This is a genomic window from Streptomyces sulphureus DSM 40104 (genome assembly GCF_000381025.1).
Lineage (GTDB): Bacteria > Actinomycetota > Actinomycetes > Streptomycetales > Streptomycetaceae > Streptomyces > Streptomyces sulphureus.
The window spans coordinates 831637-889307 of the sequence record NZ_KB905814.1; the positions used below are offsets into that span (position 1 = coordinate 831637).

At 71.4% G+C, this 57671-nt stretch carries 32 protein-coding genes (2 of these 32 only partly in view); 8 read left to right on the forward strand and 24 right to left on the reverse strand.

What is annotated here, in order from left to right:
- Together F603_RS0107865 and F603_RS0107870 are read right to left on the reverse strand one after the other, a co-directional pair.
- On the reverse strand, positions 1-1389 hold the 5' portion of the coding sequence (locus F603_RS0107865) for a GntT/GntP/DsdX family permease (RefSeq protein WP_019545464.1). 12 nt of this gene lie to the left of the window's left edge; 1389 of the gene's 1401 nt are visible here — the first part of the coding sequence; it begins with the start codon at positions 1387-1389; the stop codon falls past the left edge of the window.
- Between the two features lie 69 nt (positions 1390-1458).
- Entirely contained in the window at positions 1459-2040 is a 582-nt protein-coding gene (locus F603_RS0107870; RefSeq protein ID WP_019545465.1) for a gluconokinase, read from the reverse strand.
- Positions 2041-2325: 285 nt separating this feature from the next.
- Here F603_RS0107870 and F603_RS0107875 point away from each other — a divergent pair, with 285 nt between their 5' ends.
- The gene (locus tag F603_RS0107875) at positions 2326-3039 is read left to right on the forward strand and encodes a FadR/GntR family transcriptional regulator (protein ID WP_019545466.1); all 714 of its coding nucleotides are present in this window, start codon (positions 2326-2328) and stop codon (positions 3037-3039) included.
- Positions 3040-3046: 7 nt separating this feature from the next.
- Here F603_RS0107875 and F603_RS0107880 read toward each other — a convergent pair whose 3' ends face one another.
- Together F603_RS0107880 and F603_RS0107885 are read right to left on the reverse strand one after the other, a co-directional pair.
- Positions 3047-4522 (reverse strand): amidase, encoded by a 1476-nt coding sequence (locus tag F603_RS0107880; RefSeq protein ID WP_037955585.1) that lies wholly within the window; start codon positions 4520-4522, stop codon positions 3047-3049.
- A gap of 184 nt (positions 4523-4706) precedes the next feature.
- On the reverse strand, positions 4707-6293 hold the full coding sequence (locus F603_RS0107885) for an acyl-CoA mutase large subunit family protein (RefSeq protein ID WP_019545468.1): 1587 nt from the start codon (positions 6291-6293) through the stop codon (positions 4707-4709).
- Between the two features lie 356 nt (positions 6294-6649).
- On the opposite strand from F603_RS0107885, the gene F603_RS0107890 reads away from it, so the two are divergent.
- On the forward strand, positions 6650-7582 hold the full coding sequence (locus F603_RS0107890; protein ID WP_019545469.1) for a L,D-transpeptidase family protein: 933 nt from the start codon (positions 6650-6652) through the stop codon (positions 7580-7582).
- A gap of 579 nt (positions 7583-8161) precedes the next feature.
- Positions 8162-8662, forward strand: a complete 501-nt coding sequence (locus F603_RS31825) for a DUF3995 domain-containing protein (protein ID WP_019545470.1) — start codon at positions 8162-8164, stop codon at positions 8660-8662.
- A 235-nt stretch (positions 8663-8897) separates the two neighbouring features.
- Here F603_RS31825 and F603_RS0107900 read toward each other — a convergent pair whose 3' ends face one another.
- The 12 genes from F603_RS0107900 to eccD all read right to left on the reverse strand — a co-directional run bounded on the left by F603_RS0107900 (position 8898) and on the right by eccD (position 39283).
- Complete coding sequence (locus F603_RS0107900) at positions 8898-9962, reverse strand: hypothetical protein (protein ID WP_019545471.1); 1065 nt, start codon at positions 9960-9962, stop codon at positions 8898-8900.
- A 46-nt stretch (positions 9963-10008) separates the two neighbouring features.
- Positions 10009-10659 (reverse strand): RNA polymerase sigma factor, encoded by a 651-nt coding sequence (locus F603_RS0107905; protein WP_026328230.1) that lies wholly within the window; start codon positions 10657-10659, stop codon positions 10009-10011.
- Positions 10635-10832 carry a hypothetical protein gene (locus F603_RS0107910; protein WP_019545473.1) on the reverse strand — a complete coding sequence of 66 codons (198 nt, stop codon included), beginning with the start codon at positions 10830-10832 and terminating at the stop codon, positions 10635-10637. The genes F603_RS0107905 and F603_RS0107910 overlap by 25 nt, the downstream gene beginning before the upstream one ends.
- 726 nt (positions 10833-11558) lie before the next feature.
- Positions 11559-30125 (reverse strand): WXG100-like domain-containing protein, encoded by an 18567-nt coding sequence (locus F603_RS0107915; protein WP_425426957.1) that lies wholly within the window; start codon positions 30123-30125, stop codon positions 11559-11561.
- A 132-nt stretch (positions 30126-30257) separates the two neighbouring features.
- A complete protein-coding gene (locus F603_RS0107920) occupies positions 30258-30611 on the reverse strand; it encodes a hypothetical protein (RefSeq protein WP_019545474.1) in 354 nt (117 codons plus the stop codon).
- A gap of 2 nt (positions 30612-30613) precedes the next feature.
- Positions 30614-31060: a YbaB/EbfC family nucleoid-associated protein gene (locus F603_RS0107925; protein ID WP_019545475.1), complete on the reverse strand. Its 447-nt coding sequence runs from the start codon at positions 31058-31060 to the stop codon at positions 30614-30616.
- Positions 31061-31166: 106 nt separating this feature from the next.
- Positions 31167-34586, reverse strand: coding sequence for an AAWKG family protein (locus F603_RS0107930; RefSeq protein ID WP_020700611.1), 3420 nt, complete (start codon positions 34584-34586; stop codon positions 31167-31169).
- A 61-nt stretch (positions 34587-34647) separates the two neighbouring features.
- Positions 34648-35100, reverse strand: coding sequence for a type VII secretion system-associated protein (locus F603_RS0107935; RefSeq protein ID WP_019545476.1), 453 nt, complete (start codon positions 35098-35100; stop codon positions 34648-34650).
- A 163-nt stretch (positions 35101-35263) separates the two neighbouring features.
- The gene (locus F603_RS0107940) at positions 35264-35611 is read right to left on the reverse strand and encodes a WXG100 family type VII secretion target (protein ID WP_019545477.1); all 348 of its coding nucleotides are present in this window, start codon (positions 35609-35611) and stop codon (positions 35264-35266) included.
- 96 nt (positions 35612-35707) lie between these two features.
- On the reverse strand, positions 35708-36031 hold the full coding sequence (locus tag F603_RS0107945) for a hypothetical protein (protein ID WP_245600711.1): 324 nt from the start codon (positions 36029-36031) through the stop codon (positions 35708-35710).
- 254 nt (positions 36032-36285) lie between these two features.
- Positions 36286-37839 (reverse strand): type VII secretion protein EccB, encoded by a 1554-nt coding sequence (gene eccB, locus F603_RS0107950; RefSeq protein WP_019545479.1) that lies wholly within the window; start codon positions 37837-37839, stop codon positions 36286-36288.
- Positions 37840-37891: 52 nt separating this feature from the next.
- On the reverse strand, positions 37892-39283 hold the full coding sequence (gene eccD / locus F603_RS0107955) for a type VII secretion integral membrane protein EccD (RefSeq protein WP_019545480.1): 1392 nt from the start codon (positions 39281-39283) through the stop codon (positions 37892-37894).
- 592 nt (positions 39284-39875) lie between these two features.
- Here eccD and F603_RS0107960 point away from each other — a divergent pair.
- A complete protein-coding gene (locus F603_RS0107960) occupies positions 39876-43817 on the forward strand; it encodes a type VII secretion protein EccC (protein WP_019545481.1) in 3942 nt (1313 codons plus the stop codon).
- Between the two features lie 78 nt (positions 43818-43895).
- Here the strand turns inward: F603_RS0107960 and F603_RS0107965 are convergent, their stop codons facing one another.
- From F603_RS0107965 to F603_RS0108000, 8 genes are all read right to left on the reverse strand, one after another.
- Positions 43896-45095, reverse strand: a complete 1200-nt coding sequence (locus F603_RS0107965) for a S8 family serine peptidase (RefSeq protein WP_245600712.1) — start codon at positions 45093-45095, stop codon at positions 43896-43898.
- Positions 45092-48400, reverse strand: a complete 3309-nt coding sequence (locus F603_RS0107970; protein ID WP_019545483.1) for a right-handed parallel beta-helix repeat-containing protein — start codon at positions 48398-48400, stop codon at positions 45092-45094. The genes F603_RS0107965 and F603_RS0107970 overlap by 4 nt, the downstream gene beginning before the upstream one ends.
- A 140-nt stretch (positions 48401-48540) precedes the next feature.
- Positions 48541-49695, reverse strand: coding sequence for a ricin-type beta-trefoil lectin domain protein (locus F603_RS0107975; protein ID WP_019545484.1), 1155 nt, complete (start codon positions 49693-49695; stop codon positions 48541-48543).
- Positions 49696-50405: 710 nt separating this feature from the next.
- The gene (locus F603_RS31830) at positions 50406-51080 is read right to left on the reverse strand and encodes an SAM-dependent methyltransferase (protein ID WP_019545485.1); all 675 of its coding nucleotides are present in this window, start codon (positions 51078-51080) and stop codon (positions 50406-50408) included.
- 90 nt (positions 51081-51170) lie between these two features.
- A complete protein-coding gene (locus F603_RS0107985; RefSeq protein WP_019545486.1) occupies positions 51171-52451 on the reverse strand; it encodes an MFS transporter in 1281 nt (426 codons plus the stop codon).
- A complete protein-coding gene (locus tag F603_RS0107990) occupies positions 52448-53293 on the reverse strand; it encodes a Rossmann-like domain-containing protein (protein ID WP_019545487.1) in 846 nt (281 codons plus the stop codon). The genes F603_RS0107985 and F603_RS0107990 overlap by 4 nt, the downstream gene beginning before the upstream one ends.
- 85 nt (positions 53294-53378) lie before the next feature.
- On the reverse strand, positions 53379-54386 hold the full coding sequence (locus F603_RS0107995; RefSeq protein ID WP_019545488.1) for a pyridoxal-phosphate dependent enzyme: 1008 nt from the start codon (positions 54384-54386) through the stop codon (positions 53379-53381).
- A gap of 12 nt (positions 54387-54398) precedes the next feature.
- Entirely contained in the window at positions 54399-54581 is a 183-nt protein-coding gene (locus F603_RS0108000) for a hypothetical protein (protein ID WP_019545489.1), read from the reverse strand.
- Positions 54582-55154: 573 nt separating this feature from the next.
- On the opposite strand from F603_RS0108000, the gene F603_RS0108005 reads away from it, so the two are divergent.
- The 4 genes from F603_RS0108005 to F603_RS0108020 all read left to right on the forward strand — a co-directional run.
- Positions 55155-56087, forward strand: coding sequence for a GHMP family kinase ATP-binding protein (locus tag F603_RS0108005; RefSeq protein ID WP_019545490.1), 933 nt, complete (start codon positions 55155-55157; stop codon positions 56085-56087).
- Positions 56088-56337: 250 nt separating this feature from the next.
- Complete coding sequence (locus F603_RS0108010) at positions 56338-57111, forward strand: TauD/TfdA family dioxygenase (protein ID WP_019545491.1); 774 nt, start codon at positions 56338-56340, stop codon at positions 57109-57111.
- A gap of 113 nt (positions 57112-57224) precedes the next feature.
- Complete coding sequence (rpmF, locus tag F603_RS0108015; protein WP_019545492.1) at positions 57225-57395, forward strand: 50S ribosomal protein L32; 171 nt, start codon at positions 57225-57227, stop codon at positions 57393-57395.
- Positions 57396-57401: 6 nt separating this feature from the next.
- Positions 57402-57671 carry the start of a GTP-binding protein gene (locus tag F603_RS0108020; RefSeq protein WP_019545493.1) on the forward strand. The gene runs 918 nt beyond the window's last position, so only the first 270 of its 1188 coding nucleotides appear in the window; its start codon is at positions 57402-57404; the stop codon falls past the right edge of the window.

Genomic DNA, 57671 nt, shown 5'->3' on the forward strand with positions numbered 1-57671 from the left:
CGAGAGCAGCAGCACGAAGACGAGCGAGACGACCGAGATCAGCGTCTCCATCACCGACCAGGTCTTCACCGTCTGCCCGACGTCCATCCCGAAGTACTCCTTCACCAGCCAGAATCCGGCGTCGTTGACGTGGCTGAAGAAGAGCGAGCCGGCGCCGACGGCGAGGACGAGCAGCGCGGTGTGCGTGCTCGACATGTCGGCGGCGAGCGGCGCGACGAGGCCGGCGGCCGAGATCGTCGCAACGGTGGCGGAGCCGGTCGCGAGGCGGATGCCGACGGCGATCAGCCAGCCGAGGAGGAGCGCCGAGATGCTCCAGTCCTCGGAGAAGCGCAGGATCATGTCGCCGACGCCGATGTCGACGAGCGTCTGCTTGAAGCCGCCGCCCGCGCCGACGATGAGCAGGATGCCGGCGATCGGCACCAGCGACTTCTCAACGGTGGTGGCGACCCGCTGGGTACCGAACCCGGCGGCCCGCCCGAGCGTGAACATCCCGACCACGGCGGCCGCGAGGAGCGCGATCATCGGCGAGCCGACGACGTCCATCACGCGCTGCACGCCGGCGTCGGGGTTGTCGACGATGACGTCGGTGAGCGCCTTGGCGAGCATCAGCACGACCGGCAGCAGCACCGTCGCCAGCGTCGCGGCGAATCGGGGGCGGCTCTTCAACTCTTCGGAGGGACGCTGCGGGACGAGGCCCTCGGGCGGCGTGACGTCGACCCAGCGGTCGGCGAACCGGGCGAAGAGCGGCCCCGCGATGACCGCCACCGGGATCGCGATGAGGACGCCGAGCGCGAGCGTGACGCCGAGGTCGGCGTCGAGGGAGTCGATCGCGGCGAGCGGCCCGGGGTGCGGCGGTACGAGACCGTGCATGACGGAGAGGCCGGCGAGTGCGGGGATGCCGATCCGCATCAGCGAGTACTGACCGCGCTTGGCGACGAGCAGCACGACGGGGATGAGCAGGACGATCCCGACCTCGAAGAAGAGCGGGAGGCCGACGATCCCGGCGATGAGGACCATCGCCCAGGGCATCGCCCGCTTCCCGGTGCGGGCGATGATCGTGTCGACGATCTGGTCGGCGCCGCCCGAGTCCGCGAGGAGTTTCCCGAGGATGGCGCCGAGTGCGATGAGTACGCCGACGCCCGAGACGGTCTCGCCGAGTCCTGCGGTGAAGCTCTCGATCGTCTTGTCGGGGGAGGCAGCGGCCACCGAACCGAGGACGAGGGAGCCGATGGTGAGCGCGAGGAAGGCGTGCAGCCTCCACTTGGTGATCAGCAGCACGATGGCGGCGATGCCGACCAGAACGGCGATGCCGAGCTGAAGGTCGCCCGCCGAGGTTATCTTCTCGGCCGAATCGCCTGCTGCCAGCATCTCGACGCTGAGATGACGCACGGGAGTTCCTTTACGAACAGGGGGTCGAAGGGGGTTGTTGCGCGCCGCGTGGGCGGCGCGCGGGGAGGCTCACCCGGCGGACGCGCCGCCGCTGCGGGCCTCTTCGCCGGAGGCACGGGGATCGGGGTCGTGCCCCTCCGACGCTCTGCCGAGCGCGGCGAGCGCCTCGCGCGCCACCGCCTCGGGGGACTGGTCGACGGAGACGGCGGCGCCCGACTCGTCGGAGCCGAGCGGCTCGAGCGTCGCGAACTGCGAGTCGAGGAGTGCGGGCGGCATGAAGTGGCCCTGCCGGCCCTGCATCCGCTCGGCGATCAACTCGCGGTCGCCGACGAGGTGGAGGAAGAAGAGGCCGGGTGCCGCGGCGCGCAGCCGGTCGCGGTAGGCCCGCTTGAGCGCGGAGCAGCTCACGACGCCGCCGAGCCGGTCCCTGCCGTGCGCCCACTCGCCGATGGCGTCGAGCCAGGGGGCCCGGTCGTCGTCGTCGAGGGAGACGCCGGAGGACATCTTGGCGATGTTGGCCGGGGGGTGGAAGTCGTCGGCCTCCGCGTAGGGGACGCGGAGCTCGGCGGCGAGCAGCTCGCCCACCGTCGTCTTCCCCGTGCCCGCCACTCCCATGACGACCACCACAGGGGCGGCGCTCGCGGCGTTCATCGCTACCTCACTGGATACGGCTCTCGGGCGTGCGCCCTCATTGTGCGGACCGACCGGAGTCCGCTGCGTACGGACGGGCTCCCGGCGTCGCGCGGCAGCACGGCCGCCGCTTCGGCCTCGGCCACTCAACCCGACTGATCACACGTATTCAAGAGGTGGACCATAAAAAGTCATACTTAAAGCGCGTGACGGTTGCCACGCTCCCCGCCTCCCCGGTGAGGGGCCGCAGCACCCTGCGTAAGCTGGGCACTTCCGGGCGGAGAGCGGACAGGAGAGCGCAGGCCGATGGCGGAGCAGGCGGACAGCAGCGGGCAGGGGCTGCACGCCCGCCTCCTCGACGCGCTCGGTCCCGCGATCACCGCGGGCGAGTACCCGCCGGGCACCGTCCTCCGCACCGACGAGGTCGCCGAACGGTACGAGGTCTCCCGCACCGTGGTCCGCGAGGCGGTCCGCGTCCTGGAGTCGATGCACCTCGTGGAGTCGCGCCGACGGGTCGGCCTCACCGTGCTGCCCACGGCGGAGTGGAACGTCTACGACCCGCAGGTGATCACCTGGCGCCTCGCCGGTGCCGACCGCCCGCGCCAGCTACGCTCGCTCACCGTCCTGCGGTCGGCCGTCGAGCCGGCGGCGGCGAGGCTCGCCGCCGGGAGCGCGACGCCGCAGCAGTGCGCTGACCTCACGGAGCACGCCCTCGGCATGGTCGCCACCTCCCGCGGCCACCGGCTCGGCGAGTACCTGGAGCACGACGTCGCCTTCCACCGCGTCGTCCTCAACTCCTCGGGTAACGAGATGTTCGCGCGCCTCGGCGACGTCGTCGCCGCCGTCCTGGCCGGACGTACCCGCCACGACGTCATGTTCAGCGATCCGCGGCAGGAGGCCGTCACCATGCACGTGCAGGTGGCCGAGGCGGTGCGCGAAGGGGACGGCGAGCGCGCCGAGTCGGTGATGCGCAACATCACGGTCGACGCGATGGCGGAACTCGACGTCCTGGCGCCCTGACAGGACGCTACGGGCGTCCCGCGGGCCGGTGCAGCGGCGCTTCGTCGGGCCACCGCTCGTACCAGCGCTGGTCCGCTTCCAGCTCGGCGGCGAGCGAGACGAGGAGCGGCTCGCTCCCCTCGGGCCCCAAAAGCTGGGCGCCGAGCGGGAGTCCGGGCCCGCGCCCCTCGTCCACGGGGGCGGGTGCGAACCCCGCGGGGACGTTGACGGCCGGCCAGCCGAGGACGTTCCACGGCCAGGCGTAGGGGCAGTGGGCGATCATCGTGCGGTCGGTCTGCCAGCCGCTGAGCCCGGTGAAGGCGCCCACGCGGGGAGGCGGCGTCGCCGTGGTCGGTGCGAGGACGACGTCGTACCGGTGGAAGATGCGGCCGACGCGGCGCCGCAGCGGGGCCTCCGCTGCCCGCGCCGCACGCAGCAGCGGGCCGCCGAGCAGCCGCCCGGTGCGGACGGCGCCGAGCGTGCGCGGGTCCAACAGACGGCGCTCGGGGGCGCGTTCGGACCAGGTGCGCACGCCCGCGGTCGCCCGCGGTACGAACGTGAGGCCGATCGGACCGTACCGCGGCTCCGCCTCCTCCACCCGATGCCCGAGCAGCGCCAGCCGCTCGGCGAGGGCGCGCACCGCCGACTCGACGAGCGGGTCGAGGGCCTTCGGCGTCGCGGTGAAGGGCATGCCCGTGGAGAGGGCGATGCGGAGGCGCTCCGGCGGACGGTCGGCGGCCGGGAGCACGTCGACGGGTGCGGGCCTGTGGAGGTCGCCGGGTGCGTTGCCGCTGGCGGCGGCGAGGAGGAGCGCGGCGTCCCCGACGGTGCGCGCGAGCGGCCCGTTGACCGTGATTCCGTTGAACGCCTCCGCCTCCGGCCAGGTGGAGATGCGCCCGCGCTGCGGCTTGATCCCGACGAGGTGCGTCCACGCCGCGGGGATGCGCACGGAGCCCGCCCCGTCGGAGCCGAGCGCCGCGGCCACGAGCCCCGCCGCGACCGCCGCCGCCGAGCCTCCCGAGGAGCCGCCTGGTGTGTGGTCCGGGTTCCAGGGGTTGCGGGTGTCGCCGAAGACGGGGCCCTCGGTGAAAGGCCACTGTCCGAGTTCGGGGCTGTTGGTCTTGCCGACGATCACGGCGCCCGCGGCGCGCAGACGGCGCACGGACTCGCTGTCGCACGCCTTCGGCGGGAAGGTCCCGTCGCAGCCGAAGGCGGTGGGCTCGCCCGCCACGTCGGTGTCGTCCTTCACTGCCAACGGCACGCCGAGCAGCGGGCGTTCGGGGCCCGCGAGGCCCCGCGCGAGCGCGGCGTCGGCCGCGTCCGCCTCGGCGAGCGCGGCTTCCTCGCGCACCAGGCGGAAGGCGTTGACGACCGGCTGCGTCGCGGCGATCCGGTCGAGAGCGCGCCGGGTGAGCTCGCGCGAGGTGACCTCGCCCGCGGCGAGGGCGCGCGCCTGCTCGGCGAGACCCGGGGCGCGCACCACCGGTTCCGTACTCTCCGCCACGGTGCCCACCTCCACGGCGGGCGCCCCCGGGGGCGGTCCCCGGGTTCCGGTCGCCGAGGGGCGACCGTCGGATACCCGCCAGTAGTCCGGCACTCATCCTGCTGACGGGCGGCGTCGAGTCAACCCCCGCGCGGCGCGCGGCCGTAGCGCCCGCACGAATGCACCACCGCGGGCGGGCGCCGGCTCAGAAGGCGTCGGTCGGGACGTAGGCCCCCCAGACCTCCCGGAGCGTGTTGCAGACCTCGCCGACGGTCGCGCGGGCGCGCAGCGCCTCCTTCATCGGGTAGAGGACGTTCTCCTCCTCGCCCTCGGCCGCCTTCCGCAGCGCGGCGAGCGCGGTGTCGACGGCGCCCTGGTCGCGCTCGGCCCGCAGCCGCGCGAGCCGCTCGACCTGCTGCTGCTCGATCGCCGGGTCGACGGTGAGCGGCTCGTACGGGTCCTCCTCCGCGAGCTGGTACCGGTTGACGCCGACGACGACGCGCTCGCCGCTGTCCTGCTCCTGAGCGATCGCGTACGCGCTGCGTTCGATCTCGTTCTTCTGGTAGCCCTGCTCGATCGCGTGGACGGCCCCGCCCCGCTCCTCGACCTGCTCCATCAACTCCAGCGCCTTCGCCTCCACCTGGTCGGTGAGGGACTCGACGACGTAGCTGCCGGCGAACGGGTCGACGGTCGCGGTGACGTCGGTCTCATAGGCGAGCACCTGCTGGGTGCGGAGCGCCAGCCGCGCCGACTTGTCGGTCGGGAGGGCGAGCGCCTCGTCGTAGGAGTTGGTGTGGAGCGACTGCGTCCCGCCGAGCACGGCGCCGAGCGCCTGCACCGTCACGCGCGCGAGGTTCACCTCGGGCTGCTGTGCCGTGAGTTGGACGCCGGCCGTCTGGGTGTGGAAGCGGAGCATCAGCGACTTGGGGTTCTCGGCGCCGAACTCCTCGCGCATCACCTTCGCCCAGATCCGCCGAGCCGCTCGGAACTTGGCGACCTCCTCCAGGATCGTCGTCCGCGAGACGAAGAAGAACGAGAGCCGGGGTGCGAAGTCGTCGACGTCCATCCCCGCGGCGACGGCGGTGCGCACGTACTCGATGCCGTCGGCGAGGGTGAAGGCGATCTCCTGCGCGGGCGTCGCGCCGGCCTCCGCCATGTGGTAGCCGGAGATCGAGATGGTGTTCCACTTCGGGATCTCGGCGCGGCAGTACTTGAAGATGTCCGCGATGAGGCGGAGCGAGGGCTGCGGCGGAAAGATGTAGGTGCCGCGCGCGATGTACTCCTTGAGCACGTCGTTCTGGATGGTGCCGGTGAGCTTCTGCGGGTCGGCGCCCTGCTCCTCGGCGACGAGTTGGTACAGGAGGAGCAGCAGCGCGGCGGGCGCGTTGATCGTCATCGACGTGGAGACCTTCTCCAGCGGGATGCCGCCGAAGAGGACACGCATGTCGTCGATCGAGTCGATGGCGACGCCGACCTTGCCGACCTCGCCCGAGGCGAGGGGCGCGTCCGAGTCGTGGCCCATCTGGGTCGGCAGGTCGAAGGCGACCGAGAGGCCCATGGTGCCGTTCTCGATCAACTGCTTGTACCGCGCGTTCGATTCGGAGGCGGTTCCGAACCCCGCGTACTGCCGCATCGTCCAGGGGCGGCCGGTGTACATCGTGGGATAGACGCCTCGCGTGTACGGAAAGGCGCCGGGCTCGCCGAGCCGCTCGGCGTGGTCCCATCCGTCCAGCGCGCCGGGGCCGTAGACCGGTTCGATGGGCTGGCCTGACTCCGACTGGCGTGCCGACATGGTGCTGCCTCCGTACGTTCGCGCCTGCGACGGCGCCCGCCGGAGGCGGGGCGGCGTCGCCGAGAGTGTGGGTGCGTACGGCACGGACTGTAGCGATCGCCCTGCGAACAGTGGAGATGTGCACGCTGGGACCTTGCTCACAGACGACGGACGCGGCTTCCCGCTCCCCGACTCCCGTGTGTCGTGCGCGCGTTGGGGAGGCGCCCCCGCGTACGCGACAGGGGCTCGGCGGGGCGTTGTGCGCCCGATCGAGGTTCACGGGTGAGGCGGAGTGGGAATTGATGTGCTGCGAGACAGTCGCTGCCCGGGGGGACTCCATGGCCGGTGGAAGAAGAGACACGGAGCGTGCTCCGCACATGCGCGCGGAGCACGAGCGGGCGCGTGACGCCCCGGAGCGCGCACGGGGCCCGGCCCGACGCCGCGGACGTCTCGCCGTGGCGGGGCTCGCGCTCGGCGCCGTCACCGCGCTCGCCGGCTGCCAGGTCGACACCTCGGGCGAGCCTTCCGTCCGGGTCTCACGCCTTCCCGAAGAGCCGGTGGCCCGCTCCTCCCCACCGCCCTCCCCCTCCAACGCACCGGCCGCGGTCCCCGAGCCGAGCAGCCCCGCGCCGCGGACGAGCAGCAGCACCCCGTCGCCCCCACCACCGCCGCCGCCCGACCCGGTGCTGATGCGGTCGGGACAGGAGAGCGGCCAGGTGCGCGAACTCCAAGCGCGCCTGCAGCAGTTGAAGCTCTTCTCGGTCAACCCCACGGGGTACTACGGCGACGTCACCACCGCCTCGGTGAAGGCGTTCCAGCGCAAGCAGGGCAGCCCCCGTACCGGCAACGTCTCCCCGAGCGACTGGACCGCGCTCCGGGCGCGCACCTCCCAGCCGACGCATCTGGAGCTCCACCCGACGACCTCCCGCCCGCTCGCCGACCCCGACCCGCGCTGCCGCACCGGCCGCGCCCTCTGCATCAGCAAGAAGAGCCGCACCCTCGCCTGGATGGTCGACGGCGAAGTCCGCTCGGCGATGGACGTCCGCTTCGGCTCGGCCTACACGCCCACGCGCGAGGGCAAGTTCAAGGTCGACTTCAAGAGCCGCCGCCACCACTCGACGATCTACGACACCCCCATGCCGTACGCGCTGTTCTTCAGCGGCGGCCAAGCCGTCCACTACTCCGCGGACTTCGCCGCCACCGGCTACTCGGGCGCCTCGCACGGCTGCGTCAACGTCCGGGACAAGAAGCGGATCATCGCGCTCTTCGACGCGGTACGCGCCGGCGACAAGGTCGTCGTCTACAAGTGACGCCGCGCTCGCGGCAGAAGAGGAAGCGGGGGGCGCGGGCGGGACCGGGGGAACGTGTCCCGCCCGCGCCGATGCGCGTGCCCAGGGGTACGGGGGGAACCCCGGGCGTCATCGCGCAGCCGATGACCAGTCGGCTCACTTCCCTCTGCGCTGCCGCACCGGAAAGTGTCACACCGCCGCACTCCTGCGCCCTGTGGTCTCCGTCACTTCGACTGTCGGGCCGGGCTCAGGCGGGGCGCTTTGCTCAACGTCCGCCGTGCGGGGGACGGTTGGTGTCGTCCGGGGTTCGCCGGGAGAGGTCGTACGCGCACTCGTCTGCGCTGCTCCGGCCGGGGCGCAGAGGGCGCTTTTTCGGGCAGCGTCGGCGCAGTTGACGCCGGTGACGCGGCCGGACGGGGCCTGACCCGAGAGCGCGGTCCGGGCGGTCTTCGCCGACGGGCTCCGTCGCGCCCCGTGCGGTGCAGCTCGCAGGTGAAAGCGGACCGGAAGGGCCGGCGAGCTGCCAGCGGCGGGCCTCCGTCCGACGTCGGCGGAAGCACCATCTGTGCCATGCCTCCCGGGAGTTGCCACACTTCGGACGTGACACGTAACCGCACCTCGCGCGCCGGACCTTCCGCATGGCCCGGGTACGCCGCTTTCGCGCTCGGCCTGTTGTACGCCGCCGTCAGCGCCTACTGGGCGGCAGGCGGAACCGCCGGTCTCGACACCGTCGGCGGCGAGCTGGCTCGATCGGCCCGGGCCCGCGATCCCGGGATGGTCGCGGTGCTCTGGCTCACCGTCGGTCTCAAACTCCTCGCCGCGCTGCTGGGGTTGGCGCTCGTGCGTCCATCGTGGCGGATGCCGCGCCGTCTTCTGCTGCCCCTTTCCTGGGTTGCCGCCGTGGTACTCACCGCGTACGGGGGCCTGTTGGTCGGCGGGCAGGCGCTGGTGAAGGCGGGGGCGGTGGAGGCGTCGTCGGATATGGACTGGACGGCGTTCGACTGGCACCTGTTCCTGTGGGACCCGTGGTTCCTCATCTGGGGGTTGCTGCTGTGCCTGGCAGCACACCGCGGGAAGCTTCCGCGGAGCACTCGCCCGTAGGCACTCGCCGGCGGGCGTCCCGCTGCCCGAGTCCGGCAGCCGACCGGGGCATCGTCGTCCAGCAGTCCCGTCTCCGGGAACGCCCGCGGTTCACATGCACGTCGAGGCGCGCCGCCGACGGGGCCGGACGCGACCGAACCGTTCGGCTTCGGACGTCCGTCGGCGACCGCAGCGTCCCTCTGGTCACGCCGACACGTACGTGCAGCGTGCGGGGGAGGTCGCTGAGGACCGGCCCCTACGGCGCCACCGGTGTCGGGACGGCCGCGCCCTCGGGTGTGGGACCGGGCGCGAACGAGCCCCCGGCTCCCTCGCTTTCGGAGGAGTCGTCCTCGTCGCCGTCGTCCTCGTCGCCGTCGCCCGGGCTGCTCGGGACGCCCGAGCTCCCTTCCGGAGAGCTGGGTTTGGTGGGCGGTGCCGGGTCGTCTCCGCCGCCGCCCGGTCCGGTGCCGCCGGGTGACGAGGTGCCGACGTCGCCGCCCGGTGCGGACCAGCCGCGGCCCGAGCAGAAGGAGCGGACCGCGTTCCTGCCGCCGGCCGCGTGCTCGAGCTTGGCGCGCTGCTTGGGGCTGAGCGCACCGTCCGCGTACGCCTCGCAGAGCGCGTTGGCGAACTTGCCGTGGCCCGTGCCGTGCCGCGAGCCGTCGAGGTGCTTGCGGCCGTCGCCGTCCTCGGAGTCGTCCTCAGCGCCGGGGCTCTTGCTGCCGCCGTCCTTGTCCTCGTCGCGCGAGGGCTTGCGCGAGCCGTCCTCGTCCTCCCAACTCCCCGTGCTGCCGGGGGCGGGCTCGTCCGGCTCGGGGGACCGGAGATCGTCCGGGCTGGAGATCGGCGAAGCGCTCGCAGCGGGGGCCTCCCCACCGAACGGGCTCGGCAGCACGCCGGTGCCGGCCGCGACAGCGACGCCGCCGAGCGCGCACCCGGCGAGCGCCACGGCGAACCCGGCGCGCAACGGCACACCCGCCACCGCCCACCGCGCGCCGCGCACCCGGCCACGGTTGCGCGTACCCGTCGAGGCGCTGCGGAGCAGCCCGGCCTGCGCGCTGCGGAACGCCTCAACGGCCGCCGTCTCGCCGGGCAGTTCGCCGCTGCCCGGCCGTGGCGAGGAGCGGAGCTGCCGGGCCGCGAGATCGTCGAGGACGGCGTCGAGCCGCGCGTGGCGGTCCGTCGCCCGCTCCTCCTCGGAGCCGCGGCCCGCGCCCTTCTCCGCACCGCGGGCAGGGGAATCCGACGCCGGAGGCAGGGGTCTTCCACGCAGCAGGCGCTCCGCTGCCTCTCCGTCCAGCCAGCCATACCGGTCCGCCATCACGTATCCCTCAGCGTTCTCACGGCGCTCGGCGTCACACCGAAGGTCATGTTTCGCCCCCGTCCGCTCCGGCGGAGCCACGCCCCGAGGCCCGCCGCAACCTGCCCCTCAACGGCAGCGCCTGCACCGCCTGCGACGCCCCGCTCTCCGATTCCTCCAGCAGCTCCGCGAGCTTGCGCAGTCCGCGGTGGGCCGCCGTGCGCACCGCCCCCGGGCGCTTCCCCAGCACCTCCGCCACGCTCTTCGCGTCGAGCCCCACGACGACGCGCAGCACCACGGCCTCGGCCTGGTCCCTGGGGAGGCGCGCGATGAGCTCCATCGTCCGCCCGGTGTCGAGCGACTCCAGTGCCTCCTGCGCCGTGTCCGTCTCCCCCGGCAGCGCGGCGAGTTCGCTCTCGTCGCCGCCGACTGCCGGGCGCCGTCCGCGCATCCGGATGTGGTCGAGCGCCCGGTTGCGCGCGATCCGCGCCGTCCAGCCGCGGAACCTGTCGCCGTCGCCGTGGAACCGGGCGAGGTCCCTGGCGATCTGGAGCCACGCCTCCGAGGTGACGTCCTCCGCGTCGGCTTCCGGCACGAGCGTGCGGACGTACCCCAACAGTCTGGGATGCACGGCGCGGTAGACGGTGCGGAAGGCGTCCTCGTCCCCGTTCTGCGCCGCCCGCACCGCAGCCGTTAGCTGTGCGTCGTCCCCCTGCACGCTCGTTTCTCGCTCCACTCCGCGCACTTGCGACGGTCGTTGTTCGGCCACGCCTGGATGTGGGGCCCGTCCCTGCCGTGCTCGGCCGCTCCGCCCAGGAGCGGCTCGGTGTTCCCCGGCCATACACCCGGGGCCTGCTCGCGCACCAGCTCTTTGCCGATGCGATGCAGCACGCTAAGGGCAAGTGTGCTCGCTCGTCCATGCCGAGCACCGCGCGGGTCCGTCCTGCCCTCCGATCCCGGACAGGCGCCGCATCCCCGGGCAGACGGAGCGTCCTCCGGCATATGCACGTGGACGACGGCCCAGGCAGCAGGAGTCGGCGACGACCGAGCGAGACACGGGTAACAGTTTCGGGCGGCCCGGCGCAGAGGGGAGTACGGGCCTGCCAGAGGCACAGCGCGCGCCCGTGCCAGACGACCGGGGTCTCTCCTGTGGGGGGTGGCGACCCCGGTCGTCCTTTGTATGCGTTCCGGCGCTGAGGCGGGCGCTGAGCGGCGCTTCACGATGGCGCCGGCCGGATCTCGGGCTCGTCGCCCGCGTTGGCCGTTTCTTCGGCACGGAGCCGCGTGTCTTCGTCGTGTGTTCCCGAGCGCTCCGTTGCGGGTTCTGCCTTCCCTGCCCTTGCAGTGCGGCGACGGGCATCGCATGTGTCCGGCACACACGCTGAGTCGGCGCGTTCCGGCGGAAGGTCGGGCCCTTTGGCATTCCTCCGCTGCGGCGGTATGGCGGGAGGGTCCCCGCGGTGGTCTCCAACGGGCGCGACAGTACGGCTTCGAGGGAGGTGTCGGCGACGCCGCCTCCGGGGGCAACGTCGCGGTGAGATGGAAAGCGCACCCCAAGCCGCCGAGGAGAACCGACGGGTCCGCGGCTGCGCACGCCGGCTCCCGCGTCGGCGTCGCTCATCCGCCGGTGAGCGTGCGGAAGATGAGGTCGGCGTACGACCCCGGGTTCGTGGTGCCGGTGCCGTGCGTCTCCGCGTCCGGGGGCCGTTCGGTGTCGACGGTCCGCGTCGGGGGCGGCGGACCGGTCTCCGCGAGGAGCGGTACGAAGTCGCCGCCGCGCCGGCGCAGTACCAGGTGTGGCCGGCCCTCGGCACCGGTGCCGGGGTAGGTGTGCGCTGTGCCGTCCTCGTCGACGAGGGTGAGCGTGACGTCCGTCGCCGCGGCCACCCACCTCGCCATCGTCTCGTCGGCTCGCTGCCGCCAACCGGCCCGTCCCGCGTGCCGGGCGAGTTCCGCCGCCGCATCCTGCGCGGGCGCGTCCAAGAGCCCGGCGACGGCGTTGTGTTCGCCGGGGGGCGGCGCCTGGCCGAGCATCCGCGCCGGGTCCCGCCGGGCTTGTGCCGCCTGCTCCCGGTGCGCCCGTCGCTCGCCGTCCGGGAGTCCGGCCGTCTGCGCCGCGTGCTCGAAACTGCGGGCGAGCGCGTCGAAGAAGCCGTTGCCCGGACCGCCGGCGGGGCCCTGCCGATGGACGGTGCCGTCGGGGCCGCGCAGTGTCCCGTCCCGGTCCAGCGTGTAGCGGGACGCCTCGTCGGTGCTCGTCGCCGTCCACGGCCACCTGGTGTGGCTCGGGTGTCGTCCTTCGGACGGCGCCGTGGTCTCGTTCGACGTCTCCGGCGGGGCCCAGGGCCGTGCCCCCTCGGGCAGGGCCACCTGGAAGAAACCGTCCGCCAGGAACAGCGTCGGCTCCGGTCCCGCCGCGCCGAACTCCGTCGCCGGGTCCACGCCCGCGGGCAGGAACCGGTGCGCCCGGCCGTCCTCGGTGACCACCGTGAGCGGTGTGCCCAACTCGCGTGCCGCGAGCGCCGGCAGGACATCCGCCGCCCAGTGGTCCCACGTGTGCGCGTCCGCCCCGTCGAAGTCCCTGGACAGGGCGGCGGTTGCCAGCCGCAACCGCTCCTCGTCCGTCAGCCACCGCTGTTCCGGCACCGTGCCCGCCTCCCGGAACTCGGCGGCGTGCGCCCCGTCCAGACGGACGCCGGCCGCGTCCAACTCCGCCTGGGTGAAGGCGTCCGTGCGGCCCGGCGCGAGCGCCAGCAGCATGTCCCGGTTCGCCGGGTCCGCCAGCGCCGACAGCAGTCGGGCGCGCACCGTCGCCACGTCCGCAGGGGAGCCCCACCAGCTCGTCGCAAACCGGGACCAGAAGCCGGTGGAGACCAACGGGGCGCGCGGCAGGTGGTACTTCGCCGCCGCCGTCAACGCGTGGAAGAAGGACGCCCCACCGTGCGTCACCGGGTGGGCCACCAGGTTCGGCCGGGGGTTCGCCCCTGACGGGGGCGACTGGGTCGGGGTCAGCCGGTGCTCGCCGCCCTTCCCGCCGGAGACCCGGTACTCCGCCGGCGGACGCTCGCGCCACGCAGGCGGCTCGTACGCAGGGGCCGGTGGGCGCGAGGGGGAATCGCCTGTCGCCGGCGCGGGGTTGGTGTAGTGCGACTCCGTCAGCCGGCTCGCCGCCGCGTGCAGCCGCTGCCGCTGCTGCGCCGCGGCCTCCGTACGCCCTGCCCACAGCTCGGTGTCCGAACGGGCCTGCCGCCACTCGCGCACCCGTTCCATCGCCTCGTCGGAGTGTGCGGCGGTCGCGGTCGTGGTGCCCGAGTCGTCGCGTGCGAGGTCCTGTTGGGCGCTGTCCATCGCCGTCCACGCTGCGCGCGCCCGGGCCCGCGCGTCGTAGTACTGCGACTCGGCCGCCGCCAAGTCGGCCTGCGCCGCCGCCACCCCGTCCCAGGCGCCGCGCACCGCTGCCGGGAACGACGCCTCGTCCAACAGCCCCAGCTCCGCGGCGAGATCCTGCCGGATCCAGACCAGCGCCGTGGTCTCCGCCTCCACCGCACGCGGACCGCGCGGGACGTGACCGAACGTCCGCGCAAGGGAGCTGTCCCCGATCCGTCGGTGCGCCTCGGCCACGGCCAACCACCGCACCGGCAGCGCGAACAGCATCGCCCGGCCGGTGCCCACCTTCGGGTTGCTCGAACTGGCGAGCGCGTTGCCGCTCTTGAGCGCCTCGCCCGCGGCCGTGCTCGACAGCGGCCCGGAGACGCCGGGGCTGATGACGCCGGCTTCGTCGGTGCCGGCCATCGGCGCCGGGCCGAACGTCGCCTCGGTGCTCTGCTGCGCTGCCGCGGTCTGTGCATTCTCCGTCCCGCTGCGCGTGTTCCCCTCCATGGAGGGTGCGTGCTCGACGGCGAGCAGCCGCGCGCCCTGCTTGCCGAGCTTCGCGTACAGCGCCGGGTCCGCCGTGTGCGACTGGCCGAAGAGCGACGCCGAGGAGAGCTGCGGCAACCGCCGCCCGCTCGGCCCGAGCGCCCCGCGCAACGAGGAGTTGAGCCCCGTCTGCCCCGTCGCCTCCTGCATCGCCTGCGCCGGCGCCGTCCCCAACCCCGTCAGCGGCGTCTCGCGCGCCCGCCGTACCGCGTCGGCCAGCGCGGCCGGACCCAGCGGCCTGCCCAATCTGCCGTCGCCCAGCCCCTCGGCGAAGCCGGTCGCGAGCGTCATCGCGTCGCCGACGTTCTGCGAGCCGAGCATGTCGACGGCGACGAAGCCCGTGCCGATGACGTCGTCGAGCGAGAGGTCGCTCCCCGCGGAGCGCCACGCCTCGATGCCCTCGGGGGTGGCGTCCCGCGCGGCCAGCGGACGCGCACCGCGCCGTGGTGCCTTCAGCTTCGCCTCGCCCAGCGCGGGGTGCGCGCCGTCGCCCTTCGGGAGCAGCACGCCCGTCGGCAGCAGCTCGCGGAGCGCTCCGACCGGGCCGCTGACCTCGGCGTTCCGACCGCCCCGCGCGAGCAGCGAGTTGCCGAGGCGGTCGGTGACCGTGACGCTGAGCTGGTACTCGGTGACTAGCTGGGTGTGGGACTGGGTGGTGGACATGCCCGGAGTGGACGCCGCCGAGTCGGAACGCGTGGCGCTGGACTGTTCCTGTTGCGCAGCGGCGCCCTGGAGCGAAGGGCCGGCGGCGAGCAGCCCCGTCGTGCCCCGATCGACCGCCGCCGCGGGGGCGACGCCGAGCGAAGCGTCGGGGCCGCTGCCGTAGCTGCGGCTCTGGCTCGCGCCCTGTCCGAGGGTGCGGTCGTCCTCGATCTCGAAGCCGTTCCGCAGCCGCTCGACCCGCTTGGTGACGGGGGTGAGGTGGAACCGCACCTCGCCCGGTTTGCCGTCGGCCAGCCGGCGCGGGTCCGCGCCGCGTGCGTAGCGAATCGGCAATCCGACGCCGTCCGCCGTGAGTTGGGCGTGCTGGCCGAGCAGCATGTCCGGGGAGAGCATGTGCGCCACCTGCGCACGGTCCTCGGCGGACACCCCGAGGCGTTTCAGCCGTGGCAGCAGGGTGCCGGCGACCTGCCGCGCGTCGAGCTGGCCTGAGGGGTGGCCGAGGAAGCCGCGCTGCCGTAGGTAGGACGGAAGTCGGTAGCCGTCGGCGAGCATCCGCGGGGTCGCGGTGCCCATGCCGTCCTCGGCGAGGCCCAGTTCGATGGCGTCCTGCATCGGCAGGTGCAGCAACAGCGCGTCCTGGACGGTGTGCCGACGCCCCGCCGCGCGCCGCGGACTCGGCACCAGGTCCCCGACCTGCGAGGACAGCCGTGCGAAGGCCCGCTGTACCGCCGCCGCCGAGCCGGTGCCGAAGAGCCCGGCGAATGCGCTCCACCGGTCCCGCACCGCGAGGTGCTCGGTGAGGTCCGCCAGCAGCGCGTACTGCCGGCCGGCGTAACTGAGCGTCGTACTGCGGCCGTTGCTGAGCGAGCGGGAGGCGGACCTGCCCTTCCCCCAGGTGTACTGGAACCCGGCGGCGTAGGTGCCGTGCACCGGCTCGTGGCCGTCGATCTGCTGCAGGAGCAGGGAGTTCTGCATTCCGACGGTGGTACGCGAAGAAGTGGAGACGCTGCCGGAGAGGGTGCGGTCCGAACCGAGGGTCGCCTCGAAGCTTCCCTTCGCGGGCCGCCCGAGCACCCGCGGCCGGTGCAACAGGCCCCGTACGGCGGCCTGGAACCCGTGGTTCTGCAACGGTCCCGACGCGTTCAGCCCCGTGGTCCGGAACCCGAAGGCACCGAGTAGCTGCCCGATGTGGCCGACGGTCGCCAGGTTCTCCATCGCCCGGTGCAGCGCCTCGTACGCCGGCGCACCAGGGGTGGTCAGGTGCCAGGAGTCGCCCGACGCCTCGCGCGCCGCCTCCTCGAGGGCCCGCAGCCGCTGCTGCGCGCCCTCCATGCTCTGGAGCACGAACGGGTGGGAGAGCAACTCCCGCGTCCACCCCGCGGGTGCGTCCGTCGGCGCCGTCAACTCGCTGGTGCCGTCGATGAGTTGCTCCGCCTCCGTGGCGCTGAGAGGCGCGGGCGGGGTGGGGGCGGGCGCGGGCGTCGTGGGTGCCGGCGTCGCGGGCGTCGCGGGTGCCGGCGTCGCGGGCGCGGGCGTCGCGGGCGCGGGCGTCGCGGGTGCCGGCGTCGCGGGTGCCGGCGTCGCGGGCGCGGGCGTCCCAGGCGCGGACGGTGTGGCGGGCGGCAGCGCCGCGGAGGTGGGGCTGTGCGCGGCGGGGGCGCCTAGCTCCACGCGTCCGATCGCGGCGGGGCGGCCGGCGAAGAGCGGTTGTTCCGGACTGCGTCGGACGAAGGCGCCCGTGCCGAGCAAGCCGAGGGTGGCCAGGCGGGGCAGGGCTCGCGGGCGACGGTAGTTCTCGATCGTGGCGTGCAACTCGATGCGGTAGGAGTACCGGTGCACGCCGCTCTGCGCCGTCAGGTGGTCGGTGGAGACGGTGGTCTGGGCGTTCGTACCGTGCTGCTTCGACCAGACGTGCCGAATCCCCGGGGTCAGCCACCCGATGCGCTTGGCCCACCCGGTCTCGGGAGCCTTCGCATGGTCCCGCGGGGAGAGACCGAGCTGCACGCCGGCCGTCTGCATACTCGAAGCCTGTTCGCCACCGCCCAGTTGCTGGCCGGAAGCCACGCCGGAGCGCAGCCCGCGCTCGCTCGACGAGCCCTCGTACTGGCGGTCCCGCAGGTCGGCGCGGAGGCGGACCGTGTGCTGGGTGCGCCGGAACTTGCCCTGTTCGGTGACGGCGACCGGCACGCCCGAGGTGGCGAGCCGCTCCAGTGCCTGCTTCAACGACGGCCAGTTCAGCGCCTCCCGCACCTGCCGTTCGTTCTGCAGCGCGGTCCGGCTGTACTCACCGCCGCGCACCAGGCGGTTCAGCCGCGGGTAGCGCGCCGCCAACTCCCCGAAGAAACGGCGCTGCCAGCGGGGTCGGAAGAGCCCGGGGTAGGACTCGGCGAGCGCGTCGAGCACGGTGTCGGCGAGTTCCTCGACGGAAGGGCTCGCCGGGCGCGGAGCCGTCGTGGCCGACTCCGGGGTGAACCCTTCCACCCGTACCTGCCCGAGGTGCGTCGGGTGGTCCTTGCTGAGGTAGGGCGGCGCCTCGGGAGCGGCCTGCGGACGGACGCCCGCGGGGGCCGAGTCGGAGTGCGCCGGCGGAGTTGTGTCCCAGCCGGCCAGTCGCCGCGCCTCGGTCGCCGGTATCCAGTCGAGGGTGGTGACGCGAATCGGACGCGCCGCGTCGGCCGACTCGCCCGGTGTGCGCAGGTAGAGCGTGCGGTCCACCTGGTAGAGCGCGGTCGGCGTCCCCTTGGTCACTCCCGTCGTCTTGCGCGCGGCCGAGCCGCCGACGAGCAGCGTCCGCCCGGTGGCGAGGTCGACGCCGGCCGACGGGCCGCCCTGGATACGCAGGTCGACGGGGCCCAGCAGGAGCGTCTGCTGGGGGCCGGCGGAAAACTGCACGCCCACCGACGTACCGGTGCTGTGGCTGCGGTCGTTCTGCTGCACGAACTTCCCGGTGTCCCGCAGTTCGATGGTGGTCGCCTCGGTCACCAGCCGCGCCGTGTGGGATTCGACCCGGTCGACCACGACGTGCCCGAGCGGACGCCGCCGCGCGCCCCGGGTGAGCTCCGGCCCCGCCTGCTCGCCGGGGAACTGGGGGAAGAGGCTCAGCAGCCGGGAGGGGCGGAGCCAGGAGACCAGGGCGCGGTGAGCCGAACTGCCGGGCCGTGCACCGAACATGTCGAGCACCGGTGTCTGCGGGGCGTCCGTGAAGTGCAGCGCCGTGGTGTCGGTGACGCGGGGCCGCGCCCCGGGCGGCAGGGCGAACTCGGTGGGCACGCTGGGGGCTGCGGCGCGCTGTTCGGTGAGCGCGTCCGGCAGCCGCCAGGTCAGCCCGTTGCGTACGTCGAACCGGTCCTGTCGCAGCGGGGTGCGTCGCCAGCCCCGAGGCGTCTGCTGTGCGTCGGCCCTGCCGTCCGGCGGCGCGACCGAAGTGGTGGGCCTCGCGGCGGAGTTGGACGGTGTGGCGACGGAAGAGGTGGGCGTGGCAGTGGAGTTGGACGGTGTCGCAGCCGGAGGGACCGATGTCGGGGCGGAGTTGGCGGGGCGTGAGCGGGTGGCGGACTTGTCCTTGGTGACCTCGTGGACGTCCACTTGGTAGGAGACGTCGTCGAGGTGGAGGTGGGAGCCGGCCATGGAGCGCCACTCGGTCTCGCTCGACTGCTGGGTGCCGGTGTTGTAGTCGGTGCGGCGGGTGCGGCCGAAGGTGCCGCCGACCTTCACCATCCAGTTCAGCGGCGGGCCGAGGCTCACGGCGCCGGCGAGGCGCCGGGCGCGGCTCACCGACTGCGGGACCCCCGTCGTCCGCGTCCCGCTGTGCGCGCCCTCCATCGTGAAGGCGAAGCCCTCGGGATCGGCGAACCGCTCCCAGCGGTGCCGCGGCCGCGCGCGCACCGTCGTCTCGAATCCCCGGCCGGACTTCCCGCGGGAGACGAACCGCGCCCCGTGCGGAGCCGTGAAGGCCTCCGGCTCCTCGCGCAGCATCCGGCGCAGTTCCGTGTGGTCGAACGTCCGCCGCACCCGCTCCGGCAGGCCGGCGAGGATGCGCTCCGCCACCCGGTCGCTGTCCCGCAGCGTCTGTGCGCCGAGCCCCGGCATCAGGCCGCCGGAGCGGTCGCCGGTGCCGTCCGCGGGGTTGAGGAACTCCGGGTGCAACCGGCTGCCGTCGGCGAAGGTCACCGACTCGGGAGGCGCGACAGTGGGTTCCCGACTCGTCCCGGGAAGGATGCGCGGCGGCCGGTTCCGATCCAACTGCGTCTCGACGGGCGCCGGTTGGGGCTTCGACTGATCCTGCTCCGCCGCGTTCGGCGCGTCGTCCGCCGGTGCCGGTGTGCGGGTGGAACCGAGGAGACCGGAGGTCCAGTCCCGCAACTGCTGCCAGACGCCGGACGGTCGGGTGTGCGGCGCCGGGAGGGAGAGCGACGGAAGCGAGACGGAGGGCAGGGCGGGCGAGGGGAGGTTGACCTCGGGCAGGGCGACCCGGGGCATCCACGCGAACGCCTTCCCGAGGCCGCCCGTGTTGGCGAAGCCGGTGAGGTTCCCCAGGTTCGCGAGAGCCCCCCAGCGGGAGGCGATCGCGGGCGCGTTGGCCGGCGCACTGAGGACCTTCCCCGTCGGTTCCTTCGGGCCGACGGGCGACGGGTCCGGAGTCCGCGAAAGTGTCGTCGCCGGCGGGACGGGAGCGGGGGCCGAAGGCGGCTGCAGGGCTTCGTAGTGGTTCCGGTCGTTGTACGCGACGAAGAGCGGCATGCCGTCGGCGTCCGGGTTCACCCGTTGCGTGTGCTGGGGCGAGACCACCCGGAGGTCGACTCCCCTGGTGGCGGCGAGGACTTCGGGGATCAGGTCACCGAACGGCGAGTCCCACATCGGGGTACGCCACGCCGTCTGGGCGAGCGTCTCCGCCAGACCCACCGTGCGCGCCTCCGCAGGCGTCGGGGCGAAGTCCAGCAACGCGCCGTAGGTGCTGCCGCGTAGGAGGTCCCGCCAGGCACCGGGATCGCCCGCACGCACCCGTTCCTGGACCGCGTCCGACGGTCCCAGGTCGGCGAGGACGATCTCCACGGGGTCCGTCCGCTCCAGGAAGAAGCCCGCCGCCTGCTCGGGGTTGTTCCGGAGGTGGTCGCGCAGCTCACGGCGGAGGCCCTGCACGTCCAGCCCGTCGAACCCGGGCACCCCTTGCGCCGCCGCACTCTCCAGCACGGACCGGAAGAAGCAGTCCCCGTCGCCCACGATCGCCCGGCGGTCGAGGGGATAGCCCGGCGTCTCGAAACCCACCCGCGGGTCGTGTTCCGTGCCCGTGTTCCGGGAGCCGACCGGTGCACCCGGCGGAGTTGTGGGAACCGAGGTGGCCGGGGGGACGGTTGCGGCAGCGTCGGGCGACGCACCAGGCAGGGGGCGTGCAGGCGGGCTGAGCAGGACATCCGTCGGCTCCTCCGCGGACAGGCCCGGGGTGTTGCCGGCGGGCTCGCCTTCGGTGTTCGTCGCCGTCGGAAGGAGACCCGGTACCGCCGTGGGGCCTGCCCGCACGGCGCCGGGCACGGGCGGATGCGGCTGCGCGGTCAGGGTGCCCTCGGCCCGGTCGAAGAGGGCGCGGAAGCCGGCGTACGTCTCGTTCTCCGCAGCGGTAGCGGTGGTCGGGTTCGCCCGACCGGGGCTCACCGCCGTCGGGTCGGCGCCGTACACCCTCTCCAACAGCGGCAGCATGTCCCGCTCGTGGCCACGCACCCAGGCCGCGGTGTTCTCCCTGGGCTGCCCCGTGAACGGGTCGGTGCCCTCGTTCGTCCCCAGATACGCGTTGCTCAACTGCGCGAAGTACTCGTCCTCGCTGCGCGCGGCGTAGCTGCGCTCCGGGTTGATGATGTCCAAGGGGTCGTGCACCGGGCCGTCGGGGCCCGTCCCCCGCGCGAGCATGGCGCGGTAGCCCTCCGCGACGAGCTGCCGGTCCGCAGCGCTGAGGCCGTAGTGGTGCACCGCGTGGGCGAACTCGTGGGTGATGGTGGAGTATCCGTCGTGGTAGGTGGCCGCGCCCGGCACATCGGTCGTCTCGCCGAGCAGGTTCTCCTCGCTGGCGAGGACCCGCCCCGAGGAGTGCCAGCCGCGTTCGGCGGCGAACCAACGCCCGTTCTGATGCGCACCATTGAACGCGCGGAACGGTCCCACCTCGGTACCTGGCACGTCCCGGGGCGCCACGAAGATGCGGACGCCCTGGTGCAGCAGGCGCGCGGTCACCTCGGGGTCGTTGAGCATCGGGAGCAGCCGTTGCTCCGCCTCCTGCCGCGCGGAGACCGGCTGTTGCACCTCGGGCGGTATGTGCACGATCAGTTGGGACGCGGTCCGGGCGAACTCCGCGGCGGAGAGCCCGTCGCGCAACGCGTCCACCACGGCCGGGTCCGCGGCGACGACGTCGCGGTCGGCGTTGGACAACGAGCTCAGCTCCGCCCGCCGTTGGTCCGGCGTCAGCACGGGCAACCGGTGTGTCAGCTCGCGTACGGCCTCCGGGGAGATGGTCGACCGCTCCGACGTCGAGAGGTCGGTGGTGTCGTGCGGGGAGGGCACGGCGGGCCGTGGCTCAGGGACGGTCGAGGCGGCGGACGAAGTCCCCGTGGTCGGCGGGAAGTGCGTCTGCTCCGGCACCAGCGGCTCACCCACCCGGGGCAGGCCGTGCAGCTCCCGTGCCTGGTTGTAGAGCTGGACGGAGAGGTCGGAGAGCGTGTCGAACTCGGTCGCCACCGTCTGCGCGTCGGAGTAACGGGTCGCGTAGTGCCGCGCCTCCATCCGGACCACGGGGGGATCGATCCGGGGCTGCTCACCGTCGCTGTTGTCGTCCAGCGCCCCGAACTCGGTACGGATCGTCAACGCGTCGTACTGCCCCACCCGGTGCTCCGGCGAGGCGTGCAGCAGGTTGTCGAGGTAGTGGCCGATCCGCACGGGGGCGGCGGCGCCCTTCAACGGCCGCTCCAGCACCTCGCCGCGCTGCTGCACGGACTCGGGAAGGGTCTCGACGAAGGTGTCGGCGAGCCATGCCGACTCGGCCTCCAGGAAGGCGCGCGGCGCCGGCCCCAACGCCGCGCGTATCGCCCCGAGGGAGTCCCGGGACGCCACCGCGGTCAGCTCCTTGAGGTGCTTGCTCCGACCGTCGGCGGCCGCCGCGACCTGCGTGTAGCCCAGGGCGAGCGCGCCCTGCAACTCGGCCGCGTCCCAGGGACGTTGCTGACCGGCCCACTCGGGCGAGCGCGCCAGCCACGCGCGGAACCGCTCGGCGCCCTGCTCCGCGTACCGCAGGCCGTCCCGCGCGTGGCCGGCAGCATGTTGGAGCTGCGGCAGCTCCTGCCGCATGTGCTCCACCACGTGCTGGATGAAGGCGGGGGCGCCGGCGAGCGGAGCGGTACCGGTGTGGTGCACGAGCACCGTGCCCGTGCCCGGCGGGTTGGAGCGGACGGCCAGGTCCGCGGCGAGCGGGTCGACCTGGTACCCGGCCTCGGCCGGGAAGAGTTGCTCGAGGGAGATGCCCTGGCGGGCACCGCGCAACCGCGCCAACACGTCGTGGAAGGCGTCCAGCACCTCGTCGTGCTCGGCCCGGCCGTCCTGCGCCGCCCCCGAGAGGCTGCGCGCGGGTGCGGTGACCACCTCCAGGATCGGCACGTCGCCCACGTGGTCGAGGGTGAGGTGCAGAAGGCCGGGCCGCGTCACCACGACGTCGTACGCGGAGTCGTCCTCGCCCGGGGGGATTTGGACGCGGAACTCGTGCAGCTCCGCCTCGAATCCGCTGGCCGGTCCGAACCCGCCCACCCGGACGGACCGCCCGCCGCCGCGCCTCCCGGCGGGCCCGCTCGACGTCTCCCCCGCGGCTTCCGGGACGGGCGGCCCCGGCCGTCGGGAGGACTCCAGCTCGCGCAGCCGATCGTGGACGGCGCGCTCGAGCTGCGCCACCGCGTCCCATCGGCTGCTGCTCGGCGTCTTCTGCGCCTTCCACGTCTCCACCGCCCGCAGCACCTGGTGGAGCTCGCGCAACCGCGGTTGGGGCGAGACCTGCTGGACGGCGGAGTCGATGGCGCGAATGGCGGCGGAGCGCTGCTGGAAGGAGACCTGCGAGGAGTCGGACCAGTCCGTGACGAAGCGCGGGACGGGCCGGCCGCCCTGCCCGCCCGCCCGGGAAGCGGCGGGAGCGGGCGGCGCCAACTCCGCCGTCGACGACGGGCCTTGGTGCGGTCCCTGCGTCGGGTCGGGACGGCGGAGTGGCACTGCGAATCCGTCGTCGCTCTCGGAGTCCGAGTCCGGCTCGACGCCCCGTGGCTCCTCCGCCGGAGCGGGACGGCGGAGTGGCATCGCGAATCCGTCGTCGCTCTCGGAGTCCGAGTCCGGATGCGGTTGTGCGGTCCACTCAGTCGGCTCGCCGGGACGCCCCCACGGCACCTCTCCCTGCTCCGGTGTGTCCGGCCGCTGGGCTGCCTGGGGTTGTGCGTCGGGGGATACGTGCCAGATGGTCGCCTCGTCCGCGACGGGGTCGGACACCAGCCGCGCGGGGACGGACTGCTCAGCGACGAACCAACCCCCCGTCTCAGCACCAAGCGGGGGCGTGCCCGAGGCGTCGTGGGCGAGGAGGTTACGCACCGCGGGAGGCAGAGTGACAAGCGTGTCCGGGCCCTCGTTCTCACGGCGACGGATCGTCGCACCGCTCACCTGCGAGCGGAAATCCTCCCGCCCGGCGAGGAACCGCACCACGGACTCCGCCACCAACTCCGGTTCCGGGTGCCGGGAGAGCGCATCGGCGAAGTTCGTCAAATGCAGGTCGCCCGGACGGTTACCGAACAGGCCCCGCGCCAGCGACTCCACCATGTCCTGAGTGAAGGCAAGCGTCTCCGCACGACTCATCGGCAACGGCTGCCGGCCGGTGGACTTCAACCAACTCATGTCACTGCGCACCTCCACACCCCGGATCCGCGGCAGCGAGATCGCCGACGGCCCCCCATCCCGCTCCAGCAAATGCTTCACCGCGTCCGGACCCGTGCGCGACATCACAGAATTCCGCCGAACCTTGACGACCGCCTCACCCGTCCAAAAACCCGTCGCACCGGCCATCGGCCCGAACAGGCCCGGCTGCGCAGTGCCATAACGCTCCGCAATGCCATCGAGTATCTCCACCGCACGCGGATGCCCCGGCACCATGGCCATCGCCGCATTGTCGAAATCCTCGCCCACATAGTGCAGCGCATACTGCTCAGAACTCTCCGGCACCGTGCGCAACGCATCAAGGGAATCAATGACATTGTCACCATCGCTGTAGAGGCCACCGAACCGGTGCAGCAACTCCCACCGCAGAACATCACTCGCCGCCGACCACCCAGGCCCCGTGTGCTTGGCAAGCTCAGTACGAAACTCCCTGTTCAGCCGCAGGGGTTCACCCGCGTGAAAGACCTCATCGACGTTGACCAGCCGAATATTGTTGTCCCTCGCCCACCCCACCATCGCCTGCACCTCACGCAGCCGGGGATCACTCGACCTCCCACCAGACGCGGCAGCTTCCTCAACCAGCCCACGCGGCACATCCGTCCACAACGTGAACAACGCGTCCTGCCCATGCCGCTGCCCGGCCTCACCGAACCGCCGCCAAAAACCAGACGCCGGACCATCGGGACGCAGCGAACCGCCCAACCAAATCGCATGGACAACCTGCGGCATCCCATGATGGCTGAACCTCGGCTGCCCAGACGACTCCGAACGGCCCGGCACCATATCCGCACCATCCAAAAACGGCACCACACCATCCGACCCAAGACCGGTACTACTACCCACATACGGACCCGGCTGCGGCGCATCCAAACCACCAAACAAATTCGGACCCAACGTCCGCTCCCCCGGCACCCGACGGACATCCGACACACGCGCAGACTCCCGCAGGTCTCCGAGCAATTCGGCCGCGCTCGGGTATCCGCTCGGCGACGTCGGCGCACCGCCCGGCAGCCTGACCGGCGCGCCCGAGACGAGGGTCTGCGCGATCGCCTCGCCGCGTGCCCGCAGCGGCTGGGCCTTCCGCCAGGTGGGCAAGGCGTCGTGCAAGCGCGCGACCTCGTCACGGGTGACCGAAGTCCGGTCAGGGCCGACCAGCCGATTCAGCTCCCGCCGCACCTCGGGCATCAAAAACTCGAGGTCCGGGCGACTGAGACTGCTCTTGCCCTCGCTGGGCGGCGACTCCTGGGCTCGCTCGACGGCGTCCGCCTCCGGCACCGCACGGGTGGCTCGCGGCCGCGAACCCGCCTCGCCCCGCACCCCGGTCTCCGCGACGGGCGGGGCGACGGAAGGCGGAGCCGTCGCCGAGGTGGGGAGCGTCGAAGGCCCCGCGTGCCTCCCCACCGTGTCGGTGCCGACCTGCCGCGGTGCCGAGCCCGGGAAGGGGATGTGCACCGCAGGGCCGGCACTCCCCGCCGTACCGCGCGGGATCAGGTACAGCCCATCGGTGTTCACTGCGAGCGTGTGCTCCGCTGCCCGCGGGTCGAGGAGGTGCTCGGCGCCGAGCACCTCGTCCAGGTTGGAGACGCGACCGATCCACCCGTCGTCGCCGCGCAGCAACGCACCGCTGGGCTCGTGCACGAAGTCGTCGCCGAACCTCCTCCAGTTGCCGGGCTCCAGCGTCTCGCCCGAGGGAAGCCGCACCCGGCCGTCGCCGCTCACGCCGTACGTCAGCGGCGTCGAACGGGACGGGGACGGGTGCTCGTAGGTGAAGGACTGATCAGCGCGAATGCCTTGCGTGCCGCTGCGCGCCTGAGCGGCGGGGAGTTCGCTGACGTTCCCGAACCGGGGCTCGGCCAGGGTGATCTGGCGTCCGATGGGCCAGTTCGCCGCAATCGGGTCCACACCGGTGTCGGGGGACCCGCCGCGCAGGCCGGCGGGACGTCCGTGGCCGTCGTCGGCTGGTGTACGGGTGGAACCGGCCTCGTGAGCCGGCGCCGGGCCAGCCCCCTCTTGCGTGTCGCTCTCAGCGGTCAGCCATCCGATTCCGGCCCAGCGCTGCTGCGCCTCCGGTGCGAAGCGCACCCGCCAGGACCGGAACTCACGCGCCCAACGGGCACCGAACGGCCAGTTGCCGCTCTCCTCGAGCGAAGAGGTGACAGCACGGCGGATGTAGTTGGGGCCGGTCAGCTCGGCTGCGTCCTGGTGCACGTCGCGCATCAGGAGGGACGGTTCGCTGGGATCGCGCAGTCCGGTGAGCAACCTGTGCATGAAGGAGCTGCCGGCCGGAGTGACGATGAAGTTGTTGTTGAACTGGCCCTCTGCATACTGCCGTTCGACGATGGCAGCCATCGCGTTCGCGTCGTCCTCATGCAGCGGCGGCTTCCCCTCCGAGGCGCGCTCGGTGTTGAGGTCGGCCAACAGTTGCCGGAACTGACCGGAGTCGCGCAACTGGGGCGCGAGGAACGGCACATCGTTCGGGTGCGTCATCAACGCCTCGGTGGGCAGTTTCGCCTTGCCCGGGTTGATGTCCACGTCCACGTACACGCCGCCGTCGCGATGCAGGATGCCGTAACGAGCGATGTCCGAGGCCATGGCGTACCCGCCCTTTTGCAACGCCCAGTTCATCAGGGCGTGGGCACGGTCCCCGGTGGCCGCGTCGCTCCCGTCAGAGGGAAAGACGCCACGATCGACCGTAGCGAAGCTGGCGTCACCCGAAGTGGTCAGCTTCTCGATGAACGCCGCGTTGGCGCTCAGCGCCCCGGCGTCGCCCCAGAGCACCACCTTCCAGCCGGCTTCCGCGGCGCGCGTCCGCCAGGCCAGCAGGTTCTCCTGGGCCGCCGACCCCAACTCGCCGCCGAACCACACCGCATGGACCGTATGGGGCACGGATGCGGTACCACCGGTCTCCTGCCCCAGCACAACCTGTTCGGGATCGCGGAGGGTCAGGTCTGACGTACGGCGCTCAGCGGCCGTCTCCGCCTGAGGATCTCTGCCCTTGGAATGCTCGTTGACGGTGAACAGGGGCTCCTCGACGAGCCGTGCGTCGTTCGGCTGCAGCTTCGCAACCTGATTCCGGACCTCCGTGCGGAAGGCGTCAGCCACAGCCACCGCCCGCTCCCGCCCGATGGCACGCGCCCGATCGGCTCTGTCCTGACCGGACAACAGGCTGCCGTTGCCCCGACCGACCACCTCGACGACGGGCAACGGCAACTCGGCGCGCGCGTTCTCCACGCCACGGCGCACAGCCTCGGCGGCCATGTTGCCGATCTCCGCACGAGCCGCGTCACTGAGCTGTTGCGATCCTTCGGCGAAGGCGACCCGGGTGACCGTGTCCCCCCGAGGCGACGCTCCGGGGCGATGCGACGACGATCCCTGCGTGTGCGGGTATCCGCTCGGCGGCGTCGGCGCACCGCCCAGCAGCCTGGCCGGCGCGCCCGTGAGGAAGGTCTGCGCGATCGCCTCGCCGCGTGCCCGCAGCGGCTGGGCCTTCCGCCAATCCGCCAGGGAGTCGTGCAAGCGCACCACGTCGTCACGGGTGATCGAAGACCGGTCGGGCCCGACCAGCCGATTCAGCTCCCGCCGCACCTCGGGCATCAACAGCTCGAGTTCGGGGCGACTGAGAGTGCTCCCGTGCTCGGTGACCGGAGGCTTCTGGGCATGCCCGACGGCGTCCGCATCCGGCACCGCACGGGTGGCTCGCGGCCCCGAACCCGCCTCGCCCTGCACGCCCGTCTCCGTCGCAGGCGGTGCGGCGTGGGACGGAGCCGTCGCCGACGTGTTCGCCGAGGTGGGAAGCGTCGAAGGCCCTGCGTGTGTCCCCACCGTATTGGTGCTCTCGGTGGCGGGACGGGCCGATGGGCCGCTGCTGCTCTCCGGCCCCGGGGCATGCGGTCCGGGGGAGTCCGACGGGTCGAACGCCTCGGAGAGCGGCAACAGCACGTCGGCGCCCGGGAAGTGGACGGACTTCATGACGGCGGTCAACTGCTCGTTGTCGCCCAGCGGTTGGACGCGTACCTCGCCTCCGGGCCCGTCCCGGGTCAGCAGCGCCGCCTCGCGCGGGGCGGGAGTGGGCGAGGCGCCGGGCCGCGCGGTGGATGAGGAGGCGGCGGGCGGTCCGGTCGGCGAGGCGGCGGGCGCGGTCGGGGACGCGCCGGTGGGCCCGGTCGACGGTGACGGAACCGGCGGCCCGAGTACGACGGCGCTGTCGCTCCCGGCGGAGTCCAGCAATCGCGCCGCCTCGTCGGGCGCCTCGTACGGCAGCGGGCCCTCGGAGACCACGACGGTGAACGGCCCCGTGCGGGAAGGACCGGCCTTCGGGACGGGTCCGCCCTCGGCCGCGGGGGGCGAACCGCGGTCAGCGGATGCCTCGTTGGTCGGGGCGGTCGTGGAGTCGTGCGTCGGGGCGGTCGCGGAGTCGTGCGGCGCAGGGTTCGCGGAATCATGCGGCGAGGTGCTCGCAGAGTCGTGCGGCGCAGGGTTCGCGGAATCATGCGGCGAGGTGCTCGCGGAACCGTGCGGCGAGGTGCTCGCGGAACCGTGCGGCGAGGTGCTCGCGGAATCATGCGGCGGGCTGCTCGTGGGAGCGCTCGCCGGGCCGTGGGTCGGGCCGCCCTGGTTCTCGGCCTGCGGGCCGGCGGACGTCTCCGACGAGGGGCCCGGTACCGGCCGTCCGGTGTCCGTCTCGTTCGGTGCGGCGTTCGGTGCGGCGTTCGGTGCGGCGTTCGGTGCGGCGTTCGGAGCCGCCGGCTCCGGTCCCGAGGTGGACCCGTCGGTGCTGGCTCCGTCGGTCCCGGGGACGGCGCCCGGCGTGTGGACGCCGTCGCCCAACGCGCCCGGCTGCGACGGAGGTTGGGTATGGACCTCGGGCCCGAGACTGGACAGGACGTCCTGTACCCGGCGGGCGTCGTCCACGACGGTCGGGCTGTCCCCGTCGGGCAGCACGCGTATACCGTCCGGATCGCCGAGGCCCCGGTGCAGGTCGGAGCGGAGGACGGTCTCGGCCGACGAGGGCGGCACCCCGCCGCGGAGCTCCGTGAGTTCGTGCAGGGCCTCCGCCCGCGCCTCCGGCGAGCCCGTGTGCACCTGCCGCCAGAGGTCCCGCTCGGGAGAAGGGCGCGCACCGTCGGCGTGCTCCGACGGCGCGTCCGTGTCGACGCCGTGGGAGCCGACGTCGGCGGAGCCCACTTCGCCCGGACCGTCCAAGGTGTTCGACGACGGCTCGGGGAGCGGGCCCTGGGCCTCCGGCGGCGCGGTCTGCCCTTGCGGTCCGCTGCGCGGGGCCGCCGCGCCGGGGCCGGCTCCGCTGGAACCGCCCTTCCCCACCGTCTCGGGACCGCCGCTCGGGTCGCCCGAAACCTCGCTCGGTGCCGAGGAGTTCGAAAGCGAGGAGTTCGAGGGCGAGGAAGCGGGCGGGTCGCCGCCGCCGCGCAGACCGTCCACGACGTTCCGCAGGTTCTTGCCGGTGTTTATCGCCGCCGTGTCGAGCACCGTGTTGACCCGGTTGCTGATGCCGGCGCCGACGAAGGTCAGCGGGTTCACCGACCAGTTCCCGTAGAAGAGGCCGTTGTGGAGCAGCTCGGCGAGCGTCTCGCCCGATCCGGAGGCGATGAACAGGCTGCTCTCGTTCACCAGGTGGTGCCCGATGCGCGCCGCAGTGGACGGTGGCTTGGGCGTGTAGGGCGGAGGCGAGGGCGTGTAGGGCGGGGGCGGAGAGCTGGTACGCGGCGGGGGCGTATGGGTGCCGGAGCCGCCCGGCGAGTCGTGCCCGTTCGGGCCGGTCTCCTTCGGGCCGGGGCCGGCGGTCCCCTTCGGACCCGGGCTGTCGGTCTCCTTCGGGCCGGGGCCCGTGCCGCCCTTCCCCGTGTCCGGGTCCGGCTTGCCGCCGGGTGAGTGCGTCGACCCGTCCGGGGTGTGGTTCGTCCGCGGCGGCGGACGGAAGTCGATCTCGTCGTTGTTCTTCAGGAAGTTCTTGTCGTAACCGCGGACGATGTTCGACGCCACCTGGTGGAAGACGCTCGTGAAGAAGCCGGCCATGGCGCCGAACGCGCCGTCCTGAAGGATCTTCTTCCAGTCGAACCCGTCGGGACGACGCCCTTCCGGCCCGGCCGTCATCATTCCGAGTCGGACGACGAAAGAGAGGAAAGCCTCCTGCAGCGCCTCGGTCAGCGTCGGGAGCAGATGCGTCCGCTGCAGCAGATGGCTGAGGAGCGTCAGGATCGCGAAGCGGCTGCGCGCCTTCGCCAGCGCGATCTGGGTGAGCGAGGCGCCGCCCGTGAAGTAGGAGAGCGCCATGTAGATGGCGATCTCGACGAGCAGTCGGATCACCTCGGCGATGACCTGCCACTTAGACTCCATGATGTCCATGGAGGCTTTTCGGCGGCCCTCCGCTATCTGCTCGAGCTGCTCGCCGAACTCCCGGAGGTAGTTGCGCCCGCCGTCGTCGATGAGCATGTTCATCGCGCGGACGTATTCACGGCCGACGTCCTCCGGCATCGCCTTGGCCGTCTGCTTCACCGACTTCTCGATGAGCTGCGACAACCGCTGCATCTGCTGCCCGAGTTGGGCGTACGGAGTGCGGCTCTCGTACGCCAGGTCCTCGTCGGCCTGGAGCAGACGTTCGCCGGTCAGGATGAAGAGCATCGCGTTCACTTCGGGCGACGGCATGATGCTCACGGCGCTCCCCTCCTCCCTGCGGAGAAGGCACGCGCGGCGTTCCGGGCGGCAAGGCGATGCGCGCAGCACACCATGGCCCCGCGGCGACGCAACGTCCGGCGGCGGGGCATGGCGCGGGCGGGATCAGGGGGTGCGGAGAACATCTCTCCCTTGTACCGTCTTGGCCGCCTGGCTGATCTCCTCCATCGCGTCGTCCCGGATGCGCTCCATGGTGTCGACGTTCTGCTGGGTTCCGTCGGTGATGCCGACGATCGCATCCCGGATGGACTGGAGGGTCGCCTTCGCGTTCTCCCGTTCCTTGCGCTCCTGCGGCTTCATCTTCTTCGCGTACTCGTCGTCGTGGCCCGGCCAGGAGGAGGTCCCGATGATCTGGTCGAGGAACTCGGCCGTGATGTTCTTGGTGAACTCCGCGATCTCGGTCAGCTCCTCGATGCCGTTCTGCATCCGGTTCGGATCGCCGTAGTAGCGGTCGGACACGTCTACTCCTCGTCGTCCCTGAGCGCGTCCTGCCAGGGCGCGCGCTTCTCGGTCGGCTCCTTCTCGGCCGGCTGCTCCAGCACTTCGGGGCCGAAGAGCTTGGCCCAGTCCACGTCCAGCCCCGGCAACTCCGGTGTGTTCTGGCTTGCTTCGGTGAGCGGCGCCATGAGCTCCATGACATGGCGTTGCATACGGGTGCGCGCCTCCTGGGCCGCCTCCAACACGCTCGCCGCCAACTCCTGTGCCCCCATGCCACGGTACTTGCCGTCGAGGAACGTCAGATCGGTCAGCTCGCCCTGCGGACCGACGGTGGCGCGCACCGAGCGGTCCGAGGAGTAGGCGTCGAACGAGCTGTCCCGCAGCTCCCGTTCGGTGCGCGCGACCGCTTCCTCCGTGGCCTTGAGCTCGGCCTGCGCCTGCGCGATCCGCTGCTCCAACGACTCCGGCACGGTGCCCTCCTCTCTCACCGCCGCACCCCGTGCGCGGCCCTTTCCACCAACCCCCCTGTGCGGTCCGGGGGTCCGGACCGCGTGCCGTCGCACGGCGTGCGTCAGGTCATCGTCCGATGACCGCGGGCGCGCCGCCGTCGTCGGTACCCCAGACGTCCTCGTCCTCCTCCAGGTAGTCGCCCGAGGAGGTGGAGGTGCGCGGTGCCTCGGCGGACCCCTCGGACCCCTCGTTCTCCGTGCGTCCGCCGGTCGTCGCCGGACGCTGCGTCAGGAAGGTGTCCTCGTCCTCGCCGCGGCCCCAACCGCTGCGCCGCCGGCGTTGCCGCCGCTTGCTCTCCTCGGCGGCGTCGTGCAGGACGGCGCGCACCCGCTCGCTGTTCCCCTTGTCGCCCGCACCGCCGCCGCCCATACCGCCCATACCGCCCATGGGCGGCATCATCGGCGCGCCGCCGGCACCCGCGGGCTGTTGCCCGGCGCCCTGGCCGGACGTACCGCCACCGCCCGGGGCATCCGAGCCCGCCCCGCCGCCGTCCGCGCCGACGCCGTCGAAGAGCCCGTTCCCGGCGCTGGTCGACGCGGTGTTCCCCGGGAGGTCGGTGTCGAGCGACGACGTCGAGCCGCCTCCTCCGCCGCCACCGGCACCGTTGAGGTCGGGAACCTGCGTTTCGATGTCGCCGAGGTTCCCGGTGTTCCTGCTGCCGAGGCCGTCGAGACCGTCGAGTCCCCCGTTGCTGCCGGAGTTGAGCCCCGCGAGGTCCGTCGTCGTGGTGTTGCCCTCGGGGTCGGTGGTGGTGGCGATGTTGGTGTCCGGGTTGATCCGCTGGGTGGTGCCGTCGGGCCACTCCGTCGTCAACTGACCGTCCTTGAGGGACGTCGTGGAACCGTCCGGATTCTGCACGTTCGCTCCGTGCTTCAGGTCCGTCGTCGACTCGCCACCTGGCCCCGACGACGTCAACTCGCCCGAATCCGGATCGAATACCGACTGGCTGCCGTCCGGGAACGTGGTCGCGAGGTCCCCGCCCTCGGTCAGCGACGTCTGGCCGCCCGTCGGCGTCTCCAGCCCGTCGCCGCCGAGGCCGCCGCTGTTCAGACCGTCGAGGTTGCTCACCGACTCGGTGAGCGGCTGGTCGAGGTTGTTCCCGAGGTCGCCCAGGCCGCCGAGGCCGCCGTTCTCCTGCCCGCCGTTGAGACTGCCGAGGTTCTCCGTCGTCGTCTTGCCCTCGGGGTCCTTCGTCGTCGCCTCGCCGGTGTCCGGGTCGATGGACTGCGTGGTGCCGTCGGGCCACTCCGTCGTCAACTGACCGTCCTTGAGGGACGTCGTGGAACCGTCCGGGTTCAGCACGCTCGCACCGTGCTTCAGATCCGCCGTCGACTCCCCATCAGGGCCCGACGACGTCAACTCGCCCGTGTCCGGATCGAATACCGACTGGCTGCCGTCCGGGAAAGACGTCTCGAAGTTTCCGTCCCCCGTCAGCGAGGTCTGCCCGCCCGTCGGCGTCTCCAGGCCGGTGTCGCCGCCCGGGCCGCCGCCGTTCAGCCCTTCGAGCTTCGATAGCTGTTCGTCGACGTTGTTGTTGCGTTGATTCTGGTTGGGGGACTGGTTGGCGCCGCCGGGGCCGTTGAGCGCGCCCATGACGTGGGCGCCCGATTCCTGGTTCAGCCCGCCGCCGTTGTTTTCGCCGCCGTTGCCGAGGATGTCCTGACCGCCGAGGACGGATTCGGTGGAGGAGGTCGGCGGGCCCTCGTTCAGGTTGTCGAAGTTGAGCGTGCCGGGGCCCGCGTTACCGCCGTTCGAGCCGCCGAGGTCGTTGCCGCCGTTCAGGTTGTCGAAGTTGAGCGTGCCGGGGCCCGCGTTACCGCCGTTCAGGCCGCCGAGGTCGTTGCCGCCGTTCAGGTTGTCGAAGTTGAGCGTGCCGGGGCCGGCGTTGTTGCCGTTCAGGTTGCCGAGGCCCTCGTTGAGCTGCTCGTCGAACTCCTCCTGCATCTTGTCCATGTGGTCCTCGTACTTGTCCCGCTCTTTGTCGAAATTCTCCTCCTGTTCGTTCAACTGATCCTTGAACTCGTCCCGTTGGTCCTTCATGTCGTTCTTGAGGTCGTCGATCTGCTCCTTGTAGGCTTCCTCCTGCTTGTCGAGCTGTTCCTCGTAGCCGTCCTTCAGCTTGTCGATCTCTTTTTCGTAGTCCTCCTTCATCTTGTCGATTTCATCCTGTGCCTTGTCGTCCGAGTCGCCGCCCTTGTTGTTGTAGTCCTCGGACGCACTGCTCGTGGTCTTCGGCGTGGGCTGGTTGTCGGAGAAGTCGTCGCTCAGATCGGCGAAGCTGTTGTTGAGCTTGGACTGCAGGTCCCGGGAGGGCTCCCCGAGGTAGTCGTCGACCGCCGCGTTCCAGATCCGGACGGCCTCCTCGCCCACCTTCTTCCAGTTCTCCTTGTCCTCCAGGTCGCCGTACTTGGGGTGGGTGGTGGTGAAGCCGCCGTCCGTCTCCGCGCGCGTGGTGGTGATCGCCGGTCCGTACCCGCCCCAGGACGTCGTCGTGTGCAGTGTCACCTTCGAGACGTTGTTCTCGTCCACCCACACGGCCAACTGGTGCAGCACGTTGGCGAGCACCCGCAGCGGGTCGTAGTAGTCGGACTGAGCCCACTTCTTCCAGTGCCCGATCAGCTCGCCCGCGGTCTCCTTGACGTCCTTCTTCGCCTGCTGGAGCGCCTTGGCGTACACCGTGTTGCCCGAGCCCTCGCCGGTGCCCGATGTGGTGAAGGTGTCGACGTACCCCTCGTAGTTCTTGCGCGCCTTCTTCAGCAGGTTGACGAAGATGTCGGCGGACTCGCCCTTCCAGACCGCCTCATCCTTCGTGAGCGCGTCCTCCCAGCCCTTGATGGTCTCCGAGTGGTTCTCGAAGAACCGGGAGACCCGGTCGAAGGCGTTCGCGGTGTCGTCCAGGGAGTCGAGGTTGACCGGCTGGTCCTTCACCCGGGCGCTGTTGAAGACCACGCCGGAGGTGTCGCCGCGCTGCAGCGCCAACAGCGCGTCGCGCGGCCCGTTCATGTACTCGCGCAGCTTCTTCTGACTGAACTTGTCGTCGTTGTAGTCGCTGAACTCGGCCCCCTTGTCGACCGCGACGTCCGCGGCCGTGTCCGCCCCCGAGTTGTCCGTGAAGTTGGTTGTCCCGTCATCGCTCTGGCTGGAGCCCTCGAAGACGATGCGGGCCTGCTTCAGCTTCTTGCCGTCCTTGGTGAAGAACCAGATGTCGTAGTCCTGGTTCTTGTTGGTGTCGAGGCCGGTCTTCAGGACGGAGTTCACATCGTGTTCCTGGAAGTCCATCCGGAACAGCGGCCCGCCCTCGGGCGAGGTGAGGTCCTCGAACAGCTCGGACCGCGAGGGCATGGGGTAGCCGGTGATGTGGTGCAGGAACTTCGCCCAGACGTCGTCCTCGTCGGCGTCCGCCGCGAAGTTCTTCCAGTCCCCGCCGTAGTCCTTCGCATCCTCGTGGAGATCCTCGGAGTAGGAAGGGTTCTTGCCGTCGGCCACCGCTTGCCTTTCGGGTCGGGTCCGTCAACCGGAGCACAGGCGTGGGAGCCTGCCCGCGGTCTCAGTCGTCGTCTTCGCTTCCCGAGGAGAAGGTGCCGTCCAGCCCTGAGAAGTTCTGCAGGAGTGTTTGCGCGTCGATGGAGTCCATGTTGTCCTGCTTGGTCTTCTCCATCTTCTCGATCGTCTCGTCCAGGCCGTCCTTGAGCTCCTCGAAGAACTCCTCCTGGTCCTTGAGGAGTTTGGCCATGGCACCGCCCGTCTTCTTCATCGCCTTTTCCAGCGTCTGCCCGTTGACCAGATCGCTCTCCTTGACCATGGGCCCGAGTTGGAGCGCCTGGTGCTCCTTGTCGAGGTTGTCCCCCGTGTTGTGCTTGTCGTCCACAAGCTTGCCCAGCGGCGGCACACCGCCGTCGTCCTCCTCGCGGCACTTGCGGATGGCCTTCAGCACGTCTTCCACGTCGTGGTCGCGGAAGTTGCGTAGCTGCTGGAGATTCATGTGGGTGAGGTCGGCCACGGGAGTCCTTCTCTCGCTAGCGGTCTTCACGAAAAACACGGCCCCGAGCGCCCCGAGTCGGCGCCGCCCGGAAAAGTCGGGCGGCGCCGGTACGGGGCTCACGGGGCCGAGGGCAGCGGAGCCGGCCAAGGGCCGCCGTACGGACGCGGTTGTGCGGAGCGGCTCAGCGCGGGGTGACCTCGGACCAACCCTGGGCGCCGGAACGCTCGTCCCGCTGGTGGTTCTGCGCGACCTCCTGCAGCAGGTCCTGGTTCTTCGTCAGCAGCATCTGCATCTGGTCGACGGCGCCGTTCCACTTCGCCTGGGCCTGCTCGTACGCCGCCCGGTCGTCACCGTTCCATCCCTCCCTGAGGGCCTTGAGCTCCTCGTCGAGGGAGTGCAGTGTGTCCTTGATGGCCTTGGTCTGCGCCACGATGTCCATCGCGGCGTTCTCCACCTCGGAGTAGTGGACGTCGATGATTCCGTCGGTCAGGTTGCCGGCATCGGAACCCGGAGCGTTGGTCAGCGGCATGCTGGACACCTTTCTCGTACCTGAGCGTCGGAGGGAAAGCCGTGCGCGGCGGGCCGACTCCCTCCCGTGACGCGGAACACAGTGCGGGGGCTGCTACTAGGTGAGGGAGCTGAAAATGTTCTCCGCCGTCAGGTTCGTGTGCTGTTGGATTCGGGCCTGGTGATCCTGCGAGAGATTCCTGGCCGCCGCGTGGTTCTTCTCGAGTTCCTGCGTCATCGTGTTGATCTGCTTGATGATCTCCTGCGCCTGCCTGTCCCAGGCGTTGAAAAGGTTCCGAAAAGCCTGGCCCTCGTCACCGTTGACGCCGAGCACGACGGACTGAACGTTGTTCCGAATCTTCTGCACACCGTCACCGGCAGCACCCAGCGCCATCGCGCCACTGCGTACTGCCTGGTCTCCCATCAAGCGACCGCCGGACACGGAGCCTCCTCAGTTCGTCAAACTCCAGGTTCTGTACAACTACTGATGCTAGAGAGACATTGGGTCAATGTGCAACGCCGCATCAGGTCGGATCGGCTCGCACCGACTTGGCTACATTTTCGCGGCAACACCGTTACGTACAAGTTGCATTACCTCGCCGGCGCCGCCCAAGACGGTGCCGCCAGGCCGGCCGCCACGGATTCCGGCACCCTTTGCCGCACCTGCGTCCGACATCACCAACACCCTCCCGTCTACTAAAGGGAACTATGTGAATTCAGCCCGACAGCTTGCTCGATGTCCTTTTTCTGCGCTTCGCACGAGGGTGTACTGACCCGCGGTTCGGCAGCCCCCTTCGCCGCCTGCTCGTCCAGATCGGAGCCGGTCGGCAGGGTGGCGAGCAGGGGCGCCGGGACGGAGCCGACGTCCTTGGGCTGATAGCCCAACGCCTCCAACTCCGCCGCCGATCGGACCTGGTACTTCACCCCGTTCTCGGTCACCAGGTACACGGCACCGCCGTGCGCACCGCCGCTCGCGTTCAACGCCCGTACGAGCGCCCCGTGTCCGGGCCGCAGCACACTCGCCTCCGCGCGCACGCACGGCGTGGCCAACGTGCCGGCCGGGAGCCGGGGGACGGCCACCGGGTGCAGCTCGGTGAGGCGCACGATTGCACTGCTGATCCGCACTCCCTTGGTACCACCCTCCACTTCGGCGCACACCGCGCTCCCCCGCGGGACCGTGCGCAGCTTGGGGGGCGCAGTGGGCAGCTCGTCCGAACCGGCCGTGGCGGCGGAGCCCTTCGCACGGTGCTGGCGCAGAGCGTCCGCTCCGACGGTGCGCGCCTTGGGGGACTCGCCGGCATAGGCACGCTGCTGGGTGGCCGGATCGCCCAGCACCAACGCCGCCCCGGTACGGGTGAGTTCGGCGAGGCCGTCGTCGCGGAGCAAGTAGTAGCCGCTGGTGCTGCTGCCGGGGACGGCCACCTTGAACACCTGGCCGATCCGGGTGGCGGCGCCGCCCAGCTCCGGCCCGCTCGCGCCGCGGCCGGGCACGTCGGGCGGCGCCAACTCGGGCCCCGGAGCCAGCGCGTTGAGGAAGGCCGCGGAGACGGGCACGGGTGTGTGCGAGCCGTAGCCCAGGGCGTTCCGCGCCTGCGCGTCTTGATCGAGCGGCAGCCTGCTGCCCCGCCACACCAGGTACTCCTGCTTGTCCGGGCCGCGCACGAGGACGGCGCCGTTCTCCTCGACCGCCTCCGTCGCGACGGGCGCCCCGGCGACCACGGTGGTGGCACCCGGCTTGTCGACGACGCTCTCCCCACCGGACGACGTACGCGGAAGCGCTCCGCTCGGGCCGGTGACGCAGAGGTGCCAGGGATCGTCGTCGAGTTCGTCGCTTCCGGGCACGCTGTCGGGAGCGCCGGGGATGCCGACCGGCGAGCCGACCGGGGTGCCGCGCAGTGAGTTGGTGCCGACGTCCGTGGTGTCCAGGTCGGGGCCGCCGATCAGCCGGGCGGAGGCGTAGTTGCGTACGGGGTGCAGGGCGCCCTCCGTGTAGAGGTAGCGGGCGCCGGTGTCGTGGTTGACGACGAGGTTCTCACCGGAGCGCCAGGAGTCGTTGCCGCCGGGGCGGAGCAGGCCGAAGACCGTCGCGCCGGCGGCGACCAGCAACGTCGCCAGCAGACCGAACAACACCCCCCGCGTGGTCCGTCCGTGCGGACTCTCGGGGGCGTCGGGGGAAGCGAGCAACAGCCCCGTGCTGAGGCGGCCCATGACGAAGCTGTGGGCCTGGACCTGGTCCCGTTTCGACTGCACTGCCTGTCCTGTTCTTCTCGTCGCTACTCGTCACCTGATCCGACGGCACGGCTCAGCCGAACAACCCCCGCAGCCAGCCGAACAGACCCACGACCCACAGCCCCAGCGGCAACAGCGCCACGGCGGTCAGGGTGTGCGCGAGCTCCGCCGCACGCCCCCAGTACGGCAGTACCCGGCGGCCCGGGATCGTCCAGGCCGCAAGCGCCAACACCGCGCCGACAGCGAGGAGTACACCGAAGACGATCGGCACCGGACCCCCCTCGGCCCAAGCCACCGCGAGCAGCAACAGCCCGGCCGCCCCCGGCAGCACCAGCGTGAGCCGCTGGCCCACATGTCCCAGACCGTTGGCGTGCAGCAGCATCAGGAGCGAGAGCACGGTGGCGAAGAGGGTCTCGGCCACTCCGGGGTGCCGGGTGAGCGGCACCAGCGCCGCCATGGCGACGACCCCTGTCGCCGCGAAGAGGGCGGTGACCCACTGCCCCGCCAACTCCGTGCGTGCGGCCACCTCGTCGCCGTTGAAGGGTTCGATCCCCTCCTGTAGCTGCTGCGCGTTGGCGGGGAGCGGCGGCATCCGCATCCCGGCGAGCTTGAACGCCATCGCCGGCACGAAGCCGGCGCTCAGCGCGACCACCGAGACGACGAGCGCCGAAGCCGCTTGCGCAGCGAACCCGGCGTACGCCATCAGGACCCCGGCGACGGCGCTCACCACCGAGACGACGGCGGTGGCCAGCAGCGCCGGAGCGCCAACTGCCGTCGCGGCCAAGGCGAAGACGGCGCCCCCTGCGGCGGCCGCGCCCGCGGCGAGCAACCGCGCGCCCAGCACCTTCGTGGCGTCGGGCCCGGAGAGCTCGCCGCCGGGCAGCATCCAGCCGGCGAACGCGAAGCACGGGGCCACCATGAACCCCAGGGTCTCGGCGGTCAGTCGGTCGCCGACGGCGCGGCTCGCCGTGCCCGCGCCGGCGAGGAGCAGCACCCCTGCGACACCGGCGCAGAGCACCCGGGTCCGGTTCGGCGTCCCCGGGAGGGATATGAGCACCAGGGCGCCGAGGACGGCGAGCACCACCATGCCGACGAGGAACGCGCGGGCGGCCGTCGGGCTCCAGTCGTGCAGGCGCTTGCCTGCGGTGTCGGCGATGCCGTCCACCAGGTCGTCCAGGCGCGGCTCCGGCAACGCCTCGGTGTGCGGCCGCAGATAGAGCACCGAGCCGTCGACGAGTCCGGCCTGCGCCAGCGTCGTCTCCTCGTCCAGCGGTGCCTCACCGAGGCGTTGGAGGGTCCAGCCCGCGTGGTCGAGTCCGGCTTCGGCGGCTTCCTCGCCGACGAAGCGCAGCAGTGTCGGGAGGAGATCCGCCACCGGGACGTCGGAGGGGACGGCCAGGTCGATCGACACGGTCGGCGCACGGACGGTGAGGCGGCACAGGTCGGCCGCGACGCTGTCGGTCATGTTCTGAACTCTCGTCTCCCGGTGGTGGGGTGCAAAGGCGAGGGCGCAGCCGCCCGTTGCTCCTGGTGCCGAGGTGGTCGACGCCCTCGGGCGCGGAGTTGATCGGCACGCGCGGGCGCCGGCTCTGTCGGCTCACGACGCCTCCGGCCCTTTCGGCACCGGGCGGGGTGTGGCGGAACGGACGGACGGGGCATGGGGATTCGCTGTCCAACAATTTGTATTGTGGTCAGAGGCTTTGTGGTCAGTGTTCCCACGGACACGCGCCGTGGGAGGACGACGAGTATCGTGACGGGTTCCCCCTGAATCCCGGGCACTCTGTTCGAACCGTCCTATTGCAGAGTACCCCCCGCCGTCGCGTGGTCGTCGCGGGGCCTCAAGATGGGCGTATGGCACTGCCCGTTCCCCTCGTGGATGCCCCGGATTTTTCACGGGAATTTCACAGGCCGGCCGCAGACCTGAAACTCTGCCCATCATTGGCCGTACCGCCGATACCGGCGAATCGGACGACGCTGAAAAATTACGCACACAGCAGGAGGACCTTCCCTTGAGCGTGGTTCTTTTTCGCCGGCCCGCCCGTCGCCGCGGGCCGGAAATGCCCGAGGGGCAGTTGAGCCTCCAGGAGCCACCGGCCCTCGCCGAGAGCGTCCCCGACACGTCGTCGTTCTGGACCTACCTGCCGATGGCGCTGATGTCGCTGTCGATGATGATGATGATGCTCCGCATGGGCGGCGGCAGCGGCGGCACCTTCATGTACCTGGCCATGGGGATGATGATGCTCGCCGCATCCGCCATGCTCGTCGGCCAGTTCATGCGGAAGTCCAGCGAACGCAAACAACGCCTCAAGGGTGAGCGCAGGGACTACCTGCGCTACCTCACGCAGATGCGCAAGCAGGTCAAGCAGACCATCGCCGAACAGCAGCGCGCGCTCGCCTGGCGGCACCCGGAGCCCGCCTCGCTGCGCTCCCTGGTCGGCACCACCCGGCTGTGGGAACGCCGCCCGGACCACGAGGACTTCGGCGAGGTGCGGCTCGCGATCGGCGAACAGCAGCTCGCCGTCACGCTCACGCCCGTCTCCACCCGTCCCGTGGAGGACCTGGAGCCGCTGTGCGCCCACGCGTTGCGACGGTTCATCCGTGCGTACTCCACCGTTCCCGACCAACCCATCGGCCTCTACCTGCGGTCCTCGGCACGGGTGATGCTGCGCGGCGAGGACGAGAGCCTGCGGGACCTGGTGCGGGCGATGCTCTGCCAACTCGCCGTCTTCCACGCCCCGGAGGACCTGTGGATCGCGGTCTGCGCGGCGGACGAGCGGCGCGGTGCGTGGGAATGGGTCAAGTGGCTCCCCCACGCGCTGCACCCGCACGAGGAGGACGGCGCGGGCCCCGTGCGTCGCATCACCTCCGACGTGGCGGAGTTGGACGACCTGCTCGGCCCCGAGTTCGCCGAACGCCCGTCGTTCGAGCAGGACGCGGTGCCCGGCAGGGAGGAGCCGTACGTCGTGGTGATCCTGGACGGCGTGACGATGCCGCCGGACCACCGCTGGGGTGGCCCGGGCTTCCGGAACGCCGTCCTCGTCGACCTGGCGGAGAGCCTGGAATGGCGTCCGGGACGCAATACGCTGCGCCTCGCGGTCGACGCCGAGGAGGTCGGCCTCGTACGCACCGACCGCAGCCGCAAGGAGCGCACCACCGCGCTGGGCGCGCCGGACCGGGTGGGCGCCGTCGCGGCCGAATCGCTCGCCAGGCTGATCTCTGCCTCGCGGATCAACGTCGGCGCCGACATCGCCCAACCGCTCGACAGCGAGACCGAGTTGACGACCCTGCTCGGCATACCCGACCTGCGCCGCCACGTGCCGCAGACGCTGTGGGACAAGCACACGGGCGCCGCGCGGCTACGGGTGCCGATCGCGGTCGGCGCCGACGGCCGCCCCGTCGAACTGGACATCAAGGAGTCCGCTCAGGGCGGCATGGGCCCGCACGGGATGCTGATCGGCGCGACCGGGTCAGGCAAGAGCGAGCTGCTGCGCACCCTGGTGCTCGGGCTCGCCCTCACCAACTCCTCGGAGGCGCTCAACTTCGTCCTCGTCGACTTCAAGGGCGGCGCCACCTTCCTCGGGCTGGACTCCCTGCCGCACACCTCCGCCGTCATCACCAACCTCGCGGACGAAGTCGCCCTGGTGGAGCGGATGCAGGACGCCATCCACGGTGAACTGCTGCGGCGCCAGGAACTGCTGCGCGCCGCCGGCAACTACACCTCGGCGCTGGAGTACGAGCGGGCACGCGCGCAGGGAGCCGACCTGGACCCGCTGCCCAGCCTCTTCGTCGTGGTGGACGAGTTCAGCGAACTCCTCGCCGCGCACCGGGAGTTCATGGACCTCTTCGTGATGATCGGACGGCTCGGCCGCTCCCTCGGGGTACATCTGCTGCTCGCCTCCCAGCGCCTCGACGAGGGCCGTATGCACCAGTTGGAGAGCCACCTCTCCTACCGGGTCGGGCTGCGCACCTTCTCCGCCATGGAGTCGCGCGGGGTCCTCGGGGTCCCGGACGCCTACCAGTTGCCTGCCCAACCGGGCAGCGGGTTCCTCAAGTCCGGTGTGGAGTCGCTGCTGCGGTTCCGCGCCGCCTACTCCTCCGGCACCTACAAGCAGCGCGCCAGCAACGCCGTTCGTGCCCGGGTCGCCAGCCAGGTGGTGCCCTGGACCAGCAACTGGGTGGTGCCCCGCAGCCTCCCGCAGACCGTGCCGGAGCCGCAGCCCGAGGAGGAGGCGGAGGGCACCGAACAGACGCTGCTCGACGTGGCGGTCGACCGTCTGCACGACGCGGGGCCGCCCGCGCACCAGGTGTGGCTGCCGCCGCTGGACGCGCCGTCGGCGCTGGACGAGCTGCTGGGCGGGGTGCGCACCGACGCCGAACGCGGACTGACCGGCGCCGACTGGCCCACCGGCAACCTGCGCGTGCCGGTGGGCATCGTGGATAAGCCGTTCGAGCAGCGGCGCGATCCGCTCGTCGTGGACCTGTCCGGGAGCGGCGGCCACGTGGCGATCGCGGGCGGCTCCCAGAGCGGGAAGTCCACCCTGACCCGTACGCTGATCTCCTCGCTCGCGCTCACCCACACCGCGCGCGAAGTGCAGTTCTACTGCCTGGACTTCGGCGGCGGCGGGCTCTCCCAGTTCAACGGGCTGCCGCACGTCAGCGGCGTCGCGGCCCGGCTCGACCCCGAGCGCGTCAACCGGACCGTCTCCGAGGTGATGGGGCTGCTCGCCTGGCGGGAGCAGTTCTTCGTGGACCACACCGTCGAATCCATGTCCTCCTACCGTCGTCGCCGCGCCGCCGGGGAGTTTCCCGAGGACAAGCACGGCGACGTGTTCCTCGTCGTGGACGGCTGGGCCACGGTGCGGCAGGACTACGACGGGCTGCTGCCGAAGTTCAACGAGCTCGCGGCGCGCGGCCTCAACTACGGCATCCACCTGGTGATCGCCACCACCCGCTGGGTGGAGCTCTCGGCCGCGATCCGCGACCAGGCAGCGACGCGGCTGGAGTTGCGCATGGGCGACCCGCTCGACTCGGAGATCAACACCCGCAAGGCCCGGGACGTGCCGCACGCCGGCGGTCGCGGACTGACCGCCGACAGCAAGCTCCACTTCCTCGCGGCGCTTCCCCGCGTCGACGGGCAGGGGAGCGTGGACGACCTCGCCGTGGGCGTCGGGGAGTTCGTCGCCAAGGCCGCCGCCGCCTGGCAGGGAGAGGCGGCGCCGAAGGTCCGCATGCTGCCCCAACGGCTGCCGGCCGCCGAGCTGCCGGAGCCGGTGGCCACCGAGGGCGGCGGGATGAAGCTCGCCCTCGGCCTGGACCAGGAGGGGCTGAACCCCGTGTGGCACGACTTCAGCCGCACGCCCCACCTGGTGGTCGTCGGCGACACGGAGAGCGGGAAGACCAACGTGCTGCGGCGGATGGCCGAGGCGATCGCCGCGCAGTACACGCCCGACGAGGCGAAGTTGATCGTCGTCGACTACCGCAGGGAGCTCGTGGAGGCCGTACCCGAGGAGCACCGCCTCGCGCACGTCGTCTCGCTGGACAACCTCAAGGACACGGTGAACGGCGTCGCCCGGGCGATGCAGACCCGCCGTCCGGGCCCCGAGATCGCACCGGCCCGGATGCGGCAGTGCGACTGGTGGACGGGACCCCGGCTGTTCATCCTCGTCGACGACTACGACCTGGTGGCCGGCAACTCCTTCCAGAGCCCCTTCGAGGAGGTCTTCGACGACCTGCCGCTCGGCTTCGAGGTCGGCCTCCACCTCGTCGTCGCACGCAGCGCGATGGGCGCCGGACGCGGCCTCAACGAGGCGCTGCTGCGACGGCTGGACGAGAACAACAACCCGGCGCTGCTGATGTCCTGTCCGCCCTCGGAGGGCTACATGTTCGGGAACATCAAGCCCCGCAACCTGCCGCCGGGCCGCGCGCTGCACATCGCCCGCCGCCGGGCGAACCTGATGCAGCTCGGGATGGCCGCCGAGGAGGAGGCGGAGGAGAGCTGAGGCGCCCGCGGCCCGCCGCCTGCGGCCTCGCTGCGGTCGGCGGCGCCGGGGCGGCCCGCCGGCGCCACCGCGACCGGGTCAGCGGCGGCGCGGCCGCACGGGACGCGGGCCACCGCCGCGCGCACGGGACACCGCGAACGCCACCCACGCCACCACGAGCAGCGCCGCGCCACCGCCCAGGCCGAGCACCAGGGCCCGGTGCGCGGCGCCGTCGGCGTCCGAGGTGTCCCGCAGGGTCACCGGGTCCGGCGCGCCCCCGCCCGCCGCGCGCGCCCCGTCGTCCGCCACGCCGGTGACGGCGGCGTACGGGTCGAGCTGGGGAACGCTGCCGGGGTAGGCGGTCGTCAGGAGCCGACGGGCGACGGCGTCCGGGGACTCCTTCGGGTGCTCGGCGCGTACCAGTGCCGCCGCACCGCCGACGAAGCCGGCCGCGAGCGAGGCCCCCTCGCCGAGGTAACTCCCCTTCCCCTTGGCCCCGTTGGCGACGACGTCGACTCCGGGCGCCGCCAGGTCGGCTTCCGGAGTTCGCAGCGCGTCCTCCGGGCGGCCGCCGTCGGAGTCCATCTCGACGACGGAGAGCACACCGGGTTCCGCCGCCGGCCAGTACCGTCGGCTCGGCGGCGGCTCGTCCGTCGAGCGCGCCGGCGGATCGGGAGCGGCGGCGGCCACCACGAGCACGCCTGCCGCCCTCGCCTCCCGCACCGACTGGGCCACGCGCTGGTTGCGCTGCTCCAAAGCGACCGAGACCACCGCCACCTCGACGCGCGCCGCCACGGCCGCGTCGAGCGCGGCGGCGACCCTGCCGGCGTCCGGCTCCCCGTGTGCGTCCGTGCCCCGCAAGCCCAACACCCGTGCCTCGGGGGCGAGTCCACCGAGGTCGACGTCGCCTGCGGCGGCGCCCGCCACCAGTCCGGCGACGAACGTGCCGTGGCCGACGCAGTCCCCCGCGTCGCTCCCGGACGCCACCCGGCCACCGAACTGCCCGGCGGTCGGGGCGATCCCGGTGTCGACGACGGCGACGGTCGTGCCCGCGCCCCCGCCGCGGGACCTGAGCTTGTTCAGGTCGAGTCGCTGCCGCGCCCAGTCCTGCCGCTTCGCCGGCACCGTGGAAGCGGGGGTGCAGTCGGGGCTCGCCCCGGGATCGATGCGCGAAGGCATCGCGGGGAGCTTCTGCCCCTCCTCCGCACGTTGCTCGCCCGGTGCGGGAGAGGACCCCAGGAGCAGCGCCACGACGGCGAGTCCGGACACCGTCGCCGAGCGGCGCCCACGAGCGCTCACGCGGACGCCCTGGGAGTCGTCTCCAGGTCCTCCGGCAGCAGCAGTCTCAGATCGTCCAGGGTGGGCGAGGCGAGTGCACTGAGCCTGCCCGCCTGGCGGGTGACCATCGACTCGACGATCTGCCGGGCGAGCCGCGCGTTTCCGAAGGTGCGGTCCCGCGGCAGCGCGTCGAAGTGGCCCTTGAGCAACGCACCGGTGCCGGCGGCGCATTCGTACCCCATGGCCTCCGCCTGGGCCCGCACGATCGTGACCAACTCCTCGGAGGAGTAGTCGGGGAAGGCGATCCGGCGTGTGAACCGGGAGGAGAGGCCCGGGTTGGAGGAGAGGAAGTGCTCCATCTCGTCGGTGTAGCCGGCGACGATCACGGCGATCTCGTCGCGGTGGTCCTCCATCAGCTTCAACAGCGTGTCGACGGCCTCCTGGCCGAAGTCGTTCCCGCCGCCGGACGGCGTGAGCGTGTACGCCTCGTCGACGAAGAGCACCCCGCCCTTCGCCCGGTCGAAGACCTCCGTCGTGAGCTGCGCGGTGTGCCCGACGTACCGCCCGACGAGGTCGGCGCGGGAGACCTCCACCAACTGCCCGCTGCTGAGGACCCCCAACTGCACCAGGATCTCCCCGTAGAGCCGGGCCACGGTGGTCTTGCCGGTGCCGGGCGGCCCGGTGAAGACCAGGTGGTGGCTGATCGACGGCACCGGCAGGCCGGCCTTCGCCCGCTGCCGGGAGGTGGTGAGCAGGTTCACCAGGTTGGTGACGTCCTGCTTGACCTCCGCGAGACCCACCATGTCGCCGAGGCTGGCGAGCGGGTCCGGGCGGTCGGACGCCTCCGTTTCGACGGCCGCCGAGGCGGAGACGTCCTCCGGCAGCAGCAGCCGCAGTTCGTGCTCGTCGACCTTGGCCTGGGAGGCGAGTCGCATCGCCTGCCGGTCCACCATCTCCTCGAACACCCCGCGCGCGGCACGGCCGTTGCCGAATCCGGCGTCCCGCGGCATCCGCGTGAAGTGCGTCGCCAACGCCTCGCTGGTGCCCTCGCCGAGCTCGTACTGGTGCGCGGCGCACATGCTCTCCATGATCTGGATGAGCTCCTCGACGGTGTAGTTCTCGAACTCCACCGTGCGCGAGAACCGGGAGGCGAGGCCCGGGTTGGAACCGAGGAAGTCCGTCATCTCCTCGGAGTAGCCGGCGACGATCACGACGACGTCGTCCCTGTGGTCCTCCATCAGCTTCAGCAGCGTGTCCACGGCCTCTCTGCCGAAGTCCGCGCCGCCGTGGCCGCCGTCCGAGGTGAGCGCGTACGCCTCGTCGATGAACAGGACGCCGCCGAGCGCCCGGTTGAAGGTCTCCGTCGCCTTGATCGCTGTGCCGCCGACCACCTGCGCGACCAGGTCCGCGCGCGAGACCTCGACGAGGTGGCCGCTGCGCAGCGACCCCAACTCCGCGAGAATCGCGCCGTAGAGCCGCGCCACGGTCGTCTTGCCGGTGCCGGGCGGGCCCGCGAAGACCAGGTGACGGCTCATCGGCGGCGCGGACATGCCCAACTGCTCCCGGCGCTGCGCGAGTTGCGTCAGGTTCACCAGGGTGCGCACCTGTTGCTTGACGTTCTCCAGCCCGATCAGGTCGTTGAGCTCGGCGAGCGGACCGGCGTCCCTGGTGGGCTGGCCCTCCTCGGCGGCGCCTGTGCCGGCGGGGTCCGTGTTCTCGGCGTCGCCCGTGCCCCAGGCGTCGCGCTTGCCGTTGTCGATGCTCGACAGCCCCTCCACCGCGAGGCGTTCGCCGACGGCCGTCTGCACCAGGCCGGCACCCGTGTTCTCCCGCGCCGTGCAGTTCAGCAGCGAGACCGGCTGCGTCGACTCCACCCGGAAGCCGTCCTTCTGACCGCTGCTCGCCTCGCAGGTGTTCAACGAGCCCAGGCTGCCCTCCCGCAGCAGGAAACCGTGCCCGGTGCAGGCGTGCGCCGTACTGCGGCTGGCGATGCACTCGCCGCCCTGCGCCACCACGAACCCGTCCGTCGCCGCCGCCTTCACCCGCACGTCACGCGCGGTGAGATTGCCGCCCTCCTCGACGAGCACACCGGCCGCACCGCTCTCCGAGACGCCGCTGTCCGCGAAGTAGAACGTCGCGCCGGAGCCGACGCGTATCCCCGCTTCCGTCGGACGGACGATCTCGCACTCCTCCGCCCGGCCCCGAGCGTTCTCCAGCGCGCTGATCCCGTCGCCGGACGCCTCGACCAACCGCGTACGGCGCAGCATCGGGTTGGCACCGCCGCGCACCGCGACGGCGGGAGCGCCGCCGATCACCTCCAGCCGGTCCAACTCGGCCGCCGAGTCCTCCTCCAGGAGCACCGCGGGTCCCTCGCAGTCCCGCACGGTGAGTCCGACGAGCGCCGGTGAGGCCGCACCCGCGACGCGCACCCCCGCGCCCTGCGCGGAGTCCACCCAGCAGTCCTCCAGCGTGCCGCGCGCGTTGGCGGTGACGAGCACGCCGCCGCCGCGGGTCCTGGAGGTGCGGCACCGGCGCAGCATCGGGTCGGTGCCCTCGGCGAGGACGAGGCCGAGCGCGGACGCACCGGTGACCCGGACGTCCTCCAGCGTGGTGCGGGCACCGCTGGTGATGTGGACACCGGTGCTGGTGTCGTGGACTACCGAGCGCACGACCTTGGTGGTGCAGCGGTCCTCCAACGCCACCGACGGCTTGTCGGTCGAGGAGATGTCGCAGTCCTCCACCGTGCCCCGCGCCTGCCCGTTGGCGAGCAGCCCGTTGCCCCGTGCGTCCCTGATCGTGCAGTCCCTGATGCGGGCGTCGCCCTGCTCCGCGAGCACCACGCCGCTCGTCGCCACGTGTTGGACGGTGCAGGACTCGACGGAGCTCTCCGAGGCCGACATCACGACGACCCCGGCGCCGCCGCGCGGGTTGCTCACCCGGCAGTCGCGCAGCGCCAACGCCCCCGAGCCCGCGGCCAGCAGCGCCGTCCACGCGGCGCCTGTGATCTCGCAGCCGTCCAACGCCGCCTGCCCGCGCCGCACGTCGACCGTGGGCTGCTCGGCGTCCTTCCCGTGCAGCGTCAGCTCGGTGAGCATCACCGCGTCGGTGCGCAGCGACAGCGCGCTTCCCGAGTCCGGGCATATCTCGACCGAACCGCGGCCCTCCGCCGCGGTGATGGTGACCCGGGTGTGGATCATCAGGTTCTCGACGTAGGTCCCCGGCGTGACGCTGATCACCGCCCCGACGCGAGCCGCGGCCAGCGCCGCTGAGATGGTGGGGTAGCGGTCGGTGTCCCGGGAACCGACCGTCAGTACCTGACGCGACACGCACGAACCTCCTTGCCTGAGCGGCGCGTTGCCCGACGGAGCCCCACGGCGGGGAGTCTCCACGGTCCGATCATGTCAGGAGGACTCCGACCGGCGACGCGCGGCCATGCGTTGCCGGAGGGCGGGGCGTCCTCGCATCCTCAGTTCCACTTCTGGTTGTCCGTGCCGGTGCACTTGAACAGGATGATCTTCGTGCCCGACCCGGTGTTGGCGTCCTTGGCTCCTGCGCACATCCCCACGGAGGTGTTGACCAGGTCACGCGCCTCGTTCACGACGAACTTCTGGGCGTTGGAACCGTTGCAGTTCCAGAGCTGGATCTGGGTGTCATTGCTGAAGTTGCTGCCCCGCACGTCCATGCACTTGCCGCCGATGCGCAGTGTCCCGTCCTCGGCGGCCCGCCACTGCTGCGCGTTCCCCCCGTTGCAGTTCCACAACTGAAGTTCCGCACCGTCGTTGAACCCGCTGTTCGGGACGTCGATGCAGAGGCCGGACTTGTGTCCGCGCAGCGCCATCGGCGCCCCCATCGCCACACCGGACTTCGCCTTGGACTTCGCGGGCTTCTTCTCCTTCTCGCCCTCGTCCTTCTTCTCCGCCTTCGGCTTCTCCTCCTTCTCCTCCTTCGGCTCGGTCTTCGCCTCAGCCGCCGGCTGCTCCTCGCCGCCGGCCTCCGACTTCTCCTGCTTCGGCTTCTCCTGCTTCGGCTCCGCCTCGGTGTCGGCCTCGTACCGGCCTGCGCGGTCCGCTTCGTCGTCGTTGAGGACCGTGCCGGCGGTGGGTTCCGTCTTGGACGAGGACTTGTCCGAGTTCCAGCCGAGCACCGCCAACGGCACCGACAGCAGCAGAACCCCCGCCACCGCGGCGCCGGCGAGCGCAGCCCGGTTCGGCCTGCCGACCGGGGTGCTGCGCGGGGTCTTGCCGATGGCCGTCGTGCCCATGCTCCGGACGAGGCGAGGCAGCCGGCTCTGCTTTGCGGCCGCCGCGTCCGAGTCGAGCTCCTCGTCCGCCTTCTCGGTGGCGTCGGGGGCGGCGGCACCATCCGCGTCCGACTCGTCTCGACTCGCGGACTGTGTGCCCTTTTGGGGCTCCTTGGCCTCCTTGGCCTTCTCGTTCTCCACCGCTCTGACGGCCCGCGCGAGGGCGCTGCCCTCCTCCTTCGACGCCGCGGAGGCGTCGCCCTGCACGACGCCGGGCTCAACGCCGGGCTCGGCCTCGGGCTGGACGGCCTCGGGCGAACCGTCGGCTCCGCCCTGCGCTCCTGCCGAGGAAGCAGTGGACTTTGGGGACGAGGGTGTCACGGTGTCCTCCGGTGTGCGTGCGGCCAAGGGCCCCGTTCGGATCGGTCGGCAGGCACGCCGGCGGGAGAGTCGACGGACGGCCCGTCGGCTGCGGCCCTACGGAGCGCCTCCGGAATCTCCACGAAATGTGCTGCGGGAAGCACTGCGTCGCCCGACGGCTGACGAACACGCAGAGTCGCCGCGGTTTCGGCGCCCTTGTCCGCGACTATTTCGCCGGACGCCATCTCCACCTGCCTCGGATACGGGATCGGTCACAGGGCCAAGGAATCTACGTCCCAACACAATGCCATGCGCACCGAGTTGACGGTGCATTGCGTATTGATCTGTAACACTCGCCCACCGCTCCCGGTCGGTTATCGATCGTCCACGCTCCCCGACACAAGGCGCATCCCTTTCGTCACTCCTGCTCGCGGACACCGCCGCACCGGACGGGCCGCTTTCAGCAGTGGGACGGGCCGAGTTCGGGAACGGCGTCGTCGCCCGGTTGCTCGCCCTGGGCGTGCCGCGGGAAGGCCGACGCGCCGGCACGGGAGCGGCTTCGGACTGAGGGCAGGATAGTCGATGCCTTCGCAGCGCCGGGGGTCGGAGTCCCGCACCGGACCGCGTCGCCGGGCGGCGTTCACACTCACCGGCGGAAACCCAGGTGACCGCACCCGGCTCGAACCGGTCGTGGGCCGGACCCGGGATCACGCGGCTCGGCCCGTGCGCGCTCACTGGGGCGTGCGGCGGATGAGTAGCACGTGGTCGGTCACGGTGGCGGTCTGCCCCTGCGGGCCGGTTGCTTCCCGCCGGGGCCGCTGGGCCCGTTCAACACCCCAAGTGGCGGTGGGGAGTTCGAGCCCGGCATGGATCTCCTCCGGGGTGGGAAAATGTGTCTCCGGGTCCTGGTTCCACGACCAGGGCGCCACGGATGCGTGGTCCACGACCAGGAGGCGGCCACCGGGATTGAGCGCCTGTGCCGCGGCGCGCAGGACCGCCGAACGTGGCAGCTCGAAGGGCGTGTGCAGGTACTGCGCCGAAACCAGGTCGAATCCGCCTTCCGGAAACGAGTGCGCCAGGTCGTGTTGCTCAGCGGTGACGAGATCTCCGAGACCGGCCTCCTGCGCGACTCGCCGGGTTTGCTCGACCGCGGTGGCTGAGATGTCCACCGCGGTGACCCGCCACCCACGGCGAGCGAGCCACAGGGCGTCACCGCCCGTCCCGCATCCGAGATCGAGTGCGGTACCGACCGGCAGGCACTGTGCCACCTCCACCAGCAACGGGTTGGCGCGGGTCCCCCAAAGGGCCCGGTTCTCCCGGTGCTCGCGGTACAGATTCTCCCAGAACTCCTCAGGCTCCCGCCCTTCCGTATCACCGAGCGCGTTCTTTCCTGAATCCGCTGTCATATACCGTGCCTTCCGTGCCTCAGCCGACGTGAAGTTCTGTCGTGTGCGGAGCGGCTACCCGACCGCAGTCCTTTCCGGGGCGGACACCTCTCACGAACTCCCCTGCATCCCCCGGTCGTTGCGTACCTGCCCGTCCGGGATGCGGGAGACCAGGAAGCCGGCGCCCAGTGCCGCCGCGGTGAGGACGCCGAACGCGGTGGCCACTCCGGCGTAGCCGGCGACGCCGAGCCCCAGGCCGCCGAGAGAGGCACCCAGGAAGACGCCGAGGCTCATCCCCGCCGCGTTGATGCTCAGCGCGGACCCGCGCAGCGGCCCGCAGCGCCTCACCAGCAGACTCACGGCGCACGCGGCCACGACCGCATGACTGGCTGCATGGAGCGAGGTGAGAGCGAGCGCCAGCGGAAGCCAGTGCGTGAAGTAGAAGCCGACGACGGAAACGAGGGCCGCGACGAGACCGAGAATGAGCAAGTGCTCGGTACGCACGCTTTGTTGAGCGGAGTTCGTGAGCCGCCCCGTGAGGAGGTTGCTCACGAAGAACGAGGCACCGCTCAACGTCCAGACGAGCGAGAAGAGTCCGGGGTCGAGTTGGAAGCGGCTGTCGTAGTACGCGGCCAGGTACGCCAGATATCCCATGAACACGGCGGTGCGCAGGAGGGAGATCAGCAGCAGCGGCACGGCGCCCCGCACCGCGGCGAGGGCCCTGAACGAGGCGAGGTAGGTCAACTCCTCGACCCCGCAGGCCTCTTCCTCGGTACCGGACAACGTGCGCCGCGAGAGCAGAACCACCGCGAGCAGCAGCGAGACGGCCGTCACGGCGAGGAGGTCTCCCTCCCACCCCCAGAACACCGCAGGCAGCGCGATGACGGGCGCGGCCAGCATGGCCGTCATGGACTGGGTGGCCGTGACCAGCGTCGCCGCTCTGCTGGCAGCCTTCCCGGAGCCGAACCGGTCGGCTGCCGCCGCGGTCAGAGCCGGGTTGAGTACGGCCGTCCCCGCACCAACGAGCAGACAGAACGCAACGAGCAGGACGTATTGTCCGCTGGCTCCGAGAGCGGCCGAGACCGCCAGCACCCCGAGCCCGCCGGCGGCCGCCCACTCCTTGCGCACGCGGTCGATCAACGGTGCCAGTGCCGTACCGACCAACAGGGCCGCGAGGCCACCGAGTCCGCGGAGCCCGCCCATCGCGGCGACGCTGCTCCCTGACTCCTCCGCGATCGGCACCAGGTACGTACTGAAGATGGTGAAGGGCAGCAGCCCGACCGCTGAGGCCAGCAGGATCGGCCAGAGGGTGCGCGTCATCCTCAGATCGCCCGGGAGCTGCTCGCCCGCCTCGGGGACCTCCCGCCTCGCCTGCGCGGTGCCGGCACTCACGATGCTTCCTCGAGCTTCGTGCCGGAGTCGTCGGACCGATAGCGGTAGAGGACGGTCGTGTCCGCGCTGAACTGCGAGAACGGGAAGGTTTCGGCCGAGAGGGCGGTGACGCCGCTCGAGAGGAACGCGCGGGCGACGGCGCTGCCGGTCTGTGCGTAGACCACCAACGGGACGTCGTGCCGGCGGCAGTGCTCGAGGATCAGGTCGAAGGTGCCGTTGCCGAGGGTCATCCCGGTCGCCACCACGGCGTCGGCCTGCTCGAGTACTTCGGTCATGTCGTCCGAAACCGGCTCTCCCCATTGGGTGGTGTGCAGGTTGAAATCGCACGGCAGACAGACTCCGCCCCGATCGCGTATCGCTTCGATCAACGGATTCACCACACCGATCAGGGCGACCCGGGCACCCGGCGCGAGGTCGAGGAGTCCGGCTATGGCAGCGTCCCGCGCCCTCGCCCGCACCTCCGGCGCACCCGTGGGGAGCGCGACCGGTTCGGCCTCGCCGGCCTCCCGGTGCGGCCGCACACGGGAGAGGTAGGCGTCCAGTGCGGCGATACGTACAGGGGCGCTCTCACTGTGCAGAAGCGTGTCCAGGGTGAATCCGGAGGCTTTTTCGCAGAAATCGGGGCTCAGTTCACCCGCTTCGAACGAGCAGGCACCGAAGCCTTCCCCGACCCGCAGCAGAAGATAGTGGTTGTGGTAAGTGACCTCGCTGCCCGCCAGCCGCGTGGTGTGGTAAAGCCAGAAGGCGCTGGTCACGGTCGTGTCCTTCGGATCGGGACCGTGGACCCCGTCCAGTACTTGCTCGGTCAGTTCCGCGACCGTGTGCGGCTTCGGGTAGGGCATTCTCGGTTCTCTCGTCGAATGGCGGATATGAGGTGCTGCGCTCCGAGCACGCGGGAGCCGGCCGGGGCGCACTGCGGGTGCGGTGTCAACTGCCGTGCGTCGGCGGGGCTACGTCACGCCACGAAGCCGTCGACCAGGGAGGCTTCAGCTCATCGAGAGAGGCGATCTCGTGGGGCCTCAGGTGCTCGATGTCCCTGGCACGGCGGTGCTGGACATAGGCGTCCTGGACGTAGCGGTGACCGGTGTCGGCCGCGATGAAGACGTACGTGCGGGAGCTGCGTCCGCGCCGTTCCCAGAGGGTGGTCAAGTAAGCCGCCCCGGCAGACAGGCCCGCGAATATCCCGGTGCTGCGCAGCAGTTCGACGGACCCCGAGAGGGCGCATTCGAAATTGACCCAGTGGATGCGGTCGTACAGCTCGTGCCGGACGTTCCGGAACTCGATGGCGCTGCCTATACCGGCGATGATCATGTCCGGGTCCGGCACCTGCTCGGACCCGAATGTCACGCTGCCGAAAGGCTGTATACCCACGGCGCGCACGTCCCGGCCGGCTTCCGCCAAGTAGGTGGCGAGGGCGCCGGTCGACGCCCCCGAGCCGACGCCGCCGACCAACGTGATCCCACCTGCCGGGATCTCCCTCTCCAGGTTTTCGGCGACCTCGCGGTAGCCGTAATAGTGGATTGCGTCGTGGTACTGCCGCATCCAGTGGTACGACGGATTGTCCTCGAGGATCTCGGAGATGCGTCGGACTCGCAGCTCCTGGTCGAGGCGGAGGTTCCTCGACGGCTCGACCTGCTCCAAAGTGGCGCCCAGTATTTCGAGTTGGACGCGGAGTGTCTGGTCCACCGTCGCGGAGCCCACGATGTGGCATCTGAGCCCGAAGCGGTGGCAAGCGAGCGCCAGCGCGTGCGCGTAGATGCCGCTGGAGCTGTCGATGAGGGTGTCGCCCTCCTGCACGGTCCCCGAGTCCATCAGATGGCGAACCGCTCCCAGGGCCGAGTAGACCTTCATCGATTCGAAGCGCAGACAGAACAGGTCGGGCTGGACGCGGATCAGGTCGGGCTGCTTGATCGCTTCCGCGATGTGTGAGTGCATCCGCCGAGCCCGTCAGACGGCCGCGCGCTGACGCCAGTTGCACAGGAAGGTCTGTAAGTCGTCGCTGTCGCACGCCTGGTGGACCACCTCGGGCACGGACCCGGCTCCGCTCGCCTTCGCGGCTACGCCCCGCAGCTCTGAGGCGTGGGAGACGACGAAGTAGTCGGCGGTCCTCGTGCGGAACTGCTCGCCCATTGACTCCTCCTGCTCGGGTTCTACCTGCCGCGAGTCCCGTCGCGGCCGCACCACTGCGTCATGACGCACCTGCCGCAAGAGTGGAACTCCCCCGGTGCCCCACCGCAGTTCACGCCGGACACGCGTGGAGCGACGGGGCACCGACGCGGACGGCTCAGGACGAGCGGCTGCCTCGGCTGCGTCAGCGAGCATCGACTGGATGGAAATGATTGTCAAGAGCGTCGTCGCTTCAGCGCCTCGCGCTCCACCACTCGGAACCCGCGAGGACCCTGAGGGACGGAGCGATTTGCCTCCTCACCGGGGATAAGACAATTATCGATTTCAGTCGGCACGACCCCGCGCACCAGCTTCTCGACCCAGGCGCCTCCGCGACGTCAACTGGCCCCCGTCGTAGGCGAGAAGCTCCCCCGTGTTGCCGTTCAACCCCGTTCCCCCGTGAGTACGGCTCCCTTGCCCCGCAGCAACTTCCACCGTCACGCGACCGACGGTCGGTCACGCCTGATGGCAGGACGCACTCGCGCAGTCGCACAGCAGCGGCCGCAAGGAAGCAACGAAGGAAGAAGAAAGGAAGACGTGAAGCGCTCAACCGAGGTGGCATCACAACAGGAGTCGACAGGCACGGCCTTCGGCACCTTCGGCGAACTGCTCCAAGGTGTGCTGCCGGAGAAGGACGGCGATTTCCTGGTGACCCTGCCGGTAGCCCGGTGGAGCATGGCAGCTTTCCGTCAGGGATCGGGAGCCGGCGAGGTCACCGTTCGACCCGCTCACAAGAAAAAGGCGCTGCGGCTGGTCCACTTGATCGCCGAGGAGGAGCGCCGCCCCGTCGAGGGTGTCCTGACCCTCAGCAGCGTGATCCCCGAGGGCAAAGGGCTGGCCAGTTCCTCGGCGGACCTCGTCGCCACCGCCCGAGCCGTGGCGAAAGCCCTCGGCACGCCGATGCCTCCCAGGAGGATCGAGCGGCTGCTGGCCCGGGTCGAGCCGACGGACGGCGTGCTCTACCCGGGGATCGTCGCGTTCCACCACCGCGCGGTGCGGCTCCGGGCGATCCTCGGATCGCTTCCGGCCATGACCGTGGTGGGGGTCGACGAGGGCGGCGCGGTGGACACCGTCGCGTACAACCGCCTGCCCAAGCCCTTCTCCACAGCGCAGAGTTACGAGTACGCCCGCCTGCTGGACAGGCTCGCCGACGCCGTCCCGCGTCACGACCTGGCAGAGGTGGGCAGAATCGCGACCCGCAGCGCGCTGATGAATCAACCGCTCCGGTACAAGCGGTGGCTGGAGCCGATGCGGGAGATCTGCCGTGAGGTGGGCGGCCTCGGTGTGGCTGTCGGGCACAGCGGCACGACCCTCGGAGTACTCCTGGACTCCCGTGATCCGTCGCGTACGCGCAGGGCGACGGAGGCGGCCCGCGCCTGCGCCGAACTGGCCGGCAGGGTCGCCGTCTACCGGACGCTCAGCTTCCCCGACGTGCACGCCACCACCGCCGAAGCACTGCTCACCGCCTGAGCCGAGCGACCGGCACGGGACCGATCCCGCCGGTCTCGGACGGTGGAGTAGCCCGCCGTACACACCGTCGTGCGGGCGCCGTCACCGACAGCATGTATGAAAACGAAATTCAATCCAATTGACCCTTATTCTGCGTACCCTTGACGGCGACAGCGGGCCGACCCGCTGCCTGGTCACGGTGGAACGGCCCCTGGACGAGCCCGAAAACCGCCTCGGTGCATGACGAACTGCCGAAGGGACACGAACAGCGATGCAGGAGATGCTCACCGCACCGGCCGAGACCGGCCTGATTCCGCAACGGCTCGACATGGGCTGTGCCGACGCCGTCGCGCACCGTCTCGCGCAAGACGGTGCCGTGGTACTGACGGGCCAGGAGACCTCACCGCGAGCCCTGACGGTCGCCGCCGCCCACGCCCTGGGTGAGCGGCTGCGGCAGCTCTTCCCGCAACGCCAACGGTCCTCGTCCGAAGGGGCGCAGGTGCAACTGCACGCGGACAGCTTCGACGTGGTGGTGGACGTGGCCGGGGTGCCCACACGGCGGCGCCACCCCGACGAGGACTACGCCCTCGTACAGCTCACCCGGCCGCCGTCGTCAGGGGGAGAGTCCTTCGTGGCCGACGCGTACCGCTTCGTTGACACCCTCGAATCCGGCGACCCGGAGCTGTGGGGGTTCCTGACACGCACCGACGTCGACTTCTACGGAGCCTGGGCGGGCCTGCGGGGCACGCCGTCAACTCCCCGCGCGGGCAGGCACGTCGAGTACACGCGCTCGGGCCGGCGGATCGTGCGCCGCTCCGACGGGGCCGTACCCCTGCACCGCGATCCGGACCTGAAGCATGTCGAGGCCATGCTGCGGCGCTTCGACGAGAAGGTCCGCGAGCTCGAGGGCACGCTCCCCCGGTTCTCCCTTGCGGAAGGGGACATCCTGGTCCTCGACAACTACCGCTGCTGGCACGGCAGGGACGCGCACACCGGCGAGCGCACGACCCGCATCCTCACCCTGCTCAGTGCAGACGCCCGCTGACCCGCTCGGCGACGACCCCGGCCTCCCGTGCACCGCGACACCCAGCGCAATTGCTAATGGAACTCGTTTTCATTTAGTCTGCGGGGACTGTCCCTTCGTCCCCGGAGATACCCATGGCCGTTCCCAAGCGGAAGATGTCCCGCAGCAACACCCGCCACCGGCGCGCCCAGTGGAAGGCCACCACACCGCAGCTCGTGCCGGTCACCATCGACGGAACCACGTACCGGGTGCCGCAGCGCCTGGTCCGCGCGTACCAGCGCGGGCTGCTGCGGCCCGAGGACTGACCCGGCATGACAGGCAGGGCACCCGACCGCTTGCCGGTGACCGTGCTTTCCGGCTTCCTCGGCGCAGGTAAGACCACCTTGCTCAACCATGTCCTCGGCAACCGCGAAGGACTGCGCGTCGCGGTCATCGTCAACGACATGAGCGAAGTCAACATCGACGCCGCCCTCGTACGCGACGGGGAGGCGGCCCTGTCACGGACCGAAGAGCGTCTGGTCGAGATGACCAACGGCTGCATCTGCTGCACGCTGCGCGACGATCTCCTCGAGGAGGTCGAC

Coding starts and splice junctions, on each gene's coding strand:
- F603_RS0107900 (WP_019545471.1), bottom strand. CDS start 9,962: ATGGCGGACCGGTATGGCTGGCTGGACGGAGAGGCAGCGGAGCGCCTG.
- F603_RS0107990 (WP_019545487.1), bottom strand. CDS start 53,293: ATGCCCTACCCGAAGCCGCACACGGTCGCGGAACTGACCGAGCAAGTA.
- F603_RS0107890 (WP_019545469.1), top strand. CDS start 6,650: ATGCGCGCGGAGCACGAGCGGGCGCGTGACGCCCCGGAGCGCGCACGG.
- F603_RS0107885 (WP_019545468.1), bottom strand. CDS start 6,293: ATGTCGGCACGCCAGTCGGAGTCAGGCCAGCCCATCGAACCGGTCTAC.
- F603_RS0108000 (WP_019545489.1), bottom strand. CDS start 54,581: ATGGGCGAGCAGTTCCGCACGAGGACCGCCGACTACTTCGTCGTCTCC.
- F603_RS31830 (WP_019545485.1), bottom strand. CDS start 51,080: ATGACAGCGGATTCAGGAAAGAACGCGCTCGGTGATACGGAAGGGCGG.
- F603_RS0107870 (WP_019545465.1), bottom strand. CDS start 2,040: ATGAACGCCGCGAGCGCCGCCCCTGTGGTGGTCGTCATGGGAGTGGCG.
- F603_RS0107995 (WP_019545488.1), bottom strand. CDS start 54,386: ATGCACTCACACATCGCGGAAGCGATCAAGCAGCCCGACCTGATCCGC.
- F603_RS0107875 (WP_019545466.1), top strand. CDS start 2,326: ATGGCGGAGCAGGCGGACAGCAGCGGGCAGGGGCTGCACGCCCGCCTC.
- F603_RS0107940 (WP_019545477.1), bottom strand. CDS start 35,611: ATGCCGCTGACCAACGCTCCGGGTTCCGATGCCGGCAACCTGACCGAC.
- F603_RS0107915 (WP_425426957.1), bottom strand. CDS start 30,125: ATGCCGTCGCCCGAAGTGAACGCGATGCTCTTCATCCTGACCGGCGAA.
- eccD (WP_019545480.1), bottom strand. CDS start 39,283: ATGACCGACAGCGTCGCGGCCGACCTGTGCCGCCTCACCGTCCGTGCG.
- F603_RS0107960 (WP_019545481.1), top strand. CDS start 39,876: ATGCCCGAGGGGCAGTTGAGCCTCCAGGAGCCACCGGCCCTCGCCGAG.
- rpmF (WP_019545492.1), top strand. CDS start 57,225: ATGGCCGTTCCCAAGCGGAAGATGTCCCGCAGCAACACCCGCCACCGG.
- F603_RS0108010 (WP_019545491.1), top strand. CDS start 56,338: ATGCAGGAGATGCTCACCGCACCGGCCGAGACCGGCCTGATTCCGCAA.